The 56,032-nt window shown below is 72.3% G+C and carries 54 protein-coding genes and 1 tRNA gene (1 of these 55 cut by a window edge); 20 read left to right on the top strand and 35 right to left on the bottom strand.

All coding sequences use genetic code 11. The features are described from left to right. From ABZX40_RS37330 to ABZX40_RS37315, 4 genes are all read right to left on the bottom strand, one after another. On the bottom strand, positions 1-962 hold the 5' portion of the coding sequence (locus ABZX40_RS37330) for a CU044_5270 family protein (RefSeq protein WP_355749198.1). Its footprint begins 214 nt before the window's first position; only the first 962 of its 1,176 coding nucleotides appear in the window; it begins with the start codon at positions 960-962; its stop codon lies beyond the left edge, outside the window. Between the two features lie 3 nt (positions 963-965). Beyond that, positions 966-1,568 carry a sigma-70 family RNA polymerase sigma factor gene (locus ABZX40_RS37325; RefSeq protein ID WP_355749201.1) on the bottom strand — a complete coding sequence of 201 codons (603 nt, stop codon included), beginning with the start codon at positions 1,566-1,568 and terminating at the stop codon, positions 966-968. 50 nt (positions 1,569-1,618) lie between these two features. After that, positions 1,619-1,918, bottom strand: coding sequence for a hypothetical protein (locus ABZX40_RS37320; protein WP_355749204.1), 300 nt, complete (start codon positions 1,916-1,918; stop codon positions 1,619-1,621). Positions 1,919-2,143: 225 nt separating this feature from the next. Then, on the bottom strand, positions 2,144-2,662 hold the full coding sequence (locus ABZX40_RS37315; RefSeq protein ID WP_355749207.1) for a DUF6879 family protein: 519 nt from the start codon (positions 2,660-2,662) through the stop codon (positions 2,144-2,146). A 162-nt stretch (positions 2,663-2,824) separates the two neighbouring features. On the opposite strand from ABZX40_RS37315, the gene ABZX40_RS37310 reads away from it, so the two are divergent. Continuing rightward, positions 2,825-3,094 carry a hypothetical protein gene (locus tag ABZX40_RS37310; protein ID WP_355749210.1) on the top strand — a complete coding sequence of 90 codons (270 nt, stop codon included), beginning with the start codon at positions 2,825-2,827 and terminating at the stop codon, positions 3,092-3,094. Positions 3,095-3,137: 43 nt separating this feature from the next. On the opposite strand, the gene ABZX40_RS37305 is transcribed toward ABZX40_RS37310, so the two are convergent. From ABZX40_RS37305 to ABZX40_RS37280, 6 genes are all read right to left on the bottom strand, one after another. After that, on the bottom strand, positions 3,138-3,635 hold the full coding sequence (locus tag ABZX40_RS37305) for a GNAT family N-acetyltransferase (protein ID WP_355749213.1): 498 nt from the start codon (positions 3,633-3,635) through the stop codon (positions 3,138-3,140). Next, positions 3,632-4,522, bottom strand: coding sequence for a hypothetical protein (locus ABZX40_RS37300; RefSeq protein WP_355749218.1), 891 nt, complete (start codon positions 4,520-4,522; stop codon positions 3,632-3,634). Before ABZX40_RS37300 ends, ABZX40_RS37305 begins: the two co-directional genes overlap by 4 nt. Then, positions 4,492-5,100, bottom strand: coding sequence for a hypothetical protein (locus ABZX40_RS37295; protein ID WP_355749220.1), 609 nt, complete (start codon positions 5,098-5,100; stop codon positions 4,492-4,494). Before ABZX40_RS37295 ends, ABZX40_RS37300 begins: the two co-directional genes overlap by 31 nt. Beyond that, positions 5,097-5,519 (bottom strand): hypothetical protein, encoded by a 423-nt coding sequence (locus ABZX40_RS37290; protein ID WP_355749222.1) that lies wholly within the window; start codon positions 5,517-5,519, stop codon positions 5,097-5,099. The genes ABZX40_RS37295 and ABZX40_RS37290 overlap by 4 nt, the downstream gene beginning before the upstream one ends. A 111-nt stretch (positions 5,520-5,630) precedes the next feature. Continuing rightward, entirely contained in the window at positions 5,631-5,819 is a 189-nt protein-coding gene (locus tag ABZX40_RS37285) for a DUF397 domain-containing protein (RefSeq protein ID WP_355749225.1), read from the bottom strand. After that, positions 5,816-6,670 carry a helix-turn-helix transcriptional regulator gene (locus tag ABZX40_RS37280; protein WP_355749228.1) on the bottom strand — a complete coding sequence of 285 codons (855 nt, stop codon included), beginning with the start codon at positions 6,668-6,670 and terminating at the stop codon, positions 5,816-5,818. The genes ABZX40_RS37285 and ABZX40_RS37280 overlap by 4 nt, the downstream gene beginning before the upstream one ends. A 112-nt stretch (positions 6,671-6,782) precedes the next feature. Here ABZX40_RS37280 and ABZX40_RS37275 point away from each other — a divergent pair, with 112 nt between their 5' ends. Then, positions 6,783-7,217: an ATP-binding protein gene (locus ABZX40_RS37275; protein ID WP_355749231.1), complete on the top strand. Its 435-nt coding sequence runs from the start codon at positions 6,783-6,785 to the stop codon at positions 7,215-7,217. Positions 7,218-7,279: 62 nt separating this feature from the next. On the opposite strand, the gene ABZX40_RS37270 is transcribed toward ABZX40_RS37275, so the two are convergent. Next, positions 7,280-9,496 (bottom strand): MMPL family transporter, encoded by a 2,217-nt coding sequence (locus ABZX40_RS37270; RefSeq protein WP_355749234.1) that lies wholly within the window; start codon positions 9,494-9,496, stop codon positions 7,280-7,282. Positions 9,497-9,685: 189 nt separating this feature from the next. Then, the gene (locus tag ABZX40_RS37265) at positions 9,686-10,288 is read right to left on the bottom strand and encodes a TetR/AcrR family transcriptional regulator (protein ID WP_355749237.1); all 603 of its coding nucleotides are present in this window, start codon (positions 10,286-10,288) and stop codon (positions 9,686-9,688) included. A gap of 188 nt (positions 10,289-10,476) precedes the next feature. Between ABZX40_RS37265 and ABZX40_RS37260 the strand changes: the two genes are divergently transcribed. After that, a complete protein-coding gene (locus tag ABZX40_RS37260; protein ID WP_355749240.1) occupies positions 10,477-13,809 on the top strand; it encodes a S41 family peptidase in 3,333 nt (1,110 codons plus the stop codon). A 646-nt stretch (positions 13,810-14,455) separates the two neighbouring features. On the opposite strand, the gene ABZX40_RS37255 is transcribed toward ABZX40_RS37260, so the two are convergent. The 3 genes from ABZX40_RS37255 to ABZX40_RS37245 are packed head-to-tail and all read right to left on the bottom strand — an operon-like array spanning position 14,456 to position 17,816. Beyond that, a complete protein-coding gene (locus ABZX40_RS37255; RefSeq protein WP_355749243.1) occupies positions 14,456-15,349 on the bottom strand; it encodes an SDR family oxidoreductase in 894 nt (297 codons plus the stop codon). Then, on the bottom strand, positions 15,346-16,272 hold the full coding sequence (locus ABZX40_RS37250) for an alpha/beta hydrolase (protein WP_355749246.1): 927 nt from the start codon (positions 16,270-16,272) through the stop codon (positions 15,346-15,348). The genes ABZX40_RS37255 and ABZX40_RS37250 overlap by 4 nt, the downstream gene beginning before the upstream one ends. Then, the gene (locus ABZX40_RS37245; protein WP_355749249.1) at positions 16,269-17,816 is read right to left on the bottom strand and encodes an NAD(P)/FAD-dependent oxidoreductase; all 1,548 of its coding nucleotides are present in this window, start codon (positions 17,814-17,816) and stop codon (positions 16,269-16,271) included. Before ABZX40_RS37245 ends, ABZX40_RS37250 begins: the two co-directional genes overlap by 4 nt. Positions 17,817-18,045: 229 nt before the next feature. Between ABZX40_RS37245 and ABZX40_RS37240 the strand changes: the two genes are divergently transcribed. Further along, positions 18,046-18,669, top strand: a complete 624-nt coding sequence (locus ABZX40_RS37240) for a MerR family transcriptional regulator (RefSeq protein ID WP_355749348.1) — start codon at positions 18,046-18,048, stop codon at positions 18,667-18,669. Position 18,670: 1 nt separating this feature from the next. Here the strand turns inward: ABZX40_RS37240 and ABZX40_RS37235 are convergent, their stop codons facing one another. Next, a complete protein-coding gene (locus ABZX40_RS37235) occupies positions 18,671-19,474 on the bottom strand; it encodes an exodeoxyribonuclease III (RefSeq protein WP_355749252.1) in 804 nt (267 codons plus the stop codon). Positions 19,475-19,628: 154 nt separating this feature from the next. On the opposite strand from ABZX40_RS37235, the gene ABZX40_RS37230 reads away from it, so the two are divergent. After that, positions 19,629-20,102, top strand: a complete 474-nt coding sequence (locus ABZX40_RS37230) for a GNAT family N-acetyltransferase (protein ID WP_355749351.1) — start codon at positions 19,629-19,631, stop codon at positions 20,100-20,102. Between the two features lie 25 nt (positions 20,103-20,127). Here the strand turns inward: ABZX40_RS37230 and ABZX40_RS37225 are convergent, their stop codons facing one another. After that, positions 20,128-21,036 carry a LysR family transcriptional regulator gene (locus tag ABZX40_RS37225; RefSeq protein WP_355749255.1) on the bottom strand — a complete coding sequence of 303 codons (909 nt, stop codon included), beginning with the start codon at positions 21,034-21,036 and terminating at the stop codon, positions 20,128-20,130. A gap of 108 nt (positions 21,037-21,144) precedes the next feature. Here ABZX40_RS37225 and ABZX40_RS37220 point away from each other — a divergent pair, with 108 nt between their 5' ends. Further along, positions 21,145-21,894 carry a sulfite exporter TauE/SafE family protein gene (locus ABZX40_RS37220; protein ID WP_355749354.1) on the top strand — a complete coding sequence of 250 codons (750 nt, stop codon included), beginning with the start codon at positions 21,145-21,147 and terminating at the stop codon, positions 21,892-21,894. A gap of 262 nt (positions 21,895-22,156) precedes the next feature. Next, on the top strand, positions 22,157-22,660 hold the full coding sequence (locus tag ABZX40_RS37215) for a hypothetical protein (RefSeq protein WP_355749257.1): 504 nt from the start codon (positions 22,157-22,159) through the stop codon (positions 22,658-22,660). A gap of 71 nt (positions 22,661-22,731) precedes the next feature. Here the strand turns inward: ABZX40_RS37215 and ABZX40_RS37210 are convergent. The 7 genes from ABZX40_RS37210 to galU all read right to left on the bottom strand — a co-directional run bounded on the left by ABZX40_RS37210 (position 22,732) and on the right by galU (position 28,533). Then, a tRNA-Ala gene (locus ABZX40_RS37210) sits at positions 22,732-22,805 on the bottom strand. Between the two features lie 106 nt (positions 22,806-22,911). Continuing rightward, positions 22,912-24,339: a gephyrin-like molybdotransferase receptor GlpR gene (gene glpR / locus ABZX40_RS37205; protein ID WP_355749260.1), complete on the bottom strand. Its 1,428-nt coding sequence runs from the start codon at positions 24,337-24,339 to the stop codon at positions 22,912-22,914. Positions 24,340-24,527: 188 nt separating this feature from the next. Next, positions 24,528-25,184, bottom strand: coding sequence for a GNAT family protein (locus tag ABZX40_RS37200; protein ID WP_355749263.1), 657 nt, complete (start codon positions 25,182-25,184; stop codon positions 24,528-24,530). Positions 25,185-25,201: 17 nt separating this feature from the next. Beyond that, entirely contained in the window at positions 25,202-25,747 is a 546-nt protein-coding gene (locus tag ABZX40_RS37195) for a MogA/MoaB family molybdenum cofactor biosynthesis protein (RefSeq protein WP_355749266.1), read from the bottom strand. Further along, on the bottom strand, positions 25,744-26,223 hold the full coding sequence (gene moaC, locus ABZX40_RS37190; protein ID WP_355749269.1) for a cyclic pyranopterin monophosphate synthase MoaC: 480 nt from the start codon (positions 26,221-26,223) through the stop codon (positions 25,744-25,746). The genes ABZX40_RS37195 and moaC overlap by 4 nt, the downstream gene beginning before the upstream one ends. Before the next feature lie 80 nt (positions 26,224-26,303). Continuing rightward, on the bottom strand, positions 26,304-27,626 hold the full coding sequence (gene glp / locus ABZX40_RS37185) for a gephyrin-like molybdotransferase Glp (RefSeq protein WP_355749272.1): 1,323 nt from the start codon (positions 27,624-27,626) through the stop codon (positions 26,304-26,306). Between the two features lie 4 nt (positions 27,627-27,630). Further along, complete coding sequence (galU, locus tag ABZX40_RS37180; protein WP_355749275.1) at positions 27,631-28,533, bottom strand: UTP--glucose-1-phosphate uridylyltransferase GalU; 903 nt, start codon at positions 28,531-28,533, stop codon at positions 27,631-27,633. A 93-nt stretch (positions 28,534-28,626) separates the two neighbouring features. Between galU and ABZX40_RS37175 the strand changes: the two genes are divergently transcribed. Further along, a complete protein-coding gene (locus ABZX40_RS37175; RefSeq protein WP_355749278.1) occupies positions 28,627-29,241 on the top strand; it encodes a 5-formyltetrahydrofolate cyclo-ligase in 615 nt (204 codons plus the stop codon). 83 nt (positions 29,242-29,324) lie between these two features. Here ABZX40_RS37175 and ABZX40_RS37170 read toward each other — a convergent pair whose 3' ends face one another. Next, positions 29,325-32,177, bottom strand: a complete 2,853-nt coding sequence (locus ABZX40_RS37170; protein WP_355749281.1) for a penicillin acylase family protein — start codon at positions 32,175-32,177, stop codon at positions 29,325-29,327. A gap of 221 nt (positions 32,178-32,398) precedes the next feature. Here ABZX40_RS37170 and ABZX40_RS37165 point away from each other — a divergent pair, with 221 nt between their 5' ends. The 6 genes from ABZX40_RS37165 to mscL all read left to right on the top strand — a co-directional run bounded on the left by ABZX40_RS37165 (position 32,399) and on the right by mscL (position 38,728). After that, complete coding sequence (locus ABZX40_RS37165) at positions 32,399-33,979, top strand: potassium/proton antiporter (RefSeq protein WP_355749284.1); 1,581 nt, start codon at positions 32,399-32,401, stop codon at positions 33,977-33,979. A 519-nt stretch (positions 33,980-34,498) separates the two neighbouring features. Next, a complete protein-coding gene (locus ABZX40_RS37160; protein WP_355749287.1) occupies positions 34,499-35,791 on the top strand; it encodes an MFS transporter in 1,293 nt (430 codons plus the stop codon). Between the two features lie 67 nt (positions 35,792-35,858). Then, the gene (locus tag ABZX40_RS37155; RefSeq protein WP_355749290.1) at positions 35,859-36,209 is read left to right on the top strand and encodes an FmdB family zinc ribbon protein; all 351 of its coding nucleotides are present in this window, start codon (positions 35,859-35,861) and stop codon (positions 36,207-36,209) included. A gap of 217 nt (positions 36,210-36,426) precedes the next feature. Further along, the gene (locus ABZX40_RS37150) at positions 36,427-37,263 is read left to right on the top strand and encodes an S-methyl-5'-thioadenosine phosphorylase (protein ID WP_355749293.1); all 837 of its coding nucleotides are present in this window, start codon (positions 36,427-36,429) and stop codon (positions 37,261-37,263) included. A gap of 310 nt (positions 37,264-37,573) precedes the next feature. Then, positions 37,574-38,062: a hypothetical protein gene (locus tag ABZX40_RS37145; protein WP_355749296.1), complete on the top strand. Its 489-nt coding sequence runs from the start codon at positions 37,574-37,576 to the stop codon at positions 38,060-38,062. A gap of 189 nt (positions 38,063-38,251) precedes the next feature. Beyond that, positions 38,252-38,728 carry a large conductance mechanosensitive channel protein MscL gene (gene mscL / locus ABZX40_RS37140; protein ID WP_355749299.1) on the top strand — a complete coding sequence of 159 codons (477 nt, stop codon included), beginning with the start codon at positions 38,252-38,254 and terminating at the stop codon, positions 38,726-38,728. A 31-nt stretch (positions 38,729-38,759) separates the two neighbouring features. On the opposite strand, the gene ABZX40_RS37135 is transcribed toward mscL, so the two are convergent. After that, positions 38,760-38,936, bottom strand: coding sequence for a hypothetical protein (locus ABZX40_RS37135; RefSeq protein WP_355749302.1), 177 nt, complete (start codon positions 38,934-38,936; stop codon positions 38,760-38,762). 86 nt (positions 38,937-39,022) lie between these two features. Between ABZX40_RS37135 and ABZX40_RS37130 the strand changes: the two genes are divergently transcribed. Further along, positions 39,023-40,270, top strand: coding sequence for a low temperature requirement protein A (locus ABZX40_RS37130; protein WP_355749305.1), 1,248 nt, complete (start codon positions 39,023-39,025; stop codon positions 40,268-40,270). A gap of 95 nt (positions 40,271-40,365) precedes the next feature. Continuing rightward, complete coding sequence (locus tag ABZX40_RS37125) at positions 40,366-41,394, top strand: P1 family peptidase (RefSeq protein WP_355749308.1); 1,029 nt, start codon at positions 40,366-40,368, stop codon at positions 41,392-41,394. 91 nt (positions 41,395-41,485) lie between these two features. On the opposite strand, the gene ABZX40_RS37120 is transcribed toward ABZX40_RS37125, so the two are convergent. Beyond that, positions 41,486-41,908 (bottom strand): hypothetical protein, encoded by a 423-nt coding sequence (locus tag ABZX40_RS37120; protein ID WP_355749311.1) that lies wholly within the window; start codon positions 41,906-41,908, stop codon positions 41,486-41,488. A gap of 4 nt (positions 41,909-41,912) precedes the next feature. Then, entirely contained in the window at positions 41,913-42,134 is a 222-nt protein-coding gene (locus tag ABZX40_RS37115) for a hypothetical protein (protein WP_355749313.1), read from the bottom strand. A 431-nt stretch (positions 42,135-42,565) separates the two neighbouring features. Here ABZX40_RS37115 and ABZX40_RS37110 point away from each other — a divergent pair, with 431 nt between their 5' ends. From ABZX40_RS37110 to ABZX40_RS37100, 3 genes are all read left to right on the top strand, one after another. Further along, positions 42,566-43,333 carry an XRE family transcriptional regulator gene (locus tag ABZX40_RS37110; RefSeq protein ID WP_355749316.1) on the top strand — a complete coding sequence of 256 codons (768 nt, stop codon included), beginning with the start codon at positions 42,566-42,568 and terminating at the stop codon, positions 43,331-43,333. Between the two features lie 163 nt (positions 43,334-43,496). Further along, on the top strand, positions 43,497-44,711 hold the full coding sequence (locus ABZX40_RS37105) for an Ig-like domain-containing protein (RefSeq protein WP_355749319.1): 1,215 nt from the start codon (positions 43,497-43,499) through the stop codon (positions 44,709-44,711). Positions 44,712-45,035: 324 nt separating this feature from the next. After that, the gene (locus tag ABZX40_RS37100) at positions 45,036-45,782 is read left to right on the top strand and encodes a DUF6227 family protein (protein WP_355749322.1); all 747 of its coding nucleotides are present in this window, start codon (positions 45,036-45,038) and stop codon (positions 45,780-45,782) included. A gap of 106 nt (positions 45,783-45,888) precedes the next feature. Here ABZX40_RS37100 and ABZX40_RS37095 read toward each other — a convergent pair whose 3' ends face one another. The 5 genes from ABZX40_RS37095 to ABZX40_RS37075 all read right to left on the bottom strand — a co-directional run bounded on the left by ABZX40_RS37095 (position 45,889) and on the right by ABZX40_RS37075 (position 52,210). Next, positions 45,889-46,155 (bottom strand): hypothetical protein, encoded by a 267-nt coding sequence (locus ABZX40_RS37095; RefSeq protein WP_355749325.1) that lies wholly within the window; start codon positions 46,153-46,155, stop codon positions 45,889-45,891. Between the two features lie 165 nt (positions 46,156-46,320). Then, positions 46,321-48,363, bottom strand: a complete 2,043-nt coding sequence (locus ABZX40_RS37090; protein ID WP_355749327.1) for a fructose-specific PTS transporter subunit EIIC — start codon at positions 48,361-48,363, stop codon at positions 46,321-46,323. 354 nt (positions 48,364-48,717) lie between these two features. Further along, positions 48,718-49,665, bottom strand: a complete 948-nt coding sequence (gene pfkB, locus ABZX40_RS37085; protein ID WP_355749330.1) for a 1-phosphofructokinase — start codon at positions 49,663-49,665, stop codon at positions 48,718-48,720. Beyond that, the gene (locus tag ABZX40_RS37080; RefSeq protein WP_355749333.1) at positions 49,662-50,423 is read right to left on the bottom strand and encodes a DeoR/GlpR family DNA-binding transcription regulator; all 762 of its coding nucleotides are present in this window, start codon (positions 50,421-50,423) and stop codon (positions 49,662-49,664) included. The genes pfkB and ABZX40_RS37080 overlap by 4 nt, the downstream gene beginning before the upstream one ends. 239 nt (positions 50,424-50,662) lie before the next feature. Continuing rightward, positions 50,663-52,210: an MFS transporter gene (locus ABZX40_RS37075; RefSeq protein ID WP_355749336.1), complete on the bottom strand. Its 1,548-nt coding sequence runs from the start codon at positions 52,208-52,210 to the stop codon at positions 50,663-50,665. 62 nt (positions 52,211-52,272) lie between these two features. Here ABZX40_RS37075 and ABZX40_RS37070 point away from each other — a divergent pair, with 62 nt between their 5' ends. Continuing rightward, positions 52,273-53,241: a WYL domain-containing protein gene (locus ABZX40_RS37070; protein WP_355749339.1), complete on the top strand. Its 969-nt coding sequence runs from the start codon at positions 52,273-52,275 to the stop codon at positions 53,239-53,241. A gap of 115 nt (positions 53,242-53,356) precedes the next feature. Here ABZX40_RS37070 and ABZX40_RS37065 read toward each other — a convergent pair whose 3' ends face one another. Further along, positions 53,357-54,007 (bottom strand): TetR family transcriptional regulator, encoded by a 651-nt coding sequence (locus ABZX40_RS37065; RefSeq protein ID WP_355749342.1) that lies wholly within the window; start codon positions 54,005-54,007, stop codon positions 53,357-53,359. A gap of 461 nt (positions 54,008-54,468) precedes the next feature. Continuing rightward, positions 54,469-55,467, bottom strand: a complete 999-nt coding sequence (locus ABZX40_RS37060; protein WP_355749345.1) for a sigma-70 family RNA polymerase sigma factor — start codon at positions 55,465-55,467, stop codon at positions 54,469-54,471. Positions 55,468-56,032 lie beyond the last annotated feature (565 nt).

Genomic DNA, 56,032 nt, shown 5'->3' with positions numbered 1-56,032 from the left:
GACTCGCCCTCGCGGGCGGGCAGGGCGACGCCGTACCCCTCGCGCCCGCTCTGGTCCTCGACCACCCCGAGGTCCCGGACGCCGGGCTCCTGCGAGAGCATCCGGTAGGCGGCGGCGCGGAGTTCGGCGTCGGCGGGCAGATGGACGGCGATCTCGATGGCCTGCCAGATGACGATCCGGTCGGTCAGATCGTCCGGTGAGCCGTCGGCCGACCGGAACCGGGCGTTGGCCAGCTCCACCAGCCGCGCCCGCAGCGCCCCCGGCTCGGTGGGCAGCGCCGCCAGCTGATCGGTCGTCAGTTCCCCGATCGGGACGACATCGACGCCGTCCCCGGGAGCGTCCCGCTTCACGACGCCGGTGGGCTCCCGCCGTACGACATCACCGCCGGACGATTCCGGCAGCGTCCACTCGGCCGGGGACCCGGCGGCCCGCCAGGCCCGCTCGTCGGCGGGGGACGCGGGACGGGTCCCGATGTCCTCGTACTCGGACCAGCGCCGGTCGGACCCGGCGGCGAGCCACTGCCGCCCACGCTCCCGCTGATCGACGACGTACTCCCCTTCGTTCCCGCCCTCCTCCCCGGCGACGCGGTGCAGGGCGCCGAGCTGCTCCTCCTGGAACCAGTAGTCGCCCTCCGCCCCGTCCCCCCGGGCCTCCACCTTCGCGGCGGCGGCCAGCAGATAGTCACTGGCGTCCCCGGATCCGCCCCCGCCTCCCTGCACCAGCGTGACCGTGACAGCCACGGCGACGGGCAGCGCGGCCAGCGCCCACCGGGGCCGCACCGACCGCACCGGCCGCCACGACTTCCTGCTCACGGGAGTGTCGTGCCGTACGGCGGCGGCGAGTTCGCGCGCCCTGGTGGCGGGGTCGGCCGTCGCCCCGTCGTCCAGCGCGGCGGGCCGGGCGGCGGCCAGCCGCGCCATGACGTCCCCGTGCTCACACTTCTCGGCCTGCTTGCGGACCATGTCTCACACTTCCTCTCGCACGAACCGGACCCGGGGCTGGACGGAGGGGGCGGGCGGGGGCATGTTCCCGAGCGCCTTGGTGAGCCGCTTGCGCGCACGGTGCAGCCGCACCCGCATGGCGGCGGCCGAGCACCCGACGACCTCGGCCGCCTGAGCCGGCGTGAGCCCCTGCCAGGCGGCGAGGATCAGCACGTCCCGATCCTCGTCCGCCAGCGAGGCGAGCGCTGTCAGCAGATCGTCCCGCTCGGCGACGTCCTCGGCGATATCGGCGTCGTGCGCGGTGGTCCACACCCTCAGCTCCGCCGCGAAGGACTCCCGTCTGACCTCGGCCCGCACGGTGTCGCGCAGTACGTTCCTGGCGACGCCGAGCAGCCAGGGCAGCGGGGGCTCGGGGACATCGGACCGGCGCCGCCAGGCGATGGCGAAGGTCTCGCTCACCACCTCGTCGGCGACCTGCCGCCCGGCCCGGCTGACCACATAGGCCCAGACCCGCGCCCGGCAGTCGTCGTACATCACGGTGAAGCGGGCCTCTCCACCGGCCTCCTCCGCACCGGCCATCCGATCGGCCACCGCCGCACCTCCGTCTTCTCCGGTGTTCTCTGTCATGAAGAAGTGGTGGGGGGAGGGCGATCGTTACAGGGTGATCGCCTCGATCGTCAGCCGACCACCCGCACGGCATCCGGTTTGGGGAACGGCATCATGGCCCAGCCGGAGGGCCAGCCGCGCTCGCGGCGGTCTCCGGCCTCGGTCTCCAGCAGTCGCGGGACGCGCCATCTCCACCACTCCCCCGCCTCCTCCTCACCCCGGCCGGGCCACGGAACCGTAGCCGCCCGAAAACGCCGGTCCGTCTCCCGCAGCTCCGCCCACCGGATGGACCGGACACGCGGCGGCAGCAGGGGCCAGACCCGCGCGAGCGCGCCACGGCACCAGAGGTCGTGCCGAGCTCCGGCGCGCACCACGAGTAGCCGTCCTCCACCTCTGCCACGACCGACCGCCAGCTCACGAGCAGCCCGTTGAGCGTGGGGGGCCGACCGCCGACCCCGCATCCGCCCCCGACGGAGACGGCGGCCCGCACAGCGGCGTGCTCCTCCGGGGAGAGGGGCGGGTCGTCGGTGGGCGCAGGGGGGTGGTCCATGGGGTGACTATCCCAGGAGCAGGGCGGGGCCGACGATTCCAAGCGGTCAGGCGGGCCGGTATTCCGCGTGGGGCACGGCCCTCTCCCACGCCGCGTCGTACGCCGTCACGTACTGCGTCGCAAGCTCCGGGTCGTGGACCACCTCCATACGCGGGGCGACCCACTGGCCGTCGCCGCTGAAGTGGTGGAGGATCACGGTCTCCTCGTCCACCACCCAGCCGTCCAGCACGGGGAGCAGCAGACCGCGCGCCCGCGAGCGCGGGAGCCAGCGGACGTTCTCGCCCGCCGCGACATTCGTGAAGGTGCCGTCGTACTCGTAGCGGACGTAGTCGCTGAGCGGCTCGGACACGACCCTCAGCCGTCGCATGGTCACACCCCGGCCGGTCGTCTCGGCCACCACGTCCAGCCACGGGCGCCACCAGGACTCACGATCGGCCGGATCGTACCGGTGACCCCGCTGCCAGCGGATGAACTCCGGGTCGTCGCGCATATAGCCGTCCCGCATCTCAAGGTGCAGGGCGGACCGCCGCGCCCCGGCGAGGGCCTCACGTACGGGTGTCGCCACGGTTGGCCTCTCTGTTCGCGCGTATCGGGCACCGATTCCGCCCGGTCGGGCATCGCGGCCCGATCGTTCCACGGTACGCGTCCCGCCGCGTCTAGCTTCGTCGTCGTACGAGGCCCGCCTCCCCATCCGGTGGACGGCGGACAGATCCCGAGGGGGGAATCCATGCGTCTGAAGCAGACTCTGGCAGGACTGGGACTCGCCGGCCTGTTCACCATCGGAAGCATCGCGGCGACCGCGGCCCCGGCGGCGGCCGAGCCCGGCACGAACACGGTCGTGGCGATCTTCCACGCGCCCACGTCCCCGGGCGTCCAGATCGAGTGCAGCCTGGCCCGCACCACCTACAGCGGCCAGGACCCGTACGGGTACTACTGGTGCGACAACCTCCGGCAGGACAACAACGGGTGGGCCATGAACCTCTGGGTCACCCGCTGACGTGCGGCTGCGCCCCCTGTGCGTGTGCAGGGGGCGCGGGTCGTCAGCGGTCGCCGGTGTGCGCGACGAACGCGGTCCAGGTGGACCGGATCTCGTAGACCGGGTACGCCACCGATACGCCGTCCACGCGGACGGGGAGGACTGTTGTGCGGCGGAACCCGGCTTTGGCCAGGACGCGGCCGGACGCGGGGTTGTCGGGGTGGTGCTTGGCGCTCAGCCGCTCCAGGGCAGTGGCGGTGAAGGCGTACGCGATGACTCGCCGGACGGCGTCGGTGCCGTAGCCGCGCCCCCAGGTGTCCTCCCGCAGGATGTAGCTCACGGTGGCGTGACCGGCGCCGCGGTCGCGGAGCTTGATCAAGCCGATCAGGTCGTGATCGGCGCTGACACCGAAGCACCACCTCTGGGCAAGGGCGGTGGAGACGTACGTGGTGGCCTCGCCAGGGCTCATGGCGTGACCGCGGGTGAAGGTGACGGAGGCGCCGCTGTAGATCCTCCGCACCGCGGGGGCGTCGCCGGGCTCCAGGTCCCGCAGTGTGATCACTGCGCCCGCTCGATGAGAGCGCCTAGTTCGGCTGCCGTGGGCCGCTCGTCGGCGACCGGTGCCAGGCAGGCGGCGAGGATCTCCTCGAAGAGGGGGAAGCGCCATGGCCGGGCGTCATCGAATCGGACGCGCTGTCCGTCGGCGATGGCGCGGAGTTTGTCCCTGCGCGGGGTGTCGTCGGTGTAGGGGACAGGGCGTTGTCCGGTCCAGCACCAGAACAAGGACGCGCCCAGGCCCCAGATGTCGGCTGGTGGCCGCGCCTGGATGTGGGTGCCGGTGGGCGTGGTGAGGATGGCTTCGGCGATCTCGGGAGCGGTGGTGTGGGTGAGGGCACCCCGGTACGGGAGTCGGTCCGCCGCCGTGCCGGGCCCGCACGAGAGGGCGAAGTCGAAGAGCGCGGCACATCCGTCGGGCGTGACCAGGGTGTTGGTGGGCTGCACATCGGCGTGGGCCCAGCCGGCGGTGTGCAGCGGTTCGAGCTGCGCCGCCCAGGTGCGGGCGATGTCCAGGAGCCACGACCGTACCGAGCGCCGGTCGCCCTCCGGGGCGCGGGCCGGGGCCATGGCGGTCCACAGCGGGGTTCCCTCGATCCAGCGGACCCCCAGCCAACGGCCACCCGCCCATTCACCGGCCCCGACCCGGTACCCGGAGCTGAGGGCACCGGCGTCGACGAGGGCGAGCAGGTGCCGGTCCTCCTGGGCCAGTTCGGCGGCCTTGTCCCGTCCGGGCGCGGCTTCGGGGTTGTTGGCTTTCAGCGCCACGACGCCCCGGGTACCGATGACCTTCCACGCTCGGGAGCCTCGCCGGTCGCTGAGCGGATCGCAGGTGACCGGGCCCACGATCTGCTCCAGAGCGGCTACCGCCTCCGGGGGAGGTGCTGCGCCCATCGTCTGACGTCCTTCCAGTCGTACCCGATACCGCTGAACACATCACGCCCGTCGTCCGTCGCGGACGCCACAGTCGCCGCCAGGTCCGGGGTGCGGTGCAGGAAGCGTCCGTCACGGGACCGAACGGCCGCCCGTACCGGCAGAAACGAAACGGGCGGTGGGGGGATACGTCGGCCCTGGTGATCGGTGCGCTCCTCGCCTGCGGCGAATTTGCCGATCATCAGTCCCACCGGCCCGTACAGGTGCTTCAGCGCCCAGTGCGGCCATTGCAGCACCTCCCGTCCAACGCCCAGGACTGCCACGTTCTCGCACACGAACGCGCCATGGGCACGGGTCATCAGCGGGCGGACCCATTCGGCGGCCTGTACGGCGGCGTGGAACACCGCCGCCTCGACATCCGGGGCGGCACCGGCGGCTTCGTAGAGTGTCCAGCCGGTGAGGTCGTGGCCGAGGGACGAGGCGAGATACGGGCAGTGGGCGGTCACGGCCTCCGCGTAGGCGACGATGTCCGGCCGAGGTGTGGTGGTACGGGAGGTGACGAGGCGGAGTGCCCCGGTGCCGGGCCGTCCGGCGGTCACCGAGGTACGGCGGCGGCCGTGGGCCGCGCGGGCGCCGCCTCGTCGTCGCCGTCGCCGGGCACCGGTGAGCAGTCCCATTCGGCAACCACGGTCCCGGTCTCGCGGTAGTGGGTCAGCCGGGGTTGGTCCAGGCGCCCGGACTCGTCGACGAACCAGACCTCGGGCAGCGGCCCGAACCGTTCCTCGTAGACGCGGATCCAGGAGACCTCACCCGCCCCCACGTTGGGGGCATGGCCGATCTGACGCCCGGCGTGTGCGGTGCAGAACGCCTGATAGTCCGGCGAGTCGAGAAGGCGGTGCCATTCGCGGTCGATGGCCGGAGAGAACATCTCCGGGGCGGTGCGCCCCGCGTCGAACTGCTGGGCGGCGACCGTCAGGAACCTGCCGAGTTCGACCCGTGCCACGGCTGTGGTGTGCATGACGTGCTCCTCTCGCGGGCGGCGGGTTCGAACGAGCCTGACGGCCATGCCCGCGGCGGCACAAGGGGGTACTCGGGGCGCGGCGTCAGCGCTCCGCGCCCTGAGGTCAGATCAGTGCTCGCCGGTGTGCGCGACGAACGCGGTCCAGGTGGACCGGGTGACGGTGAGGTGAGGGGCGGTGGGGGTCTTGGAGTCGCGGAGGTGGATGGTGGCGGGGGCTATCGCGACCTCCACGCAGTCGTGTCCGTTGCTGCTGTCGCTGTAGCTGCTCTTGAACCAGTGGAGTTCAGGGGTGCTCATAGTTCTCCCAACTTGCGCTTGATGAACGTCAGCGACTCCCCCGGCGGGAGCGCCTGAGAACGGATCACGCCGAGCCGTAGGTCAAGGATCCGAATCTCCTTGGGGTCGGAGACGAAACGGCGATGACCGTTGGTCCAGCCATCGGCGCGACCCAGCGAGGTGCCGTCCGCGAATTTCAGCACCTCGATCAGTCCATGCATCCCGGCGTGCTCTTCCCGATCGGTTGGCATGATCTGAAGGGTCACGTTCCGCAACTGAGCGACTTCCAGCAGGCGTTCGAGCTGAGCGCGCAGCACCTTCCTGCCGCCCAAAGGGCGCTCCAGCGTGACCTGTTCCTGGATGAAGGTGAGCGTCGGAGCTGGATCCCGCTCGAAGATGGACCTGCGGGCCATACGGCCTGCGATCTCCTGTTCGACCACTTGCTCCGGATACACAGGTTGCCTCATCTCGTACAGCGCCCGCATGTAGTCCTGTGTCTGCAAGAGACCCTGGATGTTGTGAGTGCTGTACTGAGCCAGCTCTGCCGCCTTGTCCTCCAGCGACTTCAGCTCGCGTTCCTTCCTCGGGTACTGGGCCTTCTCCATGTCCACCATGAATGCCCGGAGATACCCCCGCGCCTGAAGGACATCATCGGCCCGGTCCAGGAACTCCGGCCGGGGAATCCGTACCCCGCGCTCGATCTTGCGGATCATGTCAGGGGTGTACCCCATGGCCTTCGCGAACTCCTCCACCTTCATCCCGGTCCGTCGCCGGGCCACCTGCACCAAGCGGCCGACCATCAGAACCAGTGAGGCAACGTCGTCCTCCGGCTCCTGTCCGTCATCGGATTCCGCCGCAGCTTCGTTGCTCATAACCCCCACCTTCGAGACGGGACGAGACAGCGCGAGACAACGGTGAGACAGCGCCGATACGCACCGCCACAACCGCACCTCAAGGCAACCACATCCCGCCACGCTGGGTGACATGAGCCAACAAACCACCCCTTCCCTTCCACAACCGACCGACAGCTTCAGGAACTTCTCCACCCTCCACCCCCCAACCCCCCGCGCCGCCCGCGAAGCCCGGCTCCTCGCCCGGGAGCAACTCCTCTCCTGGGGCTGGCCCCTGGACCCCGCGGAGCACATCGTCGGGGAGCTGACCGCCAACGCCGCCACCCACGGGCGCGTCCCGGACCGGGCCTTCCGGCTCACCCTCTATGTCGTCGGGGACACCCTCCGGATCGAGGTCACCGACACCCTCGGCGACCGTCTGCCCAGGCTCACCCACCCCCGGCTCGACCATGTCTCCGGGCGGGGTCTGTTTCTGGTCGAGGCGCTCGCCGACACCTGGGGGGTCAGCGGTGGGCCGTATCCGAAGAAGACCGTCTGGGCCGAGGTCCGCGCACAAGGAAGCCGGTGAGGGCAGCCCCGTCCCCACGGAAGCCCTCACCGGCTGGTCTCAAACAGAGCCGTACCGCGTCGTCAGACGCGTACCAGCTCCTTCTCGCCCTCGGCGTCGGGGGCGGACAGGGTCTTCAGGCCCTCGCCCTCGACGTCGACATTGGGTACCGCGCGGTCCAGCCAGCGCGGCAACCACCACGCGCGCTTGCCGAGGAGCGCGAGGACCGCCGGGACGATGGCCATGCGGACCACGAACGCGTCGAAGAAGACCGCGATGGCGAGGCCGAAGCCGATCATCTTGACCATGGAGTCGGAGGAGCCGATGAAGCCGGCGAAGACGGCCATCATGATCACGGCCGCCGCGGCGACGACCCGCGCCCCGTGCTTGAAGCCGGTGACGACGGCCTGCGTCGGGTTCTCGCCGTGGACGAACGCCTCCCGCATCCGGGTGACGAGGAACACCTCGTAGTCCATGGCCAGACCGAACACCACGCCCACCATGAAGATCGGCATCATCGACATGATCGGGCCGGTCTCCTCGACCCCGATGACGTTCGCGAACCAGCCCCACTGGAAGACGGCGACGACCGCGCCCAGCGCCGCCAGGACGCTCAGGAGGAAGCCGAGCGCCGCCTTGAGGGGGACCAGGATCGAGCGGAAGACGAGGATCAGGAGGAGGAAGGCGAGGCCCACCACCAGCGCCAGATACGGGATCAGCGCGTCGTTCATCTTCTGCGAGAAGTCGATGTTCATCGCCGTCGTGCCGGTGACCAGGACATTCGCGCCCGTGTCGGTGGCGATCTCGCCGCCCGCGTCGCGGATCGCGTGGACCAGGTCCTCGGTCTCCACGGACGACGGCTTGGAGTCGGGGATGACCGTGATCGTGTAGGTGTCGCCCGCCTCGTTGGGGGCGGGGGGCGTGACCGTGACGACGCCGTCCAGGGCCTCGATGCGGTCCACGACCTGGTTCGCCGCGGCCTCCGGGTCGTCGCTCGCGCGGGCGTCCGTGACGATCATCAGCGGGCCGTTGAAGCCGGGGCCGAAGCCGTCGGAGAGCAGGTCGTAGGCGCGGCGCTGGGTGGTGTCGGTGGGCTGGGAGCCGTCGTCGGGCAGACCCATCTGCATCGAGCCGACCGGGATCGCGGCGGCCCCGAGGCCGACGATGCCGATGAGGAGGACGGCCAGCGGGCGCCGGACGACGAAGCGCGCCCAGCGGGTGCCCATGTTCGGCTTCTCCGCAGCGGCGGAGTCGGCGGCCTTGCCGCGGCCCAGCAGCTTGCCCTTCGTGCCCGCCGGCTGGACCTTGCGGCCCGCGTAGCCGAGCAGCGCCGGGATCATGGTGAGGGCGATGACGACGGCCACCACGACCGTGCCCGCCGCCGCGAGGCCCATCTTGGTGAGCATCGGGATGTTGACGACGGCCAGGCCCGCGAGGGCGATGACGACGGTCAGGCCCGCGAAGACCACCGCCGAGCCCGCCGTACCGACCGCCCGGCCCACCGCTTCCTCGCGGTCGCGGCCCTCGGCGAGTTCCGCCCGGTAGCGGGAGACGATGAACAGGGCGTAGTCGATACCGACCGCGAGCCCGATCATCATCGCGAGGGTGGAGGTGGTGGAGCCCAGGTCGAGCGTGCTGGCCAGCGCCGTGATCGAGCCGACGCCGATACCGACGCCGATGATCGCGGTGAGCAGCGGCAGCCCGGCGGCGATCAGCGAGCCGAGGGTGATGACCAGGACGATGGCGGCGACCGCGATACCGATGATCTCGCCGGTGCCGGTGTGCGGCATGGCCTGGAGGGCGTCGCCGCCGATCTCGACGGTCAGACCGGTGTCCCGGGCGTCGGCGGCGGCCGTTTCGAGGGCGTCCTTGGTGGCGTCCGCCAGCTCCATGCCGGAGACGTCGTAGGCGACGGAGACATAGGCCGTCGTGCCGTCCTGGCTGACCGCGTTGGCGGTGTACGGGTCGGTGACCGAGGTGACCTCGGCGCCGTCGGTCAGTTCGCGGACGGTGTCCTCGACGACGGACTTGTGCCCGGCGTCGTTCATGCTCTCGCCCTCGGGCGCCTTGAAGACGACCCGGGCGGTGGCGCCGTCGGCGGCGGAGCCGGGGAAGCGCTCTTCCAGCAGGTCGAAGGCGCGCTGCGCCTCCGTGCCGGGGATCGAGAAGGAACCGGAGCCCGCGGCGGGGGCGCTCGCCGCGCCCACTCCGACGAGGGTCAGCATCGCCACCCATATCAGGACGACGAAGTGCCGTCGCCGAAAGGCGAGACGGCCGAGTTTGTAGAGGAACGTGGCCACGAGGGCGTACTCCCGGTCATGGTCGTGGGGAAAACATCGGGGCAAGGGTGATCAGCCCGGCGGTGACGCAGGGGTGATCGTCCCGACGACATGAGCGGGTGACGTCAGGTGAAGCGTGGGTAGGTAACGCGGGTGATGGGTGACAGGTGATGAGTCGGTCCTCGGCCGGGGAATGCGGCTGACGGCGGCTCAGTCGGTCGTGCGCACGCCGAGGGCGGGGAGGACCACGGCGTCGATGTACGAGACGAGGAAGTCCTGCGTCGGCGGCTTGTCGTCCAGCAGTGCGGTGGTGGCGAAGCCGCCGACCATCATGTGCACCATGAACTTCAGCGCCGGGCAGTCCTCCCGGATCTCACCCCGGTCGATCGCCCGCTGGAAGATCTTGCGGAACTCTTCCATCTCGGGTTCCACGAGCTGCTCCCGGAACGCCTGGCGCAGATCGGCGTTGGAGTGGATCGCCATGGCGACCCCCCGCATCAGCGCCGAGTTCTGTTCCATCGAGCAGTCGTCGTCGATGGTCGCCATCGCGTGCAGATCGTCCCGGAGCGAACCGGTGTCGATCTCGTCCAGGTTGTGGGGCTTGTTGTGCCGTACGGCCCGGACGACCAGCGGTGCCTTTCCGCCCCACTGGCGGTAGAGGGTGGCCTTGCTGGACCGGGTGCGGGCGGCGACGGCGTCCATGGTGAGGGCGTCGTAGCCGACTTCCCGGAGCAGATCGAGCACGGCCTCGTACAGCTCGGCCTCGCGCTCGGGCGTGAGCCGACTGCGACGCGCCGTTGCGACTTCAGTCATGTCTCTCGCCTTCCTCTCCGGTGACGGACACCAGGGTGTGTACACGACGAATATAGCGGCGCAGCAAGCGAAACGAAACCGTTTCGTACGTGTGCTGGGTCACTTTCGTAAAGGATAGCTAAAGAGACCGGCGACGCGGCACACATGGACGAGTTGCCCACCCCCGTCCCCCGGAAAAACATGAGGAGGTGAGCTATCTGCGCATGCCCCATCTCCACGGCGATCTGCTGTGCTTCGTGACCGAGGACGATCTCTGGCTGGCCCCCCTCGACGGCGCCGGACGCGCCTGGCGGCTGACCGCCGACCGGACCAAGGCCGGTCACCCCCGCTTCTCGCCCGACGGCCGCCATCTCGCCTACACCAGCTGGCGCAGCCTCGTCCCGGAGATCCATCTCGTCCCGGTCGACGGCGGGAGCGCCGCCCGGCAGCTGACGTACTGGGGCAGCGCCGACACCCGGGTCCGCGGCTGGACCCCGCCGGGGCCGGACGGCGAGGAGCCCGAGATCCTCGCCGTCGCCTCGCACGGCGAGCCCTTCTCCTACTTCACCTGGTCCCACAAGCTCCGCCCCGACGGCGACCCCGGCCGCAGGCTCCCCTGGGGCCCGGTGACCGACATCCAGGTCGCCGACCTCGGCGGCGAGCGCCGCACCCTGCTGCTCACCGGCACCCCGCCCCACGAACCCGCCTCCTGGAAGCGCTACCGGGGCGGCGCCATGGGCCGCCTCTGGCTGCACGGCCACCGACTCCTCGAAGACCTCGGCGGGCATCTCGCCGACCCGATGTTCCTCGGCGACCGCATCGCCTTCCTCTCCGACCACGAGGGCGTCGGCAACCTCTACTCCTGCGCCCACGACGGCACCGGCCTGCGCCGCCACACCGATCACGACACCTGCTACGCCCGCAACGCCGCCGGCGACGGCACCCGCGTGGTCTACCAGTGCGCCGGGGACCTGTGGCTCGTCGACGACCTCTCCCCCACCGCCGTACCGCGCCGCCTCGACATCCGGCTCAGCGGGCCCCGCACCGGCCGCCGCCCCTACCAGGTCCCGGCCGCCCAGCACGTGGACGGACTCTCGGTGGACGAGACCGGCCGGGCCAGCGCCGTCGTCGTACGCGGCAGCCTGTACTGGCTCACCCACCGCGACGGCCCCGCCCGCACCCTCAGCGACACCCCGGGCGTCCGGGTCCGGCTGCCGGAGATGCTCGGCGCGGGCGGCCGGGTCGCCTATGTCACCGACGCGGAGGGCGAGGACGCCGTCGAGATCGCCTCCCTGCCCCGGGCCAGCGGCGACCGGCCCGCCCGACGGCTCGCCTCCGGCGCGCTCGGCCGGGTCCTGGAACTCGTCGCCGACCCCCAGGGCGAACGCCTCGCCCTGGCCGCACACGACGGCCGACTCCTGCTGCTCGACGCGAGCGAGGAGCCCGAGGGGGATGCGGAGGTGGATTCGGCCGGAGACTCGGAGCAGGAGTCCGACGGCGAGGTCACCGAGCTGATCCACTCCCTCAACGGCCCGGTCCGCGACCTCGCCTTCTCCCCGGACGGGGCCTGGCTGACCTGGTCCCACCCCGGCATCGGCCGCTCCCTGCGGCAGATCAAACTCGCCCGTATCAAGGACCGGCTGATCACCGATGTCACCAACGGCCGCTTCGAGGACGAGAACCCGGTCTTCACCCGCGACGGCCGCTATCTCGCCTTCCTCTCCTGGCGCGGCTTCGACCCGGTGTACGACGTCCACACCGGCGACCTCTCCTTCCCGCTGGGCTGCCGCCCCTACCTGGTCCCGCTCTCCTCCGCCACGCCCTCCCCCTTCGCCCTCTCCCCCGACGGCCGTCCGGCGGCGGGCGGCTGGGACCCGGTGGAGTCGGAGGAGATGACGGCGGAGGGTGCGGGCGAGGAGGGCGCGGTGGCCTCCGTGACCGTGGAGATCGAGGGGCTGGAGAGCCGGGTGACCCCGTTCCCGGTCACCGCCTCCAAATACTCCGCGCTGTGCCCGGTGGCGGGCGGCGGGCTGATCTGGCTGCGCTGGCCGATCTCCGGCGCCCTCGGCGAGACCTTCGCCAACCCCGCCGACACCACCGGCCGCCCGACCCTGGAGTACTTCGGCATCGCCAAGGCCCGCACCTCCGAACTGGTCGGCCATCTGGACTGGTTCGCCGTCAGCGGCGACGGCTCACGGGTGGTGGTGATGGACGAGGACGAGCTGCGGGCCGTCCCCGCGACCGAGGCGGCCGACGGCGAGACCACCACCTGGATCGATCTGCGCCGCGTCCTGCACGAGAGCGACCCCGGCGCGGAGTGGCGCCAGGCGTACGCCGAGGCCGGGCGGCTGACCCGCGACTACTTCTGGGACCCCGGTATGAGCGGCATCGACTGGCCGGGGATCCTCGCCCAGTACCGGCCCCTGGTGGACCGGGTGGCGACCCCCGACGAGTTCGCCGACCTGCTGCGCGAGGTGCTCGGCGAACTCGGCACCTCCCACGCCTATGTCACCCCCGCCCGCCGCAACGAGGGCCCCCCGCACTACCAGCGCCGCCAGGGCCTGCTGGGCGCCAACCTGGTCCCCCGGGACGGGGCGTGGCTGATCGGCCGGATCCTCCCCGGCGACTCCTCCGACTCCAAGGCCCGCTCCCCGCTGGCCGGGACGGGCATCCGCGAGGGCGCGGTCCTCACCCATGTCGACGGCAGGCCGGTGGACCCGGTGACCGGCCCCTACCCGCTGCTCGCCGGGGCGGGCGGGACGACGGTGGAGCTGACGTTCATCCCGGCGGAGGGCGAGGCGGGCCGGGCCCGCCGGGTCGCGGTGATCCCGCTGATCGACGAACGCCCGCTGCGCTACCAGGACTGGGTGGCCACACGCCGGGAGGTGGTCCGGGCCCTCAGCGACGGCCGCTGCGGCTATCTCCACATCCCCGACCTGGGCGGCTCGGGCTGGGCCCAGTTCAACCGCGATCTGCGGATGGAGATGTCCCGCCCGGCGCTGATCGTGGACGTCCGGGGCAACTCCGGCGGCCACATCAGCGAACTGGTGGTGGAGAAACTGACCCGCACCATCCTGGGCTGGGACCTCACCCGGAACGCCCAGCCGGTGTCATACGCGTCCACCGCCCCGCGCGGCCCCCTGGTCGCCCTCGCCGACGAGGCGACCTCCTCCGACGGCGACATGATCACCGCCGCGTTCAAACTCCTCGGCCTCGGCCCGGTGGTGGGCCAGCGGACCTGGGGCGGAGTCGTCGGCATGACCGGCCGCCACCGCCTGGTCGACGGCACGGTGATCACGGTCCCGATGAACGCGGCGTGGTTCGACGCGTACGGGTGGGGCGTGGAGAACCACGGCGTCGAACCCGACGTCCCCGCCCTGCGCACCCCCCTGGACTGGGCGGAGGGCCGCTACGCCCAACTGGACGACGCGGTAACCCTGGCCCTCACCACCCTCACCAACTCCCCACCGGCAACCCCACCGACATACGAAAACACCCCGAACCGGGCGCGTCCACGACTGCCGGAGAGGGGGGATGCGTAGGGGGAGGGGGATGCGTCGGGGGAGGGGGACGCGCAGGGAGAGGGGGATGCGTCGGGAGAGGGGGATGCGTAGAACGCCGGGGGCGGGGCGGTTCGGAGGGGCGGGGGCTGGTTGCTCCCGAACGCCGGGGGCCGGTCGCTTCGGAGGCGCGGCGGACGGTCGCTGCCGAACGCCGAGGGCCGGTCGCGTCCGGGCGCGCGGCGACCGGTTCCTGCCGAACGCCGGGGGCCGGTCGCTTCGGACGCGCGGCGGACGGTCGCTGCCGAACGCCGAGGGCCGGTCGCGTCCGGGCGCGCGGCGGCCAGTTGCTGCCGAACGCCGAGGGCCGGTCGCGTCCGGGCGCGCGGGGGCCGGTCGCTGCCGACGCCGGGGCCGGTCGCTTCGGACGCGCGGCGGCCAGTCGCTGCCGAACGCCGAGGGCCGGTCGCGTCCGGGCGCGCGGCGGCCGGTCGCTGCCGAGCGCCGAGGGCCGGTCGCGTCCGGGCGCTGCGCTGGCCAGTTGCTGCCGAACGCCGGGGGCGGGTCGCTTCGGAGGCGCAACGACCGGTTCCTGCCGAACGCCGGGTGACCACCGGCTTTTAGGGGCGCGGGGAACTGCGCGACCAGCCCCCCACCACCCGCACCCGACCCTGCACCCAAGCCCCCGTCACCCCCGCCGCGCCGCGCGAACCCCGTCATCCGCAACCCCACCCGCCCCCACCAACCCCGTCCGCACATCCCCCAACCGCCCCGCAACCCTGCGCACCTCACGCGCCCCCACCACACCCACCACCCCCGGCAGAAACCCCCGCACCCCCTGCATCCCCCGCAACCACCACTGCGCGTACACATGCGCCCCCCGCCGCTCGATCCCGGCGACGATCCGGTCCACCGCGGGACCGAGCGGGTACGTCCTGCTCGCCGGCCACGGCAACCGCCGCCGCAACTCCCGCATCACCGCGTCCTGATCCGCCCCGCGCACCATGTCCGTGTCGGTCCAGGACAGATAGGCGACCCCCACCTTCACCCCCTGATGCCTCACCTCCGCGCGCAGACAGTGCGCGTACGCCTCCACCCCCGACTTGGACGCGCAGTACGCCGTCATCATCGGCGCCGGGGTGATCGCGGCGAGGGAAGCCACCTGGAGCAGATAGCCCCGGCTCTCGGCCAGCAGCGGCAGAAACGCCCGCGCGGTGACCGCCGAGCCGATGAGGTTGACCTCTATCACCCGCCGCCACGCCCCCGGATCGGAGCCGGTGAACGGACCGCCCGCCGCGACCCCCGCGTTGGCGACCACGATGTCGACCTTCCCGAACCGTTCCCTCACCTCCGCAGCGACCCGCCCCATCGCCTCGTCGTCGGTGACATCGGCGTACCAGTGGCCGCCGTGGCCGCCCTCGGCGTGCAGTCGGTCCGCCACCCGCTTCAGCTCGTCCGGCTCCAGCCCGACCAGCGCGACGGTCGCGCCCCGCGCCGAGAGCTTGCGGGCCAGCAACTCCCCCACGCCCCGCGCCGCCCCGGTGACCACGGCGACCTGTCCCTCCAGACTGACCCTGCTCATGCGCTCTCCTCGGCGTGTACGGGATGGGTGAGGTACGTGTCCACCAGCTCGCGGAGCTTCTCCGTGACCAGGTCAGGCGCCTCGACCGGGGTCATATGGCCCACCCCGGGCAACTCGGTGAGCCCGACGCACCGGGGCAGCCCGGCCGCCAGCGCCCGCGCGTGCACCGGCGGCGTGAGCCGGTCCCGTACGCCCGCCATGACCGCCACCGGCAGCCGCAGCTCCCGTACGGCCGCGTCGAGATCGAGGGTGGCGAGGACATGGGACCAGTCGGCCCGTGCCCGGCGCGGGCAGGCGTGCACGATCCGGGCGGCGGCGTCCACCATGGCCGGGGTCGCGGCGGAGCCCATCGTGGCGTACTTGAGCACCGCGCGCGCCACCGGCGTGACCGGCCCCAGCGGGGCGCGCGAGCCCAGGACGCGCCCGGTGAGTGCCGTGCGCAACCGGCCCGGCCGCAGCGGCAGGACCGTCGACTCGGCGACCAGCCGCCCGCTGCCGGTGCTGCACAGCAGGACCGCCGCCGTCCGCTCCCGGAAGCCGTCGCGCCCGGCCGCCGCCATCACCGTCATCCCGCCCATGGAATGCCCGGCGACGACGGCCCGCCGTCCCGGGGGCAGCGCGGTGCGCAGGACCGCCTCCAGGTCGTCGGCGAGTTCCGCCGTGCCGCAGCGCGGGTCGGCCGGGGAGCGGCCGTGGCCGCGCTGGTCGTAGGCGATGACCCGGTGGTCGGCGGAGAGCGCGCGGATCTGGGCCGCCCAGAAGGCGGTCGAGCAGGTCCAGCCGTGCGCGAGGACGACGGCGGGGGCGTCCTCGGGGCCGTGCGCCTCGACATGGAGCCGGGCGCCGTCCGCCGAGACGGCGGTCAGCTCACGGGCGGGGACGGGGGCGTACGGGCCGGGGGGTGTCCGGGTCGGGCGGCTCACGCGGCGCTCACCTCCCGGGCGTCCGGCGCGACGGCCTCGGCGGCCCGCAGGACCTCGTACTCGGTGAGGTCCACCCGCCGGGTCGCCCGGCGGAACTCGGCCGTGGTGCCCGGCCAGACCGTGGTGTTGCGGCCGGCGGCGTCCAGGTACCAGCTCGTGCAGCCGCCGGTGTTCCACACGGTCCGTTTCATCCGCTCCTGGACCCGCCGGTTCCAGGCGCCGACCGCGCCGGGGCGGGCGTCGAGGGCGACCCGGCGGTCCTGGCCGCTTCCCAGCAGGTCGAGGTGGCGCATGTAGTCGGCGAGGTAGTTCAGCTGGGACTCGATCATCAGGATCATGGAGGAGTTCCCGAGGCCGGTGTTGGGCCCGATGACGCTCAGCCAGTTCGGGAACCCGGCGGCCGAGGCGCCGCGCAGCGACTCCATCCCACCCTGCCACGCCTCGGCGAGGGTGCGCCCGCCGACGCCGACGACCCGCTCGGCGATCGGCAGGTCGGTGACATGGAACCCCGTACCGAAGACGATCGCGTCGACCTCGGCCTCCGTCCCGTCCGCGCCGACGACCGTCGAGCCGCGCACCTCGCTCAGCCCGCTCGCCACGACCCGCACATTGGGGCGGGCGAGGGCCGGATAGTAGGTGCTGGAGAGCAGGATGCGCTTGCAGCCGATGCGGTAGCGGGGGGTGAGCCGGGCGCGCAGGGCCGGGTCCTTGATCGCGCGGGCCATGTTCCGCTTCGCCAGCCGCTCGACGAGGCCCAGTTCGTCGGGGTGCCGGGTGAACGCCTGGACCTGCATCTCGCGGATGCCCCAGAGCAGTCCGCGCCGGGCCCGCGCGGTCAGCGGCAGCCGCCGGTGCAGCCAGCGCTCGGGGGCGCTGATCGCCCGGTCCACCCGGGGCATGACCCAGGGGGGCGTCCGCTGGAACAGCACCAGCCGCGCCACCTCGGGCTGGATCTCGGGCACGATCTGGATGGCGGAGGCGCCGGTGCCGACCATGGCGACCCGCTTGCCGCGCAGATCGGTGCCGTGGTCCCAGCGGGCGGAGTGGAAGACCGTGCCGGGGAAGGTGTCGAGGCCGGGGATGTCCGGGACCTTGGGGTCGGAGAGCGGCCCGGTCGCGGAGACGACGACCTCGGCGGTCAGGGTCCCCGCACTGGTCTCGATCACCCACCACAACTCCGCCGCGTCCCAGGTCATCCGCTTGACCTCGGCGCCGAACCGCAGCTGCGGGCGCAGTCCGAAGACATCGGCGACATGCTCCAGATAGGCGCGGATGTGCTCCTGCCCGGAGAAGGTGCGGGGCCACTCGGGGTTGGGGGCGAAGGAGAAGGAGTAGAGGTGGGAGGGGACGTCGCAGGCGCACCCCGGGTAGCTGTTGTCGCGCCAGGTGCCGCCGACGGATCCGGCGCGCTCCAGGACGACGAAGTCGGTGACACCCTCGCGCCGCAGCCGTACGGCAGCCCCGAGCCCGCCGAAGCCGGACCCGATCACGGCGACGCGCACATGCTCGTGCCGCCGCGCCCGCTCCGGGATGTGCTGAGCCATCGAACCGCCTCCACTCATCACCCATCACCCCTCACTCATCACCCATGAACTCTGCCAGTGAACACTGGCGCAATGGGGAGAGTAGAGGAGGACCGTACCGACCGGTAGGGGTCGGGAAGGGTCGGGAAGGGGTCGGGAGAGGAAAGTTACCGACGGTACGACTTAAGGTGCGGGCGTGGCAGAAACACAGCAGGGGGCGGCGCGGGCGCCCGAGGCGCCGGAGTACCGCATGGCGGAGCTGGCCCGGCTGGCCGGGATCAGCGTGCGCACCCTGCGCTTCTACCGCGAACGCCGACTGATCCCACCGCCCCGCCGCGAGGGCCGCATCGCCTGGTACGACGACCACCATCTGGCCCGGCTGCGCACCATCGCGGCGCTGCTGGAACGCGGGCACACCCTCAGCGGCATCGCGGAACTGGCGGAGGCCTTCGAGCACGGGCGCGATGTCGCCGATCTGCTGGGCGTCGGCCCGCCCAGCGAGGAGACGCCGGTACGCCTCACCCCGGAGGAACTCGCCGACGCCTTCGCCGGGCAGGCCACCCCGGAGAATCTCGCCGCCGCCCTCGACCTCGGCTATCTCGGCACGGACGGCGAGGAGATCGTGCACATCAGCCGACGGCTGCTCGATGTCTCCCGGGCCCTGGTCGCCGAGGGCATCCCGCTGTCGGAGGTCCTGGCGGCGGGCCGCCTGGTGCGTGAGCACGCCGACGCCCTCGCCGCTCTCTTCGCCGACCTCGTCCTCCGGCACGCCCCCGAGGAGGACCTCCCGCGCCTGCGCCCGCTGGCCAGAAGCGTGGTGGAGGCGGAACTGTCCCTGGCGCTGGACCGGCGGACGGCGAAGGGGAGTCCCTGACCTACCGGTCGTACACCACCGTCACCGGCGCGTGGTCCGACCACCGCTCGCCATGCGTGGCCGCCCGCTCCACATACCCCTTGACCGCCTGCCCGGCGAGCCCCGGCGTGGCCACCTGGTAGTCGATCCGCCAGCCGGTGTCGTTGTCGAACGCCCGCCCCCGGTACGACCACCAGGAGTACGGCCCCTCCGCCTCCGGATGCAGCGACCGCACCACATCCACGTACCCGACCCCCTCCGCGTCGAACACCGAACCCAGCCACTCCCGCTCCTCCGGCAGGAAGCCGGAGTTCTTGATGTTGCCGCGCCAGTTCCTGAGGTCGGCCCGCTCGTGCGCGATGTTCCAGTCACCGCAGACCAGCACCTCGCGCCCATCGGCGGCGGCCCGCTCGCGCAGCTCCTTCAGATGGGCGGCGAACTCGGCCATGAACCGGTACTTCTCGTCCTGCCGCTCGGTGCCCACATCGCCGGACGGCAGATACAGCGAGGCGACGGTCACCCCCGGCAGATCGACCTCCGCGTAGCGCCCGCTGCCGTCGAACTCCGCCGACCCGAACCCGATCCGCACCCGGTCCGGCTCACGCCGGGTGTAGAGGGACACCCCCGCGCGCCCCTTGGCGGCGGCCGGGGCGTGCAGCACATGCCAGCCCTCGGGGTCACGGACGTGCTCCGGCAACTGCTCCGGCTCGGCGCGCACCTCCTGGAGGCACAGCACATCGGCGTCGGTGGCGGCGAGCCACTCCACGAAGCCCTTCTTGGCGGCGGCACGCAGCCCGTTCACATTCACGGAGGTCACAGTGAGCACCCCGGCACCCTACCCGCACAATGGACCCAGTCCATTCACGACGCATATCCGTGTGCCGCCCCCACCCACCCTGAGGCACCCTTTCCTGGTGAGCAGCACCCCTGACCACCCCGACAGCCCCGACAGGACACGCATGACCGCCACGACCGACCTCATCGAGATACGGGCCCTGCCCTTCGACCACCCCGACGCGGTGAAGCTGAACGACGAGGTCCAGGCCGAGTACCACGAGCGCTACGGCGGCGGCGACGCGACCGCCCTGACCCCGACCGACTTCCGGCCCCCGTACGGCGTCTACCTCATCGCCTACGACGGCACCGGCCGCCCCGTCGCCACCGGCGGCTGGCGCCGCCAGGACAGCAACGGCGAGGGCAACGAGGACGGCGACGCGGAACTGAAGCGGATGTTCGTCGTCCGGGATCTGCGCGGCCGGGGCCTGGCCCGCCGGATCCTCACCGCCCTGGAGGACGACGCCCGCGCGGCCGGACGCGTCCGCATGGTCCTGGAGACCGGCACCGAACAGCCGGAGGCCATCGCCCTGTACGCGTCCAGCGGCTACGAGCCGTGCGTCAAGTTCGGCTACTACCGGCACTACCCGTCGAGCCTCTGCTACGCGAAGCCCCTGTAGCACCAGCATCAGCACCAGCACCGCCTCATGGGTGGCGGGTCTCCTCGGAGTGCGCGGCCCGGCGCAGATGCGCGGCGAGCGCCTCCGTGGCCTCCGGCGCCGGGCGCCCCTCGACCCCCCAGGCCAGCAGATGGTGGCGGCGTGCCCAGGGCTCCTGGAGAGCGCGGACATCGAGCGGCTGGAGCGGATCGACGGCCCGGCGGGGCACGACCGCGAGCCCGGCACCGGCGGCGGCCAGCGAGATCAGGACATTGAGATCGGCGACGGTGGTGCGGTAGCGCACAGCGGGCGCGTGCGGTCCGAGATGGCGCTCCATCCAGCGCCGCAGCGAGGACCCGGCGTCCAGTCCGACGAGGGGATGCTCGGCGACCTCGCTGTAGGTGAGCGAGGTCCGCCCGGCGAGCACACCCCCGGCCTGCCCCACGACCACCAGGGAGTCATCGCCGAGCGGCTCCCGGCGCAGGGTGCTGTCATGGGCCTCGTCGTCCAGGACGAGCCCCAGATCGGCCTGCCCGTCGGCGAGCATCCGCAGGGTGTGCGGGGTACGGCTCTCGGACACGGCGACATCGACGTCCGGGTGGGCGCGCAGGAACGAGATCAGCGCCCTCGGCACCAGCCGGTGCAGCGAGGAGCCCCCGGCCAGCAGGGTGAGGCGGGCGGTGGGCGAGGCGGTGTAGCTGGCGACGGCGCTCTCCAGCCGGGCGGTGCGGTCCAGGACGTCACGGGCGTGCCGGGCGAGGGTGCTCCCGGCGGGGGTGGGGCGCACCCCCCGGCGCCCGCGGATCAGCAGGGTCACCCCGGCGTGGTGCTCCAGGGCGCGGATCCGGGCGCTGGCCGACGGCAGGCTGAGATGCATCAGCCGGGCACCGGCCGTGATGGAGCCCTCGTTCACGATGTGCAGGAAGAGCCGCAGGTCGTCGAGGTCGTAGCGCACGCGGCCAGCGTAGCCCCGTCAGCCTCAGTCTGAGCCAGAGGCTGGGTGCGCGGATAGCGCACGGTGTACCCATTGTGAGCGGCGCCCGTGCCCGGCGATGCTCGGCGGATGTGGGAGCTGCTGCTGGTCGGTCTGACGGGTGTCGCCGCGGGTGTGCTGAACGCCATGGGCGGGGGCGGCACCTTCGTCGCCCTGCCCGCGCTGGTCGCCTGCGGACTGTCCCCGGTGACGGCGAACGCGGTGTCCCGGATCGCCCTGGTCCCCGGCGCGGTGGCCTCCACCTGGGTCTACCGCCGGGAACTGACCCAGGTGGGACCGGTGCCGACGCCCCGGCTGACGGCGGTGAGCGTGGCGGGCGGCGCGGTCGGCGCGGTGCTCCTGCTCACCCTCCCGGCGACCTCGTTCGACGCGGCGGCCCCCTGGCTGCTGGCCTTCGCCACCCTCGTCCTGGCCTTCGGCCGCCGCCTCTCGCGCGCGCTGGGCGGCGCACGCGGGATGAGCGCGCCGTCCCTCCTGGCCGGACAGTTCGTGCTGGCGGTGTACGGCGGATACTTCGGCGGGGCCGTAGGCATCATGATGCTGGCGCTGTGGAGCATCGGCCTGGGCCTGGACGCGGCGGCCACCAATCCGATGCGGATCGCCCAGCTCGCGGCGGTCTACCTCAGCGCGACGGCCCTGTTCCTGGCCGCGTCGGACGCCCTGCGCACCCCGCTCCTGCTGACCGCGATGCTGACCGGCGCGGTCCTCGGCGGCTACGCGGGCGCCCACCTGGCCCGCGCGCTACCGGCCCGCGCGCTGAGAGCGGTGATCCTGACTACGGCGGTGGTGATGACGTGCCTGTACTTCTGGCGGGGGTGATGAGCCGGGGCGGGGGTGCGCTGGGGCGGGGCGGGGATGTCCTGACGCGGGGTATGGAAACCCCGGTCCCGGGCTCGGAAGCCCCTGCCCCGGGCGCGGAAGCTCTGACGCCGGGCTCGGAAAGCTTGGGCCCCGGCTCGGAAACCCCGGTCCCGGGCTCGGAAACCCTGACGCCGGGCTCGGAAAGCTTGGGCCCCGGCTCGGAAACCCCGGTCCCGGGCTCGGAAACCCCGACGCCGGGCGCGGCCACAGGAGGGGACCAGTGACTCCGTCGACGAACGGCGACGGCCCCCGCCCCGACGCCGCCCACGCCCGCGTCCTGATGTCCTACGCGGCGTGCGCGCTGTCCGACCTGGCGCGCGCGTCGGTCCCGTTCGCGCCGGACGATCTCGCTGCGGACGGCACCGCGACGGCCCCGGGCGCCGCCCTCGCCGACGCGCTCCGCGTCCTCGCCGCCGCGCAGCGCCTGGTGGAGGCGGCGGTGGTCTTCGAACGCCGAGCGGGCGCGGACTGGCCGGCCCTCGGCGACGCCCTGGACGTCTCCCCCCGAGCGGCGCGCACCCGTTTCGCCCCGGCGGAGGCGACGTTCGTCACGGACCTCCACAGCGCCGAGGCGTCCTCACCCGAAGCCCCGCCCCTGCGCGCCCACATGACCCGCGAACCCCTGGAAACGGCCCTGGACCTGGATGACTGGCTCCACCGCCACACGGACGACGCGGGGACGGGGCTGGGGGCGGGGCCGGTCTCGGGCGGACTGCTGGGCTGAGGGACGGAACCCGCGGCAACGACGAAGGTCCCCACCGACCGGAGTCGGTGGGGACCTTCATCAATGTGCGGTGGACCTGTGGGGATTTGAACCCCAGACCCCCTCGATGCGAACGAGGTGCGCTACCGGACTGCGCCACAGGCCCTTGCAACGAGTGAAACCTTAGCACCCCGATCGGCGTGCCCGGAAATCCGTTCCGGGGCCGCCACGAGGGCCCGCGCGGGCCCCGCGTGAGGCGGCGCGGGGCCCGGCTACTCGTTGGCCGCGCGCGGCCGGTCGCCGTCCTCGTAGGGGTCGTACTGGTCGAACAGCGGGGTCCGGCCCCGCTCCCGGGCGCGGCGCGCGGACGCGGCGCGGCGGGCGTCGCTGCGGCCGTCGTCGTCGCTCCGGTCCTCGGCCGCGGGTCCCGGAGCCGCGGGTGGTTCGGCGCCCGGCTCCCCCTCCTCGGCGGCCGGCCGCCGCTCCTGTTCCCGGGCGACGGAACTGGACCGGGCCGAGCTCCACGCGTCGGGCGCCCCGAGGTCGACGTCGGAGGTGGCGCGGGGCGCGACCGGCGCCGTCACATACGTCGGCAGCGGCACCGGTACCGGGTCCCAGCTGTCGCCCTGGCCCGGCCCGCGCTGCCGCTCCCGCTGCTGGTCGACCCACTCGGCGTGGTCGGTCTGCTCCACCAGCGCCCGGCGGTCCGCCGCGAGCGCCGAGAGCCCGGGGTCCGTTCCCGGCTCGGGGTCGGCCTCCGGTTCGTCGCTGTCGGCGGCGGTCACGGACGCCGCCCGGCGGGGCAGCCGCTCCCGCTCGCGCAGCCGCTGCGCGGCGGCCTCGGCCCGCTGCCGGTCCATCTGGTACGCGAACCGGCGGCGCTCCTGGGAGCGCAGATAGGCGATGTACGTGCTGAGCATCACCGCGGGCACCCCCGGCGCCCACAGGAACGCCAGCCCCCCGACGGCCGCGACGATCGCGCCCACCGTGAAGGCGAGGAACAGGACGACGGTGGTACGGCGGCGGCGGGCCAGCACCTTCGAACGCCGCGCGCGGGCGGCTGCGGCCTCGGCGGCGGGGGTACGGGCCGCCCTCTGGGCCTCGGCCGAGCGGGCGGCGGCGGCTGCCCCTGCGGCCGATGCCGGTACCGATGCCGATGCTGGTGCGGTGGCCTGCGCGGGGGGCCTGGGCTGGGCCTGGGCTTGCGCCTGGGCGCGGGCCTGCGCCTGCGCCTGGAGCCGGGCCTGCACCTGGGCCTGCACCCGCGCCTGGGCCTGCGCCTGCACCCGGGCCAGAGCCTGAGCCTGGGCCTGAGCTTGGGCCTGGGCTTGCGCCTGGGCCTGCTGGGGTGTGGGGCGGCGGCCCTGCGCGGCCCCGGGGCCGGCCCCGAGCCCGGCCTCGTTCCCCTCGCCGCTTTCGCGGCGGGATGCCGGGGGCATGGCGAAGGCCCGGACGTCCACCGAGTCGGTGGCGTCGCCCGGGTGGGACCCCGGCTCGGCCTCGTCGGCCGAGCGGGTCCGCAGGTCCTTGGCGTACCGGCGCTCCATGCCCGCCCGTCCGGACAGCAGCCGGATGGCGGTGCTGAAGCGTTCCGTCGGACGGGCCTCGTTCAGCTCGTCCTGCCTACGGAGCCACATAGGCACCAAGTAGGCGGCCCAGGCCCCGACAATGACTGCGTAGATGAGGCCGCTGCTGCTCACGCCTCACACGGTAGAGGGGTTTGTGTGGGGCCATCCGCCAATTGAGCCGGTGTGTCGCACGATCCGGCTGATATTTCGAACTTTTTTTGTGATCGATGCGATCAACAGACGGTACGAACCATGAAATCCAATGCATCGATGCGATCGAATTCGAACATGTATTCAATTTTAATGCCGGGTCGTCCCGGTCACGGAGGATTCCCCGGGGTGTTCTGCCGGTCCCAGGGCCTGCTCGGCCGCTCCTGGGCCGTGCTCTGCGCGCGCGAGCGCTGCCAGCGGGCGAGGAGCCCCTCGGGGACTTCCTCGGCGGTGAGCGCGAAGACGAGATGGTCGCGCCAGGCACCGTCGATGTGCAGATAACGCGGGCGCAGGCCCTCCTCGCGGAATCCGAGTTTCTCCACGACCCGGCGGCTCGGGCCGTTCTCGGGGCGAATGCACACCTCGATGCGGTGCAGCCCGATCGTGCGGAAACAGTGGTCGACGACGAGGGCCACGGAGGTCGGCATCACCCCGCGCCCGGCCACCGCCTGGTCCACCCAGTAGCCGATGTGCCCCGAGCACATGGAGCCCCAGGTGATCCCGGCGACGGTCAACTGCCCCACCAGCCGCCCCTGGTACTCGATGACGAAGGGCAGCATCCGCCCGGCGCCGGCCTCGGCGCGCAGATGACGGACCATCTGGCGGTAGGTGGGGCGGTGGGTGATCGGGCCGCCCGGGGTGGGCGGCGGGATGGTCGCCTCCCAGGGGCGCAGCCAGTCCCGGTTGCGCCGGTTGACCTCACGCCAGGCCCGCTGGTCGCGCAGTTTTATCGGCCGGAGGACGACATCGCCGTCGACCAGCTCCACCGGCCATGACGGACTGTTCAGCGGGCACCCCCGGGGCGTCTGGATGCGTCGTCGGCCCGCGCGTGGTCCGCGGTGGGCCTGGGGTGGTCGCCGCCGCGGAGCTGGTCCACGGCGTGCCGCAGCAGGGGCTCCAGAACGGCCAGGCCGTCCCGTACGCCGCCGGTCGAGCCCGGCAGGTTGACGATCAGGGTGCCGCCCGCGATCCCGGCCAGGCCCCGGGACAGGGCGGCCGTGGGGACCTTGTCGCGGCCGTGGGCGCGGATCGCCTCCGCGATGCCGGGGACCTCGCGGTCGAGCACCGCGCGGGTGGCCTCCGGGGTGCGGTCGGTGGGCGAGACGCCGGTGCCGCCGGTGGTGACGATGACGTCGTACCCGGCGGTGACGCCCGCGCGCAGGGCGGCCTCCACAGGGTCGCCGTCCGGCACCACCCGGGGGCCGTCGACGGTGAACCCGGAGGCGGTGAGGCCCTCGGCGATCAGCGGGCCGCCCTTGTCCTCGTAGACCCCGGCGGCGGCGCGGTTGGAGGCGGTGACGACCAGCGCGGTGTAGGGGGCGGCGCTCATGCCCGGCTCCAGTTGCCGGACGTGCCGCCCGTCTTCTCCTCGACCCGTACGTCCGTGATGACCGCTCCCTTGTCGACCGCCTTGACCATGTCGATCACGGTGAGCGCGGCGACGGAGACCGCGGTGAGGGCCTCCATCTCGACGCCCGTGCGGTCCGTGGTGCGCACCGTGGCGGTGATCTCCACGGCGTCGTCCGCGACCGACAGGTCCAGTTTCACACCTGAGACCGCCAGCGGGTGGCAGAGCGGGATCAGGTCGGGGGTGCGTTTGGCGCCCATGATGCCCGCGATGCGCGCGGTGGCGAGCGCGTCGCCCTTGGGTACGCCCTCGCCGCGCAGGAGCTCGACCACCCGGGGCGAGACCAGGACGCGCCCGCTCGCGCGCGCCGTGCGCGCCGTCACGGCCTTGTCCGAGACATCGACCATGCGGGCCGCGCCGGCGTCGTCGAGGTGGGTGAGTCGGTCCTGCGTGCTCATGGTGTGTCGCGCTCCCGGTCCGGGCCCGCCGCGCCGCAGGGGCCTGTTGTGCGCGACACGGTACCCCCACCAGGGGCGGCTCAGCCGAGCAGGACCACCTCGACCTCGGCGCCCGGCTCGACGCGCTCGGTGTCCTCCGGGACGACGATCAGCGCGTCGGCGTGGGCGAGGGCGGCGATCAGATGCGATCCGGCGCCGCCGACCGGGGTGACGGTGCCGTCGGCGTGGGTGGCGCGCAGGAACTGTCTGCGGCCCTTGGGCGAGGTCAGCGCCTCGGGCGCGGTCAGTCGCGCGCGGGTGCGGGGCCGGTGGACGCCGGGCAGGCCCATGAGCGTGCGGATCGCGGGCCGGACGAACAGCTCGAAGGAGACGTACGAGGAGACCGGGTTGCCGGGGAGGGCGAGCAGGGGGGTGTGGTCGGGGCCGATGGAGCCGAAGCCCTGGGGCTTGCCGGGCTGCATGGCGAGCTTGCGGAAGTCGATGCCGCTGCCCGCCTCGTCCTCGTCGCCCACATGGGAGAGGGCCTCCTTGACGACGTCGTAGGCGCCGACGCTCACCCCGCCCGTGGTGACCATGAGGTCGGCGCGGACGAGTTGGTCCTCGATGGTGGTGCGCAGGGTGTCGGCGTCGTCGGCGACGGCGCCCACCCGGTAGGCGATGGCTCCGGCGTCGCGGGCGGCGGCGGTGAGGGCGAAGCTGTTGGAGTCGTAGATCTGGCCGCTGCCGAGCTGTTCGTCGGGCTGGACGAGTTCGCTGCCGGTGGACATCACGACCACGCGCGGGCGGGGGCGGACCCGGACGGTGCCGCGGCCGATGGCGGCGAGCAGGGCGATCTGCGGCGGCCCGAGGACCGTACCGGCCTCCAGCGCGCGGGCGCCCGCCCTGACGTCGCTGCCCCGGGCGCGGACATGGGCGCGGGGCGAGGCCTCGCGGTGGACGTGGACCTGGCCGGTGGCGCCCTCGGGGCCGAGGCTGCGGGCGCGCATCCCGGTGACCGGGCCGCCGCCGAGCCCGCCGTCGGTCCACTCGACGGGGACGACGGCCTCCGCGCCCGGCGGCAGGGGGGCGCCGGTCATGATGCGGGCGGCCTGTCCGGCGCCGACGGTGAGCAGGTCGGCCTGGCCCGCCGCCACGTCCCCGACGACCTCCAGGACGGCGGGGAACTCCTCGCTCGCGCCCGCGACATCCGCGACCCTGACCGCGTACCCGTCCATCGAGCTGTTGTCGAACGGCGGGAGCGACAGCGGCACGGTGATGTCCTCGACCAGGACACAGCCCTGGGCGTCGAGCAGCTGTAGCTCGATGGGGTCGAGCGGGCGGACGGTGGCGAGGATGTCCTCCAGGTGTTCGTCCACCGACCAGAGGTGGTCCTGGCCGGCGGGGCGGGGCGCGGCGGTGCTCAAGTGGCTACATCTCCTCGGTGACGTAACTGCGGAGCCAGGTCCGGAAGTCCGGTCCCAGATCTTCACGTTCGCACGCGAGTCTGACAATGGCACGCAAGTAGTCGCCGCGGTCGCCGGTGTCATAGCGGCGGCCCTTGAAGACGACGCCGTGCACGGGGCCGCCGACCTTCTCGTCCTGGGCGAGCTGCTGGAGGGCGTCGGTGAGCTGGATCTCGCCGCCCCGGCCGGGCTCGGTCCGGCGGAGTATGCCGAAGACATGGGGGTCGAGGACATAGCGGCCGATGATGGCGTAGTGCGAGGGGGCGTCGGCCGCGGTGGGCTTCTCGACCAGGTCGTGGACCTTGACGACATCGCCCTCGTCGGTGGCGTCGACGGCGGCGCAGCCGTAGAGGTGGATCTGCTCGGGGGCGACCTCCATGAGGGCGATGACGCTGCCGCCGTGCTGCTCGCGGACGTCGATCATGCGCTGGAGGAGGGGGTCGCGGGGGTCGATCAGATCGTCGCCGAGGAGGACGGCGAAGGGTTCGTCGCCGACGTGCGGGGCGGCACAGAGCACGGCGTGGCCGAGGCCCTTGGGGTCGCCCTGGCGGACGTAGTGCATGGTGGCGAGGTCGCTGGACTCCTGGACCTTGGCGAGCCGCGCGGCGTCGCCCTTCTTGCCGAGAGCCGACTCAAGCTCGTAGTTGCGGTCGAAGTGGTCCTCCAGGGGGCGCTTGTTGCGTCCCGTGACCATGAGGACGTCGTCGAGTCCGGCGGCGACGGCCTCCTCGACCACGTACTGGATCGCCGGCTTGTCCACGACCGGCAGCATCTCCTTGGGAGTGGCCTTGGTGGCCGGCAGGAACCGGGTGCCCAGACCTGCTGCGGGAATGACAGCCTTGCTGATCCTGGGGTGCGACTGAGTCATGGGCGCAACCCTATCCGGTGCCTTTGTGATGAATCTGCGGCTCCGGTTAATTGGCTCTCATATGAGCACAATTATTACAGTATGGGAGCAGGAATGAATCATTTCGAACGTGCGCGTGACACTGGCAAACGAACATTGCGGCGACATCTCCTCACGGTGAGGGAGAGGTTGCCGGGAGATGTCGTACGGGACGCGGGGCGGGCGCTGGCCGAACGGGCGCTCGAACTGCCCGAGCTGGCGCGGGCGCGCACGGTGGCGGCGTATGTCTCGGTGGGCAGCGAGCCCGGCACCATCGCCCTGCTGGACGCCCTGCGCGCGCGGGGCGTGCGGGTCCTGCTGCCCGCCCTGCTGCCGGACAACGACCTGGACTGGGGCGCCTACGACGGCGAGGGCTCCCTCGCGCGGGTGCGGCGCGGCGGGCGGATGACCCTCTTCGAACCGGCCGGCGAGGCGCTCGGCCCGGACGCGGTGACGGACGCCGAGGTGGTGCTGCTGCCGGGCCTGGCGGTCGACGCCCGCGGGATGCGCCTGGGCCGCGGCGGCGGCTCCTACGACCGGGTCCTGGCCCGGCTGGAGCGCGCGGGCGCCCGGCCCGCCCTGGTGGTGCTGCTGTACGACGCGGAGGTCCTGGAGCGGGTCCCCACCGAGCCGCACGACCGCGCGGTGCAGGCCGTCGTCACCCCGTCGGGCGTACGCCGCTTCGGCTGATCCGGCAGGAGACCGACCGAGACGGGAAGGGCCCTCCACGCGCGTGGAGGGCCCTTGCGGAACCGGGGTCACGGGGTGGTGGCTCAGGGCCTGAGGACCAGCGTGTCGCTGGTGCTCTCCTCCACCGCCTGCTCGGTGAACGCCCAGTCCAGCAGTTCGCCGTCGACCCACATCTGGGTCTGGTCGGTGTAGTGGGCGTTGTAGGCGTGCCCGGAGGCGCCGGTGAGGTTGATCCACTTCGACTTGTCGAGGTCGTCGAGGTTGACCACCATCCGCATCGACGGCACCCAGACGACGCCGTAGCCGCCCGCCGCGTTCCAGCCGGTCGCGTTGACCGTGGCCTCGCCGCCGCCGAGCTTCCAGGGGCCCCGGTTGAGGGCGTACCGGAGGAAGCCGGGGCCCTCGGTGCCCAGGGTCTGGTTCTTCAGGAACAGCCGGTGCAGCCGGCCCCAGCTCCAGGTGTCGATGTCCTTGCCGAGCTTGGCCGTCAGCTCCCAGCGGGCGTCGATCATGGCCCGGCGCAGCAGCTCGTCGCGGTTGTCGGCGGCCGGGCGGCCGTTGCCCGACTCCGGCGTCGTCCACCACTCGCTGTCCGGCTCGTCCATCAGATTGCGCACCACCTCGAACCAGCGGTCGCCGCCGTCGGGCTGCGCCTGGTCGGCGTCGCGCCGACCGCACTCGCGGACCTTGGTGTCGTCATCCACCGGACCGGTGTTCGCGATGGGGTCGACCCACAGGCACTGGCCCTGGACGCGCAGTTCCTTGGGCAGCTTGTTGCCGAAGGCGAGCTTGAGGATGTTGCGCCACACCGAGTTGAAGTAGGCCGCCGCCGCCGAATCGGCGTCCTGGGTGTAGTCCCAGCCCTCCAGGAGCTTCTGCGCCTCGCGGACGTCCTTGTCGTCGACGTCGATCTTCAGCAGCACCGGGACCAGCAGCCGGGCGATCTCGCTGCTGTTGTCCAGCTGCATCTGGCGCATGTCGTCGGTGGAGACCTTGCCGCCGTCCTTGATCTTCGACTCGATCAGATCGGTGATGCGCTGGCTGCGGGTGCCGTACCCCCAGTCGGTGGTGAGGGTGTGCGGGTAGTCGTCCTCGTCCACGACGGCCTGGTTGGCGGTGACGATGTAGCCGCGGTCCGGGTCGTACTCGTAGGGCAGCTCGTCCTGGTCGACCCAGCCGGTCCAGGCGTGGTCCGGGTCCCAGCCGGGCTGCGGGACGGAGCCGTCGGCGCCCTGCGCGCGCGTGGGGATCTTTCCGGGCAGGGTGTAGCCGATGTGGTTCTCGGTGTCGGCGTAGACGAGGTTCTGCGAGGGCACCTCGAAGAGCGTCGCCGCCTCGCGGAACTCCTCCCAGTCGGACGCCTTGTTCATCGCGAAGACGGCGTCCATGGAGGTGCCCGGGTCGAGCGCGGTCCAGCGCAGGGCGACCCCGTAGCCGTCGCCGCGGTCGGGGGCGGCGGTGTCGACCCCGGCCCTCTTGCCGACCTGGACGAGTTCGGCGGCGCGGTCGGAGAGCAGGGGGCCGTTGTTGGTCTCGCGGACCACGATGGTCTTGGACTCGCCGCCGGCGACCTCGATGGTCTCCTCGCGGGTGGTGAACGGCTTGACCTTGCCGTCGTAGAGGTAGCCGTCGCCGGTGAGCTTCTCCAGGTAGAGGTCGGTGACATCGGCGCCGGAGTTGGTCATGCCCCAGGAGATGTCCTGGTTGTGGCCGATGACCACGCCGGGCATCCCGGCGAAGGTGTAGCCGCTGACGTCGTACTGGCAGCTCTCGGAGACCTCGCGGCAGTGCAGGCCCATCTGGTACCAGACCGAGGGCAGCGCCGCCGACAGGTGCGGGTCGTTGGCCAGCAGCGGCTTGCCGGTGATGGTGTGCTCGCCGCCGACGACCCAGGAGTTGGAGCCGATGCCGTTGCCGTTCACCCCGACGGCCTCGGGCACGTTGTCGAGCAGGTCGTACAGGCCCGAGAGCTGGCTCTGGAGGCCCGAGGACTCGGTGGAGGTGCCGGTGCCCGTCCCGGTGGCGTCCGAGGCGCCGTCGGTGCCCGTGCCGAGGCCGGTGGCGGGGTCGGTCAGGCCGGTGCCGGTGCCCGTGCCGTCGGTGCCCGTCCCGGTGCCGGTGCCGTCGCCGGTGGTGGCGCCGTCGTCGCCGCCGTCGAAGGTCTCGGTCAGCTCGTCGTACTGGCCCTCCTGGACGATCGCCTGGTTGCGGTCGTAGGGGTACTGCGGGTACAGGTCGGCGATCTGCTGCGGGCCGAGCCGGCTGGTCATCAGGGCCCGGTCGATCTCGTCCTGCATATTGCCGCGCAGGTCCCAGGCCATCGCCTTCAGCCAGGCCAGCGAGTCGACCGGGGTCCACTCCTGGGGCGCGTAGTCGTTGGTGAAGCCGAGCGCCGCGTACTCCAGGGAGATGTCCGCGCCGTCCTTGCCCGCGAGATAGGCGTTGACCCCCTTGGCGTACGCCTGGAGGTACGACTTGGTCTCGTCGCTGAGCGTGGAGTCGTACTCCTCCTTCGCCACCCGGTCCCAGCCCAGGGTGCGCAGGAAGGCGTCGTTCTCGACCTGGCCCTCGCCGAACATCTCCGACAGGCGCCCCGAGGTCATGTGGCGGCGCACATCCATCTCGTAGAACCGGTCCTGCGCCTGCACATAGCCCTGGGCCATGAACAGGTCCTCGTCGGAGGAGGCGTATATCTGCGGGATGCCGTTGCCGTCGCGTTTGACGTCCACCGGGCCCGCGAGGCCGTCCAGGGTGATCTCGCCCGTGGTCTGCGGGAAGGAGGCGCGCACGGTACTGATGGTCCAGTACGCCCCATAGGCGAGGCCGCCGATGATCGCCAGCACCAGGACCAGCACGAACAGCCGGGCCTTACGTCCCTTCTTCCTGCCGGATGTGCCGGGCGTGCGACCCGTGGTGGCGGTGGTGTTGGGGGGCATCGCTGTCCTTGCTGTCCTCACGCGAGCGGCAGGGCGGGCTGTGCTTTTGACTGAACGCTGGAGCAACCATAGGCGCAGGGCCTGAGGGCACTTGACGCGGACCGGGGAACCGGCGCGCACGAGCGTTCGATCTTGTCCCGCAACCGCGTCAAGAAAGCGTCAAGAGTTAGGTAAGGTAACGAAGTAATGGGACCGGAGGGCGCCACGCCCTCCCGTGTCCGGTGTACGTGTCTGCTCATGCGCGGGACGCGCGCGTGGGCCAGGGAAGGGAACGGCCGCTGACTGTCCACGACCTCAACGAACTCCTGCTCGTCTGCTCGCTCGTCCTGCTCGTCGCCGTCGCGGCCGTCCGGATCTCCTCGCGCAGCGGGCTCCCCAGCCTGCTCGTGTACCTGGGCATCGGCGTCGCGATGGGGCAGGACGGCATCGGCGACATCCAATTCGACAACGCCGAACTGACCCAGGTCATCGGATACGCGGCCCTGGTCGTGATCCTGGCCGAGGGCGGGCTCGGCACGAAGTGGAAGGAGATCAAACCGGCCCTGCCCGCGGCCTCCGCGCTGGCCCTGGCCGGGGTCGCGGTGAGCGTCGGGATCACCGCGGTGGCCGCGCACTACCTGGTCGGGCTGGACTGGCGGCAGGCACTGATCATCGGGGCCGTGGTGTCCTCCACGGACGCGGCGGCGGTCTTCTCGGTACTGCGCAGGATTCCGCTGCCCGCGCGCGTGACGGGCACCCTGGAAGCCGAGTCCGGCTTCAACGACGCCCCGGTCGTCATCCTGGTCGTCGCCTTCTCCACCGCCGGGCCGATCGACCACTGGTACGTCCTGCTGGGGACGATAGCGATGGAGCTGGCCATCGGCGCCGCCATCGGCCTCGCGGTCGGGTTCGTGGGCGCCTGGGGGCTGCGGCATGTGGCGCTGCCCGCCTCCGGCCTCTACCCGATCGCCGTCATGGCCATCGCCGTCACCGCCTACGCGGCCGGCGCGCTGGCCCATGGCAGCGGCTTCCTCGCCGTCTATCTGGCCGCCATGGTGCTGGGCAACGCCCGGCTGCCGCACGCGCCCGCCACCCGGGGCTTCGCCGACGGGCTCGGCTGGATCGCCCAGATCGGCATGTTCGTGCTGCTCGGCCTGCTGGTCACCCCGCACGAACTGGGCGACGACATCATCCCGGCACTGCTCATCGGGCTGGTGCTGACCATGGTGGCGCGGCCCCTGAGCGTGGTGGTGTGCCTGACGCCGTTCCGGGTGCCCTGGACGGAGCAGGCCCTGATGTCGTGGGCCGGGCTGCGCGGCGCGGTGCCCATCATCCTGGCGACCATCCCCATGGTGAACGGCGTCGAGGGCAGCCGCACGATCTTCAACGTCGTGTTCGTGCTGGTCGTCGTCTACACCCTGGTCCAGGGGCCCACCCTGCCGTGGCTCGCCCGCATGCTGAAGCTGGGCAAGGGCGCCGAGGCGGCCGACCTGGGCATCGAATCGGCCCCCCTGGAGCGGCTGCGCGGCCATCTGCTGTCGGTCGCCATCCCCGAGGGCTCCCGGATGCACGGTGTCGAGGTCAATGAGCTGCGGCTCCCGGCGGGCGCCGCGGTCACCCTGGTCGTGCGCGAAGGAAAATCGTTCGTCCCCCTGCCCAGCACGGTGCTGCGGCGCGGCGACGAACTCCTCGTCGTCGCCACCGACCCGGTCCGCGACGCCGCCGAGGCCCGCCTCCGCGCGGTCGGCCACGGCGGCAAGCTGGCGGGGTGGCTGGGGCCGAACGGGGCGGGGACGGGGGCTACGGGGGTGCGGCGGAGGTAAGGGTGGGGGGTGGGGGGTGTCTGCGGGGGGGGTGTCTGCGGGGGTGGGTGCGGTGTCTGCGGGGGGGCGGGGTTCCCGCGCGCGGGGTGGGTGCGAGCGGGTGTCTGCGGGTCGGCGGGGTTCCCGCGCGCGGGGCGGGTGCGAGCCGGGCGGGTGCGGGTGGGGTGTCTGCGGGTGGGCGGGGTTCCCGCGCGCGGGGTGCCTGCGCGCCGGGCGGGTGCGGGTCGGCGGGGTTCCCGCGCGCGGGGCGGGTGCGAGCCGGGCGGGTGCGAGCGGGGCGGGTGCGAGCGGGGCGGGTGCCCTGTCGGTCGGTGAGCGGCTCGCGGGCCCGCACCCTTGTACGATGGGGGCGGACCTGATCGAACCGACTCTGCCTGACGCAGAGCTGGCGCGACGACCGTATGGCGGCCGGAAGCACCTCGCAGTGGATGCCGGTATCTACCGCAGTTCCGCGCAAGAGGACAGCTCTCGGCGCCCCCCGCACGGGCGCGCTACCAGGCGGCAGAAAGGCACGGGGCCGTGGATTCCGCGGTCACCGGCGAGCCCTCGAAGGACGCGCCGAACGTTTCCCGTCCGGGCTACGGACAACTGCTGCGCACCCGGGGCGCCTGGACGTTCCTGCTCCCCGGCTTCGCCGCCCGGCAGCCGTTCGCGATGCTCACCATCTCCATCGTGCTGCTGGTGCAGCACACCACCGGCTCCTACGGCGCGGCGGGCGCCGTCGCGGCCGTCACCGGCGTCTCCATGGCGCTGTTCGCGCCCTTCACGGGCCGTCTGGCCGACCGGCACGGGCAGCGCGCGGTGCTGCTCCCCGGCGTCCTCGCGCACACCCTGTCGGGCCTCGCCCTGACCGCGCTGGCGCTCTCGGGGGCGCCCCTGTGGGCGCTGTTCGTCGCGGCCGTCCCCACCGGCGCCTCCGTGCCGCAGATCGGCCCCATGGTCCGCGCCCGCTGGGCCGCCCGGCTCCAGGGCACGCCCCTGATGAGCACCGCCGCCGCCTTCGAGTCCGTGACGGACGAGCTGACCTTCGTCGTCGGCCCGCTGCTGGCGACGGCCCTGTGCACCACCGTCGACCCGGCCGCCGGTCTGCTCACCGAGGCCGCGCTCACCCTGGTCGGCGGTCTGCTGTTCGCCGCGCAGAAGAAGAGCCAGCCCCAGGTATCGGGCGGCCACCACGCGCGCGTGGAGCGGGCTTCCGCGCTGCGGGTGCCCGGCGTACGGGTGCTGATCGTGGCGTTCCTGGGCATCGGGGCGGTCTTCGGCGGGATGCAGGTGTCGCTGGCCGCGTTCAGCGAGTCGATCGGCGAACCGGGGCTGAACGGCGTCCTGTACGGCGTCTTCGCGGCGGGCAACATGATCTCCGGCATCGTCTGCGGCGCCATCGCCTGGAAGTCGGCCCCGCAGCACCGGCTGGTCGTCGGCTACGCGGCGCTCGCGCTGACCGCGTCCGGTCTCTGGGCGGCGCACTCGGCGCCGGTCCTGGCCGGGCTCGGCCTGCTGGTCGGCATGTCCATCGCCCCCGCCCTGATCACCGGCTACACCCTGGTCGACGGCCTGGTCCCGGCCGGGGCCCGCACAGAGGCGTTCACCTGGCTGACCGGCGCGGTCGCCCTGGGGCAGGCGGCGGCCGTGACGGTCGCCGGACAGCTGGAGGACCGCTTCTGGGACGGTGCCGGGTTCCTGGTGCCGATGGGCGGCACCCTGCTCGCCCTGGTGACGCTCCTGTCCCTGCGCTCCCGGCTCAACACGCGCCCCCGTGGCCGTACGGTGGCGCGTGGCGTGGGTCACCGCGCCCCGGTGGCGGTGGACTGATCCCGAGGAATACGTCACTATGGACCGTCGTTAGCACTCATCGAGTGAGAGTGCCAGGAGGAAGACAGTGCCGACGTACCAGTACCAGTGCACCGAGTGCGGCGAGGGCCTCGAGGCGGTGCAGAAGTTCACCGACGACGCCCTGACCGAGTGCCCCACCTGCGGTGGCCGCCTCAAGAAGGTGTTCTCCGCGGTAGGCATCGTCTTCAAGGGCTCGGGCTTCTACCGCAACGACAGCCGCGGCTCCTCGTCGAGCAGCGCCCCGGCGTCGAAGCCCGCCGCGAACGCGGACGCGAAGTCGTCGTCCTCCGACTCCTCGTCGTCGGCCTCTTCCTCCACCTCCTCCTCGTCGTCCTCCGACGGGAAGTCCTCGAAGCCGTCCGGCTCCGGCACCTCCACCAGCAGCTCCGCGGCCTGACCGCCGCCCATCGGCCCCGCCGTCCACGTGACGGCGGGGTTTTCGGCGTCCCCGGCGGGCCGGGCGCTCCGGGGGACGGACGCGACGGGGTCCGGCGGGCGTCCGGGTCCGGCCGGCATCCGGGGTCTAGCCGGCATCCGGAGTCCGGCCGGCATCCGGGTCCGCCGGGCATCCGGGTCCGCCGCCTGCGCCCCGCCCGGCGACTAATGTGCTGGGCATGGCGAACGCAGAGATCGGTGTAATCGGCGGCTCCGGCTTCTACTCGTTCCTGGACGAGGTGACCGAGGTCCAGGTCGACACCCCGTACGGGCCGCCCAGTGACTCCCTCTTCGTCGGCGAGATCGCCGGCCGGCGGGTCGCCTTCCTGCCCCGGCACGGCCGCGGACACCATCTGCCGCCGCACCGCATCAACTACCGGGCCAACCTCTGGGCGCTGCGCTCCCTCGGGGTGCGCCAGGTCCTCGGCCCCTCCGCGGTGGGCGGCCTGAGGCCCGACTACGGCCCGGGGACCCTGCTGATCCCCGACCAGCTGGTGGACCGTACGAAGGGCGGCCGACCCCAGACGTTCTACGACGGGCTGCCGCTGCCCGACGGGTCCGCCTCCAACGTCGTCCATATCTCCTTCGCCGACCCGTACTGCCCCGTCGGCCGGGCCGGTGCGCTCAAGGCGGCGCGCGGCCGGGACTGGGAGGTGGTGGAGGGCGGGACGCTGGTCGTGATCGAGGGACCGCGCTTCTCCACCCGCGCCGAGTCGCTGTGGCACACGGCGCAGGGCTGGTCGGTGGTGGGGATGACCGGGCACCCGGAGGCCACGCTCGCCCGTGAGCTGGAGCTGTGCTACTCCTCGCTGGCCCTGGTCACGGACCTGGACGCGGGCGCCGAGAGCGGCGAGGGCGTCTCGCACGACGAGGTGCTGAGGGTGTTCGCGGCCAACGTCGACCGACTGCGGGACGTGCTCTTCGACACGGTGGCCTCGCTGCCGTCGAACGAGGCGCGCGACTGTCTGTGCGCGAACGCGCTCAACGGGGCGGATCCGGGGATCGCGCTGCCGTAGGTGGGGGCGGGGGCGCACTGTTTTGGGGATGTGGGCGGCGGAACTCCTCGTTCGGGTGGCGGAGTTGTCCACAACCGGGGAGTAGGGCACGGGCTTCGGCGGGGATCGGCGAGAAGGCCCATCGTGGGCTGAGCAGCCGGATCCATGGCTGAGCAGCCGAATCCATGGCTGAGCAGCCGCTTCCCTCCCCTTCCCTCGCTCGCAGGTGGTGACCGCCGTGTCCGTTCCTCCCGTTCCTCCCGTCCCGCGCATCTCTCACTCCCCTCAGTCCTTCACCGGGGACCCGTGCCCCCACCCGTCCGGCAGTGATGTGCCGCCGCCCCGGTCGGTGCCGCAGTTCGCGCCCGTGCGGGTGCGCGGTATGCGCTACGGGCCGTGGCGGCGGCGGTGGGTACGGCGGGGTGGGCGGGGGCTCGCCGCCGGGCTGGCGCTCATCGCCGCCGCCCTGGTCGTCGCGGACGCCGGGGGCGACGGGCGGGCGCGGGGGCATCCGGCCCCGGCCGGGACGGGCGAGGAACGGCGGGCCGAGCGGGTGACCGCGCCGGTGCGGATCGCGGACGGCGCCACGGTCCGGTTGCTGCGGGCCGGTGACCGGGTCGATGTGGTCGCGGCCCAGGGGTCGGCGGCGGGCGGGGACGCGCGGGTGGTGGCGCGGGGCGCGCTGGTGACGGAGGTGCCGGAGCCGGTGGACGAGTCGGCCGGTACCGGGGCGCTGGTGGTGCTGTCGGTCCCCCGGGCGACGGCCGCGCGGCTGGTCGGCGCGGGCACCACGGGGCGGCTGGCGGTGACACTGTGCTGAACCCGGCGGCGGGCCACCCGGCAGCCCCGCCCTCGATCCCCCGCCCAGGCCCCTGCTCAGGACCTTTCTCAGGCCCCCTGTCAAGTCCCTCGTTCGAGGGAGGGGATTGGACAGAACGGCTGCGCCCTGACGTAGGTTGCGGACCGGTCTGTTCGGCCACTCCCCACAGGTACGAAAGAAGGCTCCGAGGTGAGCGAGAAGAAGGAACCGGGCGTCTGGGACGGCTTCAAAGCCTTTCTGACGCGCGGCAACGTCGTCGATCTGGCAGTAGCGGTGGTCATCGGCGCCGCCTTCACCAACGTCGTCAACTCGGTGGTGAAGGGCATCATCAACCCGCTGGTCGGGGCGATCGGCACACAGAACCTGGACAGCTACAGCTCCTGCCTCAAGGGCCCCTGCGAGAAGGCCGCGGACGGCACGGTCAGCAGTGGCGTGATGATCCTGTGGGGCTCGGTGCTCGGCGCCGCGCTCAGCTTTGTGATCACGGCGGCGGTCGTCTACTTCCTGATGGTGCTGCCGATGGCGAAGTATCTGGCCCGGGTGGAGGCCCGCCGCAAGGCGAAGGAGGGCACCCAGGAGGTCATCGAGGTGAGCGAGCTGGAGGTGCTCAAGGAGATCCGGGACGCGCTGGTCGCCCAGCGCGGGTCGGGGCACGACGAGCGGTAGCGCGGGTGGCGTCCCGCCCCGCCGCCGCGCTTCACAGGTGGTGGGGCGGCTTCTCGTCGAGGAAGCGCTTGAGGTCGTCGGCGCTCTCCGGGGCGGTCCGCTCGCCCCAGCCACGGTCGGTGTCGTCCGAGGACTGGGCGTCCAGCGGATCATCGAAGACCAGCCGGGGCTTCGGGGCGCGCGGCTCGGGGGCGGAGGCGGTACTCATGCCTCCAGCGTACGGCCCCGGACGGGAGACCCCCGCGGTCGCGTCTAGGCACGATTTCCGATCCGATGTGGGCTGTTATGGAAGCTATGACCTCCAGCCCGACTCCCCCACCCCCACCCCAGCCCCAGCCCCAGCCCTCGCCGCCACCGGGGGCGCTGCGCCGGCTCACCGCGCGGGGCCGGGGCGAGGCGCACCGCGCCTCCACCCCCCTCGAACTCTTCTTCGACCTGTGCTTTGTGGTCGCGGTGGCCCAGGCGGGTGTCCAACTGGTGCACGCGCTGGCCGAGGGGCAGGTCGGCAGGGGGATCCTGAACTACGCCATGGTGTTCTTCGCCATCTGGTGGGCGTGGATGAACTTCACCTGGTTCGCCTCGGCGTACGACAACGACGACGTGCTGTACCGCGTGGTGACGCTGGTGCAGATCGCGGGCGTCCTGGTGCTGGCCGCCGGGGTCTCGCGCGCCTTCGACCAGCACGAGTTCCTGCTGGTCTGGCTGGGCTACGCGATCATGCGGGTGGCGATGGCGTCCCAGTGGCTGCGGGCGGCGAGGAACGCCGAGGGACCGGAGCGGCGGTGCGCCCTGCGGTACGCGATCGGCATCCTGGTGTGCCAGATCGGCTGGCTGGGGCTGGTGGTGCTGCCGCCGGGCGCGCGCGGGTGGGTGTTCCTCGTGATGGTGATCGCCGAACTGTGTGTGCCGCTGCTCTCGGAGCGGGGTTTCGCCACGTCCTGGCATCCGCATCACATCGCGGAGCGCTACGGACTGTTCACCATCATCGTGCTGGGCGAGTCGATCGCGGCGGCGACGGTGGCGGTGAAGTCGGGGGTGGACGAGAACGAGGCGGTGGGCGATCTGCTGCCGATCGCGGCGGGTGGGCTGCTCATCGTGTTCGCGGCCTGGTGGATCTACTTCGTGGTCCCGATCCACGGGCATCTGCGGAGCAACCGGCAGTCGTTCCTGTGGGGGTACGGCCACTATCTGATCTTCGCGTCGGCGGCGGCGATCGGCGGGGGCCTGGAGGTGGCGATCGAGCAGGCCGTGCACGAGGCGCACATCTCCAGGCTGGCGGCCTCGGCGGCGGTGACCCTGCCGACGGCGCTGTATCTGCTGGCGGTGTGGGCACTGCACTCCCGCCACTTCAAGGCGGGCATCACCCAGCAACTGGTCCTGCCGTCGGCGGCACTGCTGGTGATCTGCTGCACCTTCCTCGGACACTGGGCGGTCCTCGCGGCCGGGTTGGTGGCGGCGCTCACGGTGGCGACCGGGGAGACGCTGGCGGCGCGGGGCCGGGGGCGGGGGCGCACGGTACGGGCTCCAGCGCCGACGGGGTGAGAACGGGTTGGACTAGGCCGGGCGGGACGGCAGCGGGCGCGGCGGGACCGACCGGCTCCCCCAGAGGCACCCCCCACACCTCCACACTGGACCGCATGACAGTTGACGCTCTGACGGATGTGACCGGTCTGCGGGTGGGGCATGCGACGCTGACCGGGGACGGCCGGCTGACCGGGACGACGGTGGTGCTCGCCCCGGAGGGCGGCGCGGTGGCCGGGGTGGATGTGCGCGGTGGCGGTCCCGGCACCAAGGAGACGGACGCGCTCGATCCGCGCAATGTGGTGCAGAAGGTCGAGGCGATCGTGCTGACCGGCGGCAGCGCGTACGGGCTCGACGCGGCGGCCGGGGTGATGGCCTGGCTGGAGGAGCGCGGGCGCGGGGTGCGGGTGGGCCCGGACCCGGCGCATGTGGTGCCGGTGGTCCCTGCGGCCTGTGTCTTCGACCTGGGGCGCGGTGGGGACTTCCGGGCGCGTCCGGACGCGGCGACCGGTCGGGACGCCGTGACGGTGGCGGCGGCGAGCGAGCCCGGAACACCGGTGGCCGAGGGCTGTGTGGGCGCCGGGACGGGCGCGGCCGTGGGCCATCTGAAGGGCGGGGTCGGTACGGCGAGCACGGTGACGGAGTCGGGGTTCACGGTGGCGGCGCTGGTGGTGGCGAACGCGGCGGGCGAGGGGGTGGATCCGGAGACGGGTGTTCTGTACGGGGAGTTGTTCGGCGGGCGGGTGGCGTATCCGCCGGCGGAGGTGCACGAGCGGGCGCGCGGCAGGCTGGCCGAGGCGGCGGCCCGTAACTCCCTGCCGCCCCTCAACACCACCCTCGCGGTGGTCGCCACCGACGCCGCGCTCTCCAAGGCCCAGGCCCAGAAGCTCGCCGGGACGTCCCACGACGGCATCGCCCGCGCGGTCCGCCCGGTGCACCTCCTCAACGACGGCGACACGGTCTTCACCCTGGCGACGGGTGCGCGTCCGCTCCCGCCGGACCAGCCGCTGCTCCTGAACGAGATCCTGGCGGCGGGCGCGGACACGGTCACAAGAGCGATCACCAAGGCCCTCCGCGCGGCCCACTCCGTGGAGAACGCGGGTGGCCTCTGGCCGTCTTACGGGGAGTTGTACGGGGCTGGGTGAGAGGAGGAGGTGCGAGGCGGACGGCCGGTGGGTCCCGCGCCTCCGCCCGGGGGCTTTCCCGATCCCCGAACGGAGGGACGCTGAGGGGGTGTTACTGCATGCCGCGCGGGTCGCTCTCTGCGGCGGGTTCGGCCCTGTCCACCGCCGCCCGGTCGGGACCGGAGTACTCGAAGGTGTGGCAGCCCTGATGATCCTCGTAGAGCATGCAGGCCACGTCCTTCGGGGTGGGCCCGCTGACGGCATCGCAGTCCGGTAGCACGAGCACCTGCTCGGCCGGACCGCCCTCCGGCCACTGGGCCCACACCTCGCCATAGCTGGCGTCGTCCAGCTCCCAGGTCAGATCGCAGTGCGGGCCGGTGTCGTGTTCCTCCAGCTGGCAGCACAGGTCGACGCTCACCGACACCCGGGGGTCACTGGTGTCGGGGATGTGCGCGAGCATCAGCGCGACCAGGTCGACCGGCATCCGGCCCGGTGCGCCGCAGCGCCGACGGTTCGGCTTCCTGTGCGGGGACATCACCTCACGCCTCCCGTCCGGCGAAGCCGGGAACGTCCGGCCGGACGCCGAGGCAGCGCGGGCAGCGGCACGGCGGCCAGCGGTCCGACACCAGCATCAACGGCCCCGGAACACCCCGGAACACGCGACGCACGGTGGGGCCGGTCCGCTTGCCGTCCGGGCCCACCCGGTAGATCTCGATGGTCATGCGCGAGTCGCCCGACGCGGGGCGGGTACCGACGTTCACCGCGCACCCTCCCCGCCCTCAGCAGCGAGCACATAGGGACGGATCACCGCCGTACCGGCCCCGTCCAGCAGACCGCACAGCCCGTACGGCGACCGGGGCGCGCGGGCCCGCGCGGCACAGGCGCGGGGCGCGTACGGGCACCGCGCGGGAGCCTCCGGAACCGGACGAGCACCCGCCCGCCGCTTCCCCCTGCCCGGCAATAAGACACTCAGCGCCTGTCGCATGATCGTATGGATAATGCTCAATGTCGTCAGCTCCCTTGAAGCTGGTGGCCGCGCCCCCGGACCGGTCGCACGGTCGCGGGGGTTCGTTTACCGATCACGTTCGCCCTCTCGCTGTGGGTTGCGCGACGACGATTGCGGCGTCATACCGACGACACACAGGGCGACATTCCGGTGTCATTGGTGGGGCCGTACAGCTACCGTGACCGCATGACGACACCGAACAGCACCCTCCGGGCGGTCCGTATGGGGCTGCTCCTTAGTCAGGATGAGTTCGCCCGCGCCATCCGCGACGCCGGGGACCGTGCGGGCAGTCCCAACGACGCCAGCAAGCGGCTGGTGCAGCGCTGGGAGAGCGGCGCTACGGGCGCTCCCCGGCCGCTGTACGCGCGTGCTCTGGAGGCCGTCACGGGGCTCCCGGTCGGCTCTCTCGGCTTTCCGTCGCCCGTTCTTGTCCGTGTGTCGGACGACGGCCATGGCGGACACGATCTGAAGGGGTCACCCGTCGGCAGTCCCTCGCGCGGAACCACCACCTCCGCCGTCCAACCGACACCGCAGGGCACCTACTCGGGCGTGTGGCTGTCCACCTACGAGTTCGTCTCCAGCGGCCGGGGGAACCAGGTGTTCACCGGCAAGCACCACGTCGTCCTGCTCCAGCACGGCAACCGGATCACCGGCCGCAGCCTGCCGGGGGCTTCGCTCAACCCGGACAGCCCGCTCACCCTTGATCTCCAGCTCGACGGAAGCACCGTCACGGGAACGTGGACGGAGCAGACCGCGACCGACGGCTACTACCGGGGCGCACGGTACTTCGGGGCCCTTCAGATGCTGGTGGAGCCCACCGGCCGCCGTATCGCGGGCAAGTGGGTCGGCTTCGGGAAGGGGTTCGAGGTGAACACCGGGCCGTGGGAGCTGCGTCTTCTCGACACCTCCACCACCAAGGCCGCCCTGGACAGGTACAACCGGCCGCCGGAGTAGGGCTGGGGCAACCCACCCCGGGACCGGCCTCCTCCGCGAGATTGTCCCGGTTCTGTCACGTGACCGCCTTCGTTCCGGATGCGCGGAACCCGGGGGTGGGGGCGGGCCCTCTCTCCTTCCGCAGGGGAGCGGATCACGTACATACCGGAAAATGGAGTCACTCGTGACAACGTCGGACATAGCAGCGCGACGCGGAGTCGTGGCCGTCGCGGCCCTGGTGGTCGGTGGCCTGGTGCTGACCGCGTGCGGGGGCAGCGCCAACGCCGATGACGACAAGGGCGGCAAGGACTCGGCGCAGCCCGCCGGGGCGCGGATCGTCATCTCGGCCAAGGACGGTTCGACGGGGGCGTCGATCAACTCCACCGGGGTCAAGGTCACGGACGGCAAGCTGACGGAGGTCACGATGACCGATGTCACCACGGGCGAGGCGGTGGACGGGGACGTCGCCGGTGACGGCGGGAGCTGGAAGCCCGAGGAGCAGCTGGAGCGCGGCACCAAGTACCGGATCTCGGCCAAGGCCCAGGGATCCGACGGGCGGGCCACGGCCGCCGACTCCGTGTTCACCACCGTCACCACGGCCAACAGCTTCATCGGGACGTACACCCCGGACAACGGGACGACCGTCGGCGTCGGCATGCCCGTGTCGTTCACCTTCGACAAGGCCATCAGCGACAAGAAGTCCGTGCAGTCGGGCATCTCGGTCGCCTCCAGCAGCGGCCAGGAGGTCGTCGGGCACTGGTTCGGCGACCAGCGGCTCGACTTCCGGCCGGAGGAGTACTGGAAGGCCGGGTCGAAGGTCACCATGAAGATCGACCTGGACGGGGTCGAGGGCGCGAACGGCGTCTTCGGCGTCCAGAAGAAGAACGTCACCTTCACCATCGGACGCGCCCAGGTGTCCACCGTCGACGTGAACACCCAGACCATGACCGTGGAGCGGGACGGCAAGACGCTGAAGTCCGTGCCGATCTCCGCGGGCAGCGCCGAGAACCCCACCTACAACGGGCAGATGGTGATCTCGGAGAAGTTCGAGGAGACCCGCATGGACGGGTCGACGGTCGGCTTCGGCGGCGAGTACGACATCCCGGACGTCCCGCACGCCATGCGGCTGTCCACCTCCGGCACCTTCGTGCACGGCAACTACTGGTACGCCAAGGGGAATCCGCCCTTCGGCCGGCAGGGCACCAGCCATGGCTGCGTGGGCCTCGCGGACGTCCAGGGCGCGCAGGGCGCCACGGACGGCAAGTGGTTCTTCGACAACTCGATGATCGGGGACGTCGTCGTGGTCAAGAACTCCCCGGACGACACCATCGCCCCCGACAACGGCCTCAACGGCTGGAACATGGCGTGGAGCGAGTGGATCGCCGGCAGCGCGAGCTGATCGTCGCGCTGATCGCCGCCGAGAATCCTCCTCGACCCCGCGCCGATCCTCCTCGATCCCGCGCCGATCCGCGCCGGTCCTCACCACGTCCCGCCGATCCGCGCCGGGTCACGCACATCCCCGCCGATCCCCACCGATCGGCAAAGATTCCGCCAACCCCTTTCTGACCAGCACTTCTTGAGGGATCATCAGGCCGCGCGGGAACTTCTCGCGCGGCCCGCGAGTTTTCTCTGCGTACGTTTTCTCGGTTCCCGGACATGATGTCCGACCGAGGGGCTACGGTATGCACCCACAAGGTGACACGCAGCAACGCCGGGAGAAACCTTGAGCGTTCCGTACGAGACGGCAGCGTACGAACCACCAGAGTCGCCGGAGTCTCCGGAAGAGCATCTCGCGCGACTGCTCGGCCGCGCCCTCAACTCCTTCGAGCTGCCCGACGACACCATCAGGCGGCTCGACTGCGCGCTGGCGCACGACACGTCCCTGCACTCCGCGCACCACAGCGCGGGGCTGCACCGGGAGACGTACCGCCACACCTGGCTGCTGGCCGACGGTTCGGCCCGCACGCTCTGGGAGCTGGTGCACAACACCAGACCGGGCAACGGCCCGCAGCACGAGGTGTATGCCGACGAGGAGGAGCTGCGCGCCGCCACCGGCCGTCTCCCGCTCCCGCCGGACACACCCGACTTCGAGCTGTCGGTGCAGGTGCGGCTGCCGCCCGTCCCCGGGCCTCGGCCCGCCTATGTGCCGGACGACTCCGCCGACCACGCGCGTCGGCTCCTGCGCCGCGCGGAGAACGCGGACCGGCCGGACCCGGCCACGGCGACTCTGCTCACCACGGCCTTCGCGCATCAGATCACCCAGGCGTTCGGGCGGCCCTGCCGGGCCGGGCGCGCGGGGCTGTGCTTCTCCCTCTACGAGCACGCGTTCCTGCTGCGCGACGGCCGGGAGATCTCCCTGTGGGAGGTCGAGCACACGGCCACCCCGGACGGCCGCCACATGTGCGAGGTCTATCTCACCGAGGAGGCCGCGCGGGACGCGATGGAACGACGGGCGGCGCATTTATCGTGAGCAGATCTATCGTGAGCAGATCCATGGTCGTGAGCAGACCCGCGCGCACGCGGCGCGGCGAGGACGCCGCCACCCCCCGCCCCGGCTCCGGCTCCGGCCCACGCCCTCACCTCGGCTCGTCCAGGCCCCGGATGAGCCCCGCGAAGGCGTCCTGCTCGGCCGGGGTCAGTTCCACGGACTCCAGTTGGGGAGCGGACTGCCGCTGATCCGGAAGCGCGGCCAGGGTGTGCGCCCCGACAGGGCCGGAGTGCCAGACGGCGTAGCCGGAACGGCCATGGCGCAGGATCCGCACCACAGCGACGACCCAGGCGACCGCGCACAGCACGAGGACGGCCGTGCCCGCCCATTGCAGGAACGTGAAGTTCTCGGGCATGCACCCAGTAGACAGCACGGACCGGAACTTCGGTCCCGGACCGTGATCTATCTCGCAGGCCACGCGAACGACTCACAGGTAGTCACAGTGGCTCACAGGTGGTTCAAAGGGACGGCCACGGACACCCGCACCCGTCCCCCACCCCACCCCCACCCCGGGTGCCCCCTACGCCGCCACCGGCCGCTTCGCCTCGCCCGCCGCAGCCGCCTCCCCCGTCCCCGCCGCCTCGGTCGCCCCCGTACCCGCCGTACCCGCCGTCCCGCGCACGCTCTTCAGCACCACCACCAGCACGGTCGTCACCCCCACCCCCGCCGCCAGGGCGACCAGATACAGGAACGGGTTCCCGATCAGCGGCACCACGAAGATCCCGCCGTGCGGAGCACGCAACGTGGCGCCGAACGCCATCGACAGCGCCCCGGTGACCGCGCCACCCGCCATGGACGCCGGGATCACCCGCAGTGGGTCGGCCGCCGCGAACGGGATCGCCCCCTCGGAGATGAAGGACGCGCCCAGCACCCAGGCCGCCTTGCCGTTCTCCCGCTCGGTCGGCGTGAAGAGCCGGGCGCGCACGGTGGTGGCCAGAGCCATGGCCAGCGGCGGGACCATCCCGGCGGCCATCACCGCGGCCATGATCTTCATCGCGGAGTCACCGGGCGCGGCGACCGCGATCCCGGCGGTGGCGAAGGTGTAGGCGACCTTGTTGACCGGGCCGCCGAGGTCGAAGCACATCATCAGGCCGAGCAGCGCGCCCAGCAGCACGGCGTTGGTGCCGGTGAGGCCGTTGAGCCAGTCGGTCATCGCGTTCTGCGCGGAGGCGATCGGCTTGCCGATCACCACGAACATCAGAAAGCCGACGACCGCCGAGGAGATCAGCGGGATCACCACCACCGGCATGATCCCGCGCAGCGACGCCGGGATCCGCACCCGCTGGATCGCCAGCACCACCGCGCCCGCGATCAGACCGGAGGCCAGCCCGCCGAGGAACCCGGCGTTGATGGTGAGCGAGATGGCACCGCCGACGAAACCGGGTACCAGACCGGGCCGGTCCGCCATGCCGTAGGCGATGTACCCGGCCAGGACCGGGACGAGGAAGTTGAAGGCCACCCCGCCGATCTGGAAGAACAGCGCGCCCCAGCTGTCCGCCTGGGTCCACGCGAAGTGGTCCATCACCGAGGGCGCCTGATTGATCTCATAGCCGCCGATCGCGAAGCCGAGCGCGATCAGCAGCCCGCCCGCGGCGACGAACGGGACCATATAACTGACCCCGGACATCAGCCAGGTGCGCAGCCTGCTGCCATAGCCCTCACCCGGCGCACCGGCCCGGTCGACCGGCGTACGGCCATGGTCGGACGCCGGGGTGGTGGTCTCGCCGCGCGCCGCCTTCTCGCGGGCCTCGGCGATCAGTTCGGCGGGGCGGTTGATGCCCGCCTTCACCCCGACATCGACCGTGGGCCTGCCCGCGAAGCGGTCCTTCTCCCGTACGGGGACGTCGTGGGCGAAGATCACGGCGTCCGCCGCCTCGATCACGGCCGGGTCGAGCCGGGTGAAACCGGCGGAGCCCTGCGGCTCCACAACCAGCTCGACGCCCGCCTCGCGCCCCGCGTTCTCCAGCGCCTCGGCCGCCATGTAGGTGTGCGCGATACCGGTGGGGCAGGAGGTGACGGCGACGATCCGGAAGGGCCGGTCGCCGGAACCTGTATCGGCACCGGCACCGGCGCCCTCGTCGGCATCGGGACCGCCCGGCCCCGCCACCCCCTCCGGCCCCGCCTCCTCCCCCCGGATCAGCGCCGCCGCGCCCCCCGCGTCGCCCACCGCCCGCAGGGCCGCCGTGAACTCGCCGTTCATCAACTGGCGGGCGAGGGAGGACAGGATCGTCAGATGGGCGTCGTCGGCCCCGGCGGGCGCGGCGATGAGGAAGATCAGGTCGGCCGGGCCGTCCGGCGCTCCGAAGTCGATGCCGGTGGCGCTGCGGCCGAAGGCGAGGGTCGGCTCGGTGACATGCTCGCTGCGGCAGTGCGGGATGCCGATACCGCCGTCCAGGCCGGTCGGCATCTGGGCCTCGCGGGCGGCCACGTCGGCGAGGAAGCCCTCCAGGTCGGTCACCCGGCCCAGCGCCGCCATCCGCTCGGCGAGGGAGCGCGCGGCGGCTTCCTTGGTGTCGGCGGACAGGTCGAGGTCGACCAGGTCCGCGGTGATCAGATCGGTCATCGCGGGCTCCTTCGCACGCGTATCACCCGGGAATCGGGCGGGGCCGGACGGAAGTCGGAGGAAACGGAGAGGAAGAGGAGGAAGAGGAGGAAAGGGTGGAGGGGGACGAGGAGAGCGAGGATCACGGCACCGGCTCCTTCGGCCCACGAACAGCCAGCGTCACGGGCACCCGCTCCCTCGCCCCACGAACAGCCAGCATCACAGGCACCGACTCCCTGGCCCCACGAACAGCCAGCATCACAGGCACCCGCTCCCCCGGCCCACGAACAGCCAGCATCACAGGCACCGACTCCCTCGGCCCACGAACAGCCAGCATCACAGGCACCCGCTCCTTCGATTCACGACCGGCCAGGATCACGGCACCGGCTCCGTCAGCGCGCGACCCGCGGGGACGTCCGCCGTCACCGTCACCGCCGCCGGATCGAGGTCGGCCGGGGTCGGCATCACACTGCCGGGGAGTTGGACCGCCGCGGCGCCGTGCGCGACGGCGGAGGCCAGGGCGGCGGGGCCGGTGCCGCCCGCGATGAGGAACCCGGCGAGGGAGGAGTCCCCCGCGCCGACATTGGACCGTACGGCGGTCACCGGCGCGGTCGCGAACCACGCGCCCTCGTCCGCCACCAGCACCTGCCCGTCCGCGCCCAGGCTGGCCAGCACCGCGCGGGCGCCCATCGCGCGCAGTTCCTCGGCCGCCTTCAGCGCGTCGCCGACGGTGGCCAGGGGGCGGCCGACGGCGGCGGACAGTTCCCCGGCGTTGGGCTTGACCACATCGGGGCGGGCGCGCAGCGCCTCCAGCAGGGCGGGCCCGGAGGTGTCCAGGGCGATCCGCGCGCCCCCGTCGTGCGCCCGCGCGACCACCTCGGCGTACCAGGAGGGCGCCAGGCCGCGCGGGAGGCTGCCGCAGCAGGCGATCCACCCGGCGCCCGCCGAGCGCTCCCGGACGGTGCCGAGCAGCGCCCCCTGCTCAGCCGGCGACAGTTCGGGGCCGGGGGCGTTGATTTTCGTCAGGACGCCGTCGGATTCGGCCAGCGCGATATTGGAACGGGTCGCTCCGGCGACCGGCACCGGGGCGACCTCGATGCCCTGCGCGGCCAGCAGTTCGGCGACCAGGGCGCCCGGGGCGCCGCCCAGCGGCAGCACCGCGACGGTACGGCGGCCCGCGGCGGCGACCGCCCGCGAGACGTTCACGCCCTTGCCGCCGGGGTCCATGCGCTCACCGCTCGCGCGGATCACCGCACCGCGCTCCAGCGCGGGGACCTCATAGGTGCGGTCGAGGGAGGGGTTGGGGGTGACGGTGAGGATCATGCCCGGACCACCTCCGTGCCGCCGCGCTCGATCGCGGCGGTGTCCTCGGGGCTCAGGGCGCTGTCGGTGATCAGCAGGTCCACCTGGTCCAGATCGCCGAAGCGGGCGAAGTGCTCCTGGCCGTGCTTGGCGGAGTCGGCGAGCAGCACCACCCGGCGGGCCGCGGCCATCGCCGCCCGCTTGACGGCGGCCTCGGCGAGATCGGGGGTGGTCAGCCCGTACCCGGCGGAGAACCCGTTGGCGGCCACGAAGAGGACGTCCGCGCGGATCTCGGCGTACGCCCGCAGCGCCCAGGCGTCCACGGCGGCACGGGTACGGTGCCGGACCCGGCCCCCGACCAGATGGAGCTGGATGCCGGGGTGGTCGGCGAGCCGGGCGGCGATCGGGAGGCTGTGGGTGACGACGGTGAGGGAGGTCTCCAGCGGGACGGCCCCGGCCAGCCGCGCCACCGTCGTACCGGCGTCGAGGATCACCGTGCCGTCGGCGGGGAGTTCGGCGAGGGCGGCCCTGGCGATGCGGTCCTTCTCGTCGGCGGCGGTGGACTCGCGCTCGGTGAGGTCGGGTTCGAAGTCCAGCCGCCCGGCGGGGATCGCGCCGCCGTGCACCCGGCGGACCAGTCCGGCGCGGTCGAGGGCCTTCAGATCCCGGCGGATCGTCTCCGCCGTCACCTGGAACTCCTCGGCCAGCGACAGCACCTCCACCCGGCCCGCGTCCCGCGCGAGCCGGAGGATCTCCTGCTGCCGCTCCGGTGCGTACATCTCCGCTCGCCTCCGATGCCCTGATGCTTCCTGGCCGCGATGCCCGGTCATGTGGTTTTGGTTCTGTTTCCTCGGAGAGTACGGGGAGATTTCCGAGAAGTAAACCAATTCGGGCTCTGAACAGACACAAACGGGCACCCATCACTCCCCCCTCCCGGGACACCCCCACGCCGAAGGGCCCGGCGTCGCTCCCGCGCCGGGCCCTTCCGGAAGAACAGCGAGCCGTCCGCTCAGCACACTCAGGACACCAACTCCGGCTCCCGCTCCCGCTCGACGGCCACCGGCTCCCCGGAACCCCCCGCCCCCACCGGACGCCCCGGCAGCGCGAACATCACCAGGAAGATCAGCACCAGCAGCCCCGCGACCCAGCCCAGCGCGTTCTGGAAGCCGTCCAGATAGGCGGCACCCAGCCCGCCGGAGGCGATCCGCTCGTCGGCGATCCGCTGGTCGACGATCCCGAAGAACACCACCGAGACCAGCCCCAGCCCCAGCGCGTTGCCCATCTGCGTGACCGTGTTCATCAGCCCGGACGCGGCACCCGCGTGCTCGCGCGGCACCTCGGAGAGCACCGCGTCGGTCAGCGGGGCGACGATCAGCCCCATGCCCGCGCCCATCACGATCAGCGGCAGCGCCATCTGCCAGGACGCTATGTCCATCCCGTACCGCCCGGACTCCCAGAGGTAGAGCAGGACGCCCGCCGCCATGGTCGCGGCGCCCGCCTGGAGCACCTTGCGCCCGAACCGCGGCACCAGCTTCTGCACCGACACCCCGGCCGCCACCGACACCGCGATCGAGAACGGCACCCCGGTCAGCCCGGCCCGCAGCGCCGACCAGCCCAGCCCGATCTGCATATAGAGCGTCCAGACCAGGAAGAACACCCCCATCACCACACCGAACACGGTCTGTACGGCGATCCCGGCCGCGAAGCTCTTCACCTTGAACAGCGACAGCTCCACCAGCGGCGACCCGTCCCGCGCCGACTTGCGCCGCTCGTACGCCACCAGCGCCGCGAACACCCCGAGCGAGCCCGCCATCGACACAAAGCCCCAGGCCGGCCAGTCGTTCTCACGGCCGTGGGTGAGCGGGTGGACCAGCATCAGCAGACCGGCGGTGACCAGGACGACCCCCACCAGGTCCAGGCGCAGCGCCCGCGGCGCCTTCGACTCGGCGATGAACCGGCTGCCCAGGATCAGCGCCGCGACGCCCACCGGCAGATTGATCAGGAAGATCGGCCGCCACTCCAGACCGAACAGGTTCCACTCCGTCAGCAGCGCCCCGAGCAGCGGCCCGGACACCGCGCCGAGCCCCACGATCGCGCCGAACAGCCCGAAGACCTTGCCGCGTTCGTGCGCCGGGAAGGTGGCGTGGACGATGGCCAGCACCTGCGGCACCATCAGCGCGGCCGTGCCGCCCTGGAGGATCCGGGAGGCGACCAGCATCTCCGGGTTCGCGGCGAGGCCGCACAGCGCGGAGGCCAGGGTGAAGCCGGCGACGCCGATCAGGAAGATCCGCTTGCGGCCGTAGATGTCACCGAGCCGTCCGCCGGTGATCAGCCCGGCCGCGAAGGCCAGCGCGTATCCGGCGGTGATCCACTGGATCTGGCTGAAGCTGGCGCCCTCGTCCCGCTGGATCGCGGGGACGGCGATGTTGACGATGGTGACGTCGACGAGGTCCATGAAGGCCGCCGTCATCACGATGGCGAGCGCGAACCAGCGCCTCCGGTCCCCCGCCCCGCCCTTCCCCGTCTCCATCTCCATCTGCGTGTGCGTTGTCTCGCTGGAAGTCATGAGAGGACACTAGGAGCCCAATAGGTCAGATCATGTCCTAGTGGTACGGCATGCTCATCTGCATGACGACGGACACCCCGGCACGGCTGCTGACCCTGCTCTCCCTCCTCCAGACGCCCCGCGAATGGCCCGGCGGCGAACTCGCCGGCCGCCTCGGGGTCTCCCGGCGCACGATCCGCCGGGACATCGACCGGCTGCGCGAACTCGGCTATCCCGTCCAGGCCACCAAGGGCTCCGACGGCGGCTACCGGCTGGTCGCGGGCAAGGCGATGCCCCCGCTGGTCCTGGACGACGAGGAGGCCGTCGCCATCGCGGTCGGTCTGCGGGCCGGGGCGGGACACGCGCTGGAGGGCGTGGACGAGGCATCGGTGCGCGCGCTCGCCAAACTGGAACAGGTACTGCCCGGCCGACTGCGCCACCGAGTGGCCACCCTCCAGGCCGCCACCACCCCGCTGACCAGCGGCGACGGCCCCACCATCGCCCCCGAGACACTCACCGCCATGGCCGCCGCGGTGGCCGGCCACGAACGGCTGCGGTTCGGCTACCGCTCCGGCGACGGCACCGAGTCCCGCCGCCTCACCGAGCCCCACCGCCTGGTCTCCACCGGCCGCCGCTGGTATCTGGTGGCCTACGACGTCGACCGCGCGGACTGGCGCACCTTCCGCGTCGACCGGGTCAGCGACCCCTTCGCCACCGGCGCCCGCTTCACCCCGCGCGAACTCCCCACCGGCAGCGCCGCGGAGTACCTACGGCGCTCGATCCGCCGCCATCGCGCGTCCTACGACTTCACCGTCGCCTTCGCCGCCCCCGCCGCCGAGGTCGCCGCCGGGCTCCCGGCCTTCCTGGGCACCCCGGAGCCGCTCGGCGACGACCGCTGCGAGCTGCGCGGCACCACCGAGGACCCGGTGGAGTGGCTCGGGGTCCGGCTGGCGATGCTCGGCTTCGAGTTCACCGTCCGCGAACCGGCCGAACTCGTCTCCTATGTAGGGGAGTTGGGGGGACGTCTGGTCCGAGCCGCGGCGGGCGGGTGAGGGCCGGATGGGGGACGGATGAGGGACGGAGGGGGAACGGATGGGGGACGGGTGAGGGACGGGATCCGGGGAGCGGGTGAGGGGCGGGATCCGGGGGGGCGTTCCGGCCCGCCGTTCACCACCCCTCCCAGCGCAGATCCCGCAGCGCCGCCAGATTCCGGAGGGCCAGCGCGGCCGGGCCTTCGGCGCCGCCCGCCGGGGCGTCACCGGCCGCCCATGACTCGACGGCCACCCGCACGGCCGCGCCGGCGACGGCGGCGGTGAACCGCAGCGCGGGGGAGACGGGCACGGCCGCCCCTTCGGCAACGTTGTCGCCGTCATCGCGGCCATCGCCGATATCGCTATCGCCGTCGTCGTCCCGCCCTGCCGCCGTCCGGGCCGCTAGCACCTCCGCGAGGTCCCGTTCCGAGGTTCGGCCCACCTCGGCCCAGACCCGGCCCAGCGAGGGACTGGTCCCGGCCAGCCGGACCAGCGTGCGCACCCACTCCCAGGACGCGGCCGACACCCCGGCGCCCGGCGTGAAGGTGTGCCGTACCGCGTACTCCAGCGCCTCGGGCACCGTCAGCCCGGCCGGGGCGTCCCGGACGGCCTGGGCCCAGCGCTGGGCGCCGGCGGCGTAGAGCGGGGTGACGGACTCCTCCTTGGTCGCGAAGTAGCGGTAGAAGGTGCGCGGGGCGATACCGGCGGCCTGTGCGATGTCCTCGGCCCGGGTCGCCCGCAGCCCCCGGCTGACGAAGAGCCGGGCCGCCGCGCGGGCGATCTCCATCCGGGTCGCCGCCTTCCGCCGCTCGGTCAGCGACCCGGCGGGGGAAGCGGGAGGGACGGGAACGACGGGAGAGGACCCCGAGGACACGGAAGACGGGGAATCGGGGCGATTCTGTGCGGGGGTGGTGCTGCTCACTTCGGCAGGCTATGCCGCTGTGGCAGAATCTGCCATCCGGCGGGCCACCCCGGGGTTCAGGTTCGGGGTGCCCCGCCTTTCGCGGTTCCCGGGGCGCGGACAGAGATGGAGCCGGGCTCCGACGCCAGGGGGGAGGCGCCGAGAGCCCGGCTCTGGGAAAGTCCCGGCGCCGGGGGGGGTGAAGCGTCGGGACGTGGTCTCAGTTGTCGTGCGGTGCTGCCGCCGGGTGGGGTGACCCGGTGACCTCACCTCTGTGAACTCGTGTGCCCGGAAGTTTGGTTCCCGATGCCACCCGATTCAAAGCGCCCGCTGTGCGGAGCGCCGGCTCAGGCGACCGCGTCGAACCCGGTGTCCCGGGCCAGCTTCTTCAGCTCCAGCAGGGCGTGCTTCTCGATCTGCCGGATGCGCTCCCGGGTCAGTCCGTGTTCCTTGCCGACCTCCGTCAGGGTACGCTCCCGGCCGTCGTCTATGCCGTAGCGCATCTTGATGATCGAGGCCGTGCGCTGGTCGAGGCGGCCGATCAGGTCGTCCAGCTCCTCGCTGCGCAGCAGGGTCAGCACCGACTGCTCCGGGGACACCGCGGAGGTGTCCTCCAGCAGATCGCCGAACTGGGTCTCGCCCTCGTCGTCCACCGACATGTTCAGCGAGACCGGGTCGCGGGCCCAGTCGAGGACATCGCTGACGCGCTCGGGCGTGGAGCCCAGCTCCTTCGCGATCTCCTCGGGCTCCGGCTCCCGCCCCTGGTCACGGTTGAACTCGCGCTGCACCCGACGGATCCGCCCCAGCTCCTCCACGAGGTGCACGGGCAGCCGGATGGTGCGCGACTGGTCGGCGATCGAGCGGGTGATGGCCTGCCGGATCCACCAGGTGGCGTACGTGGAGAACTTGAAGCCCTTGCGGTAGTCGAACTTCTCCACCGCGCGGACCAGGCCCGCGTTGCCCTCCTGGATGAGGTCGAGCAGGGGCAGACCGCTGCGGGGGTAGCGCCGGGCGACCGCGACGACCAGGCGGAGGTTGGAGCGGATGAAGACGTCCTTGGCCCGCTCGCCGGCGGCCACCAGGGCCTCCAGCTCGGCGCGGCTGGCGTCGGCCTTCGTCTGCTCGTCACCCTCCAGGACCTGTCGCGCGAACACACCCGCCTCGATGGTCTGCGACAGCTCGACCTCCTTCGCGGCGTCGAGCAGCGGGGTGCGCGCGATCTCGTCGAGATACATGCCGACCAGGTCGCGGTCGGCGATCTCGCCGCCAGAGGCGCGAACGCTGTGTGCCGCGTCGGAGGTCCCACCGGCGGTGGACTTACGACGGGCGACGGCACGGGTTGCCATGCGTGCTCCCTTGCGATGGTGGGGTCAGCGGGTGGTCCTGGAATGCCCGGCACCCTCGGAACGCTGTCGGGGTCTCGAAGCTCTGGCGGCTCCCGAGGCTCTCGACCTGTCCTCCGTGTGCCCTGCATCCGATGGAATCAACGACTGGAAACCGGACAGAATTCCCACCGCATCCCCCAATTTTCTGATCATGCAGTACCCTGTGCCGCCGCAACGGCGGGCAGGGCGTCACCGGAACACCCGGAGGTGCAGGTCAGGCCGGGAACCGAGAAGGGTCCCGATGCCCTCATCGCGCTCCCCGCCCCCTCTTCCCTAGAAGACGGACCGCACCCTCCGATGGTTGCCACGGAGGCGGACTCACGGCGAATCCTTGGATACGCCACATCCCGCTCTTACCGTCCGAAGACGACGGACGGAACATCGGCGGCGGTGCCGGTCCACGGAGCACCCGCGGTGGTGCCGCCCCACAGCCCCCCCCATTACCTTCTTGGTGGCCCCGCAATGGGGCGCCCGGCCTCCGGAGTTGGCATGACTCTCTCCCCCTGTCGAGTTGATGGCTTGGGGG

Origin of the sequence: Streptomyces sp. NPDC004610 (assembly GCF_040609715.1) — a bacterium.
Lineage (GTDB): Bacteria > Actinomycetota > Actinomycetes > Streptomycetales > Streptomycetaceae > Streptomyces.
Note: the sequence above shows the minus strand (reverse complement) of the source record. Positions and strands in the feature narration are given on the sequence as shown.

Excerpts from the sequence above, each read along its gene's own strand:
- ABZX40_RS37325 (WP_355749201.1), bottom strand. The coding sequence starts at position 1,568 with ATGACAGAGAACACCGGAGAAGACGGAGGTGCGGCGGTGGCCGATCGG.
- ABZX40_RS37310 (WP_355749210.1), top strand. The coding sequence starts at position 2,825 with ATGCGTCTGAAGCAGACTCTGGCAGGACTGGGACTCGCCGGCCTGTTC.
- ABZX40_RS37300 (WP_355749218.1), bottom strand. The coding sequence starts at position 4,522 with ATGGGCGCAGCACCTCCCCCGGAGGCGGTAGCCGCTCTGGAGCAGATC.
- ABZX40_RS37290 (WP_355749222.1), bottom strand. The coding sequence starts at position 5,519 with ATGCACACCACAGCCGTGGCACGGGTCGAACTCGGCAGGTTCCTGACG.
- ABZX40_RS37285 (WP_355749225.1), bottom strand. The coding sequence starts at position 5,819 with ATGAGCACCCCTGAACTCCACTGGTTCAAGAGCAGCTACAGCGACAGC.
- ABZX40_RS37280 (WP_355749228.1), bottom strand. The coding sequence starts at position 6,670 with ATGAGCAACGAAGCTGCGGCGGAATCCGATGACGGACAGGAGCCGGAG.
- ABZX40_RS37275 (WP_355749231.1), top strand. The coding sequence starts at position 6,783 with ATGAGCCAACAAACCACCCCTTCCCTTCCACAACCGACCGACAGCTTC.
- ABZX40_RS37265 (WP_355749237.1), bottom strand. The coding sequence starts at position 10,288 with ATGACTGAAGTCGCAACGGCGCGTCGCAGTCGGCTCACGCCCGAGCGC.
- ABZX40_RS37255 (WP_355749243.1), bottom strand. The coding sequence starts at position 15,349 with ATGAGCAGGGTCAGTCTGGAGGGACAGGTCGCCGTGGTCACCGGGGCG.
- ABZX40_RS37245 (WP_355749249.1), bottom strand. The coding sequence starts at position 17,816 with ATGGCTCAGCACATCCCGGAGCGGGCGCGGCGGCACGAGCATGTGCGC.
- ABZX40_RS37240 (WP_355749348.1), top strand. The coding sequence starts at position 18,046 with ATGGCGGAGCTGGCCCGGCTGGCCGGGATCAGCGTGCGCACCCTGCGC.
- ABZX40_RS37220 (WP_355749354.1), top strand. The coding sequence starts at position 21,145 with ATGTGGGAGCTGCTGCTGGTCGGTCTGACGGGTGTCGCCGCGGGTGTG.
- ABZX40_RS37195 (WP_355749266.1), bottom strand. The coding sequence starts at position 25,747 with ATGAGCGCCGCCCCCTACACCGCGCTGGTCGTCACCGCCTCCAACCGC.
- moaC (WP_355749269.1), bottom strand. The coding sequence starts at position 26,223 with ATGAGCACGCAGGACCGACTCACCCACCTCGACGACGCCGGCGCGGCC.
- galU (WP_355749275.1), bottom strand. The coding sequence starts at position 28,533 with ATGACTCAGTCGCACCCCAGGATCAGCAAGGCTGTCATTCCCGCAGCA.
- ABZX40_RS37175 (WP_355749278.1), top strand. The coding sequence starts at position 28,627 with ATGAATCATTTCGAACGTGCGCGTGACACTGGCAAACGAACATTGCGG.
- ABZX40_RS37170 (WP_355749281.1), bottom strand. The coding sequence starts at position 32,177 with ATGCCCCCCAACACCACCGCCACCACGGGTCGCACGCCCGGCACATCC.
- ABZX40_RS37150 (WP_355749293.1), top strand. The coding sequence starts at position 36,427 with ATGGCGAACGCAGAGATCGGTGTAATCGGCGGCTCCGGCTTCTACTCG.
- ABZX40_RS37135 (WP_355749302.1), bottom strand. The coding sequence starts at position 38,936 with ATGAGTACCGCCTCCGCCCCCGAGCCGCGCGCCCCGAAGCCCCGGCTG.
- ABZX40_RS37130 (WP_355749305.1), top strand. The coding sequence starts at position 39,023 with ATGACCTCCAGCCCGACTCCCCCACCCCCACCCCAGCCCCAGCCCCAG.
- ABZX40_RS37125 (WP_355749308.1), top strand. The coding sequence starts at position 40,366 with ATGACAGTTGACGCTCTGACGGATGTGACCGGTCTGCGGGTGGGGCAT.
- ABZX40_RS37120 (WP_355749311.1), bottom strand. The coding sequence starts at position 41,908 with ATGTCCCCGCACAGGAAGCCGAACCGTCGGCGCTGCGGCGCACCGGGC.
- ABZX40_RS37110 (WP_355749316.1), top strand. The coding sequence starts at position 42,566 with ATGACGACACCGAACAGCACCCTCCGGGCGGTCCGTATGGGGCTGCTC.
- ABZX40_RS37095 (WP_355749325.1), bottom strand. The coding sequence starts at position 46,155 with ATGCCCGAGAACTTCACGTTCCTGCAATGGGCGGGCACGGCCGTCCTC.
- ABZX40_RS37090 (WP_355749327.1), bottom strand. The coding sequence starts at position 48,363 with ATGACCGATCTGATCACCGCGGACCTGGTCGACCTCGACCTGTCCGCC.
- pfkB (WP_355749330.1), bottom strand. The coding sequence starts at position 49,665 with ATGATCCTCACCGTCACCCCCAACCCCTCCCTCGACCGCACCTATGAG.
- ABZX40_RS37080 (WP_355749333.1), bottom strand. The coding sequence starts at position 50,423 with ATGTACGCACCGGAGCGGCAGCAGGAGATCCTCCGGCTCGCGCGGGAC.
- ABZX40_RS37075 (WP_355749336.1), bottom strand. The coding sequence starts at position 52,210 with ATGACTTCCAGCGAGACAACGCACACGCAGATGGAGATGGAGACGGGG.
- ABZX40_RS37070 (WP_355749339.1), top strand. The coding sequence starts at position 52,273 with ATGACGACGGACACCCCGGCACGGCTGCTGACCCTGCTCTCCCTCCTC.
- ABZX40_RS37065 (WP_355749342.1), bottom strand. The coding sequence starts at position 54,007 with ATGGAGATCGCCCGCGCGGCGGCCCGGCTCTTCGTCAGCCGGGGGCTG.
- ABZX40_RS37060 (WP_355749345.1), bottom strand. The coding sequence starts at position 55,467 with ATGGCAACCCGTGCCGTCGCCCGTCGTAAGTCCACCGCCGGTGGGACC.